The sequence below is a fragment of the Bacillus sp. AMCV2 genome, assembly GCF_056033925.1.
In genome coordinates this window covers 1926727-1984397 of record NZ_JBVYIB010000002.1, presented here as the reverse complement: position 1 = coordinate 1984397, position 57671 = coordinate 1926727, and the positions used below count along the sequence as shown (strand labels likewise).

The 57671-nt window shown below is 43.5% G+C and carries 51 protein-coding genes and 2 pseudogenes (1 of these 53 running past the window's edge); 28 read left to right on the top strand and 25 right to left on the bottom strand.

The features are described from left to right. From ppsD to nrnB, 15 genes and pseudogenes are all read left to right on the top strand, one after another. Positions 1-8961, top strand: partial view of a plipastatin non-ribosomal peptide synthetase PpsD gene (ppsD, locus tag AC0OMA_RS10125; RefSeq protein WP_474222089.1) — the 3' portion only. Its footprint begins 1851 nt before the window's first position; the window shows 8961 of its 10812 coding nt (coding positions 1852-10812); its start codon lies off the left edge, out of view; its stop codon occupies positions 8959-8961. 7 nt (positions 8962-8968) lie between these two features. Next, a pseudogene (gene ppsE, locus AC0OMA_RS10120) lies at positions 8969-12809 on the top strand (plipastatin non-ribosomal peptide synthetase PpsE). A 107-nt stretch (positions 12810-12916) separates the two neighbouring features. After that, positions 12917-13309 carry a DUF1360 domain-containing protein gene (locus AC0OMA_RS10115; RefSeq protein WP_322840170.1) on the top strand — a complete coding sequence of 131 codons (393 nt, stop codon included), beginning with the start codon at positions 12917-12919 and terminating at the stop codon, positions 13307-13309. Between the two features lie 135 nt (positions 13310-13444). Continuing rightward, positions 13445-14977: a glycoside hydrolase family 10-like protein gene (locus tag AC0OMA_RS10110; protein ID WP_322840171.1), complete on the top strand. Its 1533-nt coding sequence runs from the start codon at positions 13445-13447 to the stop codon at positions 14975-14977. A 111-nt stretch (positions 14978-15088) separates the two neighbouring features. Continuing rightward, positions 15089-15190: pseudogene (locus AC0OMA_RS10105) on the top strand (GNAT family N-acetyltransferase); the annotation flags it as partial. 341 nt (positions 15191-15531) lie between these two features. Next, complete coding sequence (locus tag AC0OMA_RS10100) at positions 15532-15654, top strand: hypothetical protein (protein ID WP_284675385.1); 123 nt, start codon at positions 15532-15534, stop codon at positions 15652-15654. A gap of 105 nt (positions 15655-15759) precedes the next feature. Further along, entirely contained in the window at positions 15760-16062 is a 303-nt protein-coding gene (locus tag AC0OMA_RS10095; RefSeq protein WP_063335436.1) for a DUF5367 family protein, read from the top strand. A 51-nt stretch (positions 16063-16113) separates the two neighbouring features. After that, entirely contained in the window at positions 16114-17256 is a 1143-nt protein-coding gene (locus tag AC0OMA_RS10090) for an acyl-CoA dehydrogenase (protein WP_064911698.1), read from the top strand. Between the two features lie 44 nt (positions 17257-17300). After that, the gene (locus tag AC0OMA_RS10085; RefSeq protein WP_474222088.1) at positions 17301-18950 is read left to right on the top strand and encodes an AMP-binding protein; all 1650 of its coding nucleotides are present in this window, start codon (positions 17301-17303) and stop codon (positions 18948-18950) included. Positions 18951-18959: 9 nt separating this feature from the next. Further along, the gene (locus tag AC0OMA_RS10080; RefSeq protein ID WP_086343898.1) at positions 18960-20294 is read left to right on the top strand and encodes an acetyl-CoA carboxylase biotin carboxylase subunit; all 1335 of its coding nucleotides are present in this window, start codon (positions 18960-18962) and stop codon (positions 20292-20294) included. Positions 20295-20308: 14 nt separating this feature from the next. Continuing rightward, on the top strand, positions 20309-20530 hold the full coding sequence (locus tag AC0OMA_RS10075) for an acetyl-CoA carboxylase biotin carboxyl carrier protein subunit (protein WP_063335424.1): 222 nt from the start codon (positions 20309-20311) through the stop codon (positions 20528-20530). Between the two features lie 14 nt (positions 20531-20544). Next, a complete protein-coding gene (ldeG, locus tag AC0OMA_RS10070; protein ID WP_015383785.1) occupies positions 20545-21444 on the top strand; it encodes a hydroxymethylglutaryl-CoA lyase in 900 nt (299 codons plus the stop codon). Positions 21445-21464: 20 nt separating this feature from the next. Continuing rightward, positions 21465-22247: an enoyl-CoA hydratase gene (locus AC0OMA_RS10065; protein ID WP_047182685.1), complete on the top strand. Its 783-nt coding sequence runs from the start codon at positions 21465-21467 to the stop codon at positions 22245-22247. Positions 22248-22257: 10 nt separating this feature from the next. Then, positions 22258-23793, top strand: coding sequence for an acyl-CoA carboxylase subunit beta (locus AC0OMA_RS10060; protein ID WP_080344200.1), 1536 nt, complete (start codon positions 22258-22260; stop codon positions 23791-23793). A gap of 169 nt (positions 23794-23962) precedes the next feature. Beyond that, entirely contained in the window at positions 23963-25162 is a 1200-nt protein-coding gene (gene nrnB / locus AC0OMA_RS10055) for an oligoribonuclease NrnB (protein WP_322840174.1), read from the top strand. Positions 25163-25209: 47 nt separating this feature from the next. Here nrnB and uptA read toward each other — a convergent pair whose 3' ends face one another. The 3 genes from uptA to AC0OMA_RS10040 all read right to left on the bottom strand — a co-directional run bounded on the left by uptA (position 25210) and on the right by AC0OMA_RS10040 (position 27225). After that, on the bottom strand, positions 25210-25806 hold the full coding sequence (gene uptA, locus AC0OMA_RS10050; protein WP_003231529.1) for an undecaprenyl phosphate transporter UptA: 597 nt from the start codon (positions 25804-25806) through the stop codon (positions 25210-25212). A 72-nt stretch (positions 25807-25878) separates the two neighbouring features. After that, positions 25879-26772 (bottom strand): UTP--glucose-1-phosphate uridylyltransferase GalU, encoded by an 894-nt coding sequence (gene galU, locus AC0OMA_RS10045; RefSeq protein ID WP_015383781.1) that lies wholly within the window; start codon positions 26770-26772, stop codon positions 25879-25881. 6 nt (positions 26773-26778) lie between these two features. Next, the gene (locus tag AC0OMA_RS10040) at positions 26779-27225 is read right to left on the bottom strand and encodes a GtrA family protein (protein ID WP_003231531.1); all 447 of its coding nucleotides are present in this window, start codon (positions 27223-27225) and stop codon (positions 26779-26781) included. A 591-nt stretch (positions 27226-27816) separates the two neighbouring features. On the opposite strand from AC0OMA_RS10040, the gene xynD reads away from it, so the two are divergent. From xynD to AC0OMA_RS10025, 3 genes are all read left to right on the top strand, one after another. Continuing rightward, positions 27817-29358 carry an alpha-L-arabinofuranosidase gene (xynD, locus tag AC0OMA_RS10035; RefSeq protein WP_181219273.1) on the top strand — a complete coding sequence of 514 codons (1542 nt, stop codon included), beginning with the start codon at positions 27817-27819 and terminating at the stop codon, positions 29356-29358. A 119-nt stretch (positions 29359-29477) separates the two neighbouring features. Then, positions 29478-30746: a glucuronoarabinoxylan endo-1,4-beta-xylanase XynC gene (gene xynC, locus AC0OMA_RS10030; protein WP_029317861.1), complete on the top strand. Its 1269-nt coding sequence runs from the start codon at positions 29478-29480 to the stop codon at positions 30744-30746. A 260-nt stretch (positions 30747-31006) separates the two neighbouring features. Beyond that, complete coding sequence (locus AC0OMA_RS10025; protein WP_015383777.1) at positions 31007-32143, top strand: alpha/beta hydrolase; 1137 nt, start codon at positions 31007-31009, stop codon at positions 32141-32143. A 443-nt stretch (positions 32144-32586) separates the two neighbouring features. On the opposite strand, the gene AC0OMA_RS10020 is transcribed toward AC0OMA_RS10025, so the two are convergent. From AC0OMA_RS10020 to AC0OMA_RS10010, 3 genes are all read right to left on the bottom strand, one after another. Beyond that, complete coding sequence (locus tag AC0OMA_RS10020; protein WP_003231535.1) at positions 32587-32850, bottom strand: YnfE family protein; 264 nt, start codon at positions 32848-32850, stop codon at positions 32587-32589. Positions 32851-32916: 66 nt separating this feature from the next. After that, positions 32917-34416, bottom strand: a complete 1500-nt coding sequence (gene eglS / locus AC0OMA_RS10015) for an endo-1,4-beta-glucanase EglS (protein WP_181219271.1) — start codon at positions 34414-34416, stop codon at positions 32917-32919. A gap of 302 nt (positions 34417-34718) precedes the next feature. Beyond that, positions 34719-36116, bottom strand: a complete 1398-nt coding sequence (locus tag AC0OMA_RS10010; protein ID WP_015383775.1) for an alanine/glycine:cation symporter family protein — start codon at positions 36114-36116, stop codon at positions 34719-34721. Between the two features lie 510 nt (positions 36117-36626). Here AC0OMA_RS10010 and AC0OMA_RS10005 point away from each other — a divergent pair. Further along, entirely contained in the window at positions 36627-36980 is a 354-nt protein-coding gene (locus AC0OMA_RS10005) for a hypothetical protein (RefSeq protein ID WP_003245190.1), read from the top strand. A 25-nt stretch (positions 36981-37005) separates the two neighbouring features. After that, positions 37006-37131: a hypothetical protein gene (locus AC0OMA_RS10000; protein WP_003231548.1), complete on the top strand. Its 126-nt coding sequence runs from the start codon at positions 37006-37008 to the stop codon at positions 37129-37131. 46 nt (positions 37132-37177) lie between these two features. On the opposite strand, the gene parC is transcribed toward AC0OMA_RS10000, so the two are convergent. The 3 genes from parC to AC0OMA_RS09985 all read right to left on the bottom strand — a co-directional run bounded on the left by parC (position 37178) and on the right by AC0OMA_RS09985 (position 42376). Next, the gene (parC, locus tag AC0OMA_RS09995) at positions 37178-39598 is read right to left on the bottom strand and encodes a DNA topoisomerase IV subunit A (protein ID WP_015383774.1); all 2421 of its coding nucleotides are present in this window, start codon (positions 39596-39598) and stop codon (positions 37178-37180) included. A 3-nt stretch (positions 39599-39601) separates the two neighbouring features. Continuing rightward, a complete protein-coding gene (parE, locus tag AC0OMA_RS09990) occupies positions 39602-41569 on the bottom strand; it encodes a DNA topoisomerase IV subunit B (protein WP_014479944.1) in 1968 nt (655 codons plus the stop codon). A 399-nt stretch (positions 41570-41968) separates the two neighbouring features. Continuing rightward, on the bottom strand, positions 41969-42376 hold the full coding sequence (locus AC0OMA_RS09985; RefSeq protein ID WP_003245606.1) for a CoA-binding protein: 408 nt from the start codon (positions 42374-42376) through the stop codon (positions 41969-41971). A 169-nt stretch (positions 42377-42545) separates the two neighbouring features. Here AC0OMA_RS09985 and plsY point away from each other — a divergent pair, with 169 nt between their 5' ends. Then, entirely contained in the window at positions 42546-43127 is a 582-nt protein-coding gene (plsY, locus tag AC0OMA_RS09980; RefSeq protein ID WP_003231560.1) for a glycerol-3-phosphate 1-O-acyltransferase PlsY, read from the top strand. Positions 43128-43214: 87 nt separating this feature from the next. Then, the gene (locus AC0OMA_RS09975; protein ID WP_003231562.1) at positions 43215-43502 is read left to right on the top strand and encodes a HesB/YadR/YfhF family protein; all 288 of its coding nucleotides are present in this window, start codon (positions 43215-43217) and stop codon (positions 43500-43502) included. A 30-nt stretch (positions 43503-43532) separates the two neighbouring features. Here the strand turns inward: AC0OMA_RS09975 and AC0OMA_RS09970 are convergent, their stop codons facing one another. The 7 genes from AC0OMA_RS09970 to acnA form a co-directional block, all read right to left on the bottom strand. Further along, positions 43533-43832 carry a hypothetical protein gene (locus AC0OMA_RS09970; RefSeq protein WP_015383773.1) on the bottom strand — a complete coding sequence of 100 codons (300 nt, stop codon included), beginning with the start codon at positions 43830-43832 and terminating at the stop codon, positions 43533-43535. 15 nt (positions 43833-43847) lie between these two features. Next, positions 43848-44264, bottom strand: a complete 417-nt coding sequence (locus AC0OMA_RS09965; protein WP_017696516.1) for a YbgC/FadM family acyl-CoA thioesterase — start codon at positions 44262-44264, stop codon at positions 43848-43850. A gap of 84 nt (positions 44265-44348) precedes the next feature. Further along, positions 44349-44600 carry a small acid-soluble spore protein Tlp gene (tlp, locus tag AC0OMA_RS09960; protein WP_003231568.1) on the bottom strand — a complete coding sequence of 84 codons (252 nt, stop codon included), beginning with the start codon at positions 44598-44600 and terminating at the stop codon, positions 44349-44351. Between the two features lie 36 nt (positions 44601-44636). Further along, entirely contained in the window at positions 44637-44783 is a 147-nt protein-coding gene (gene sspN, locus AC0OMA_RS09955) for an acid-soluble spore protein SspN (RefSeq protein WP_003231569.1), read from the bottom strand. 64 nt (positions 44784-44847) lie between these two features. After that, complete coding sequence (locus AC0OMA_RS09950; protein WP_003244964.1) at positions 44848-44973, bottom strand: FbpB family small basic protein; 126 nt, start codon at positions 44971-44973, stop codon at positions 44848-44850. Positions 44974-45052: 79 nt separating this feature from the next. Continuing rightward, positions 45053-45565: a redoxin domain-containing protein gene (locus AC0OMA_RS09945; RefSeq protein ID WP_003231571.1), complete on the bottom strand. Its 513-nt coding sequence runs from the start codon at positions 45563-45565 to the stop codon at positions 45053-45055. Between the two features lie 83 nt (positions 45566-45648). Then, positions 45649-48378, bottom strand: a complete 2730-nt coding sequence (acnA, locus tag AC0OMA_RS09940; protein ID WP_181219266.1) for an aconitate hydratase AcnA — start codon at positions 48376-48378, stop codon at positions 45649-45651. Between the two features lie 227 nt (positions 48379-48605). Between acnA and sspO the strand changes: the two genes are divergently transcribed. The 4 genes from sspO (at position 48606) to yneK (ending at position 50066) form a co-directional block, all read left to right on the top strand. Further along, positions 48606-48788 (top strand): small acid-soluble spore protein O, encoded by a 183-nt coding sequence (gene sspO / locus AC0OMA_RS09935; RefSeq protein ID WP_474222432.1) that lies wholly within the window; start codon positions 48606-48608, stop codon positions 48786-48788. Beyond that, complete coding sequence (locus AC0OMA_RS09930; RefSeq protein ID WP_003221237.1) at positions 48785-48931, top strand: small acid-soluble spore protein P; 147 nt, start codon at positions 48785-48787, stop codon at positions 48929-48931. The genes sspO and AC0OMA_RS09930 overlap by 4 nt, the downstream gene beginning before the upstream one ends. Before the next feature lie 80 nt (positions 48932-49011). Beyond that, entirely contained in the window at positions 49012-49404 is a 393-nt protein-coding gene (gene cotM, locus AC0OMA_RS09925) for an outer spore coat protein CotM (RefSeq protein ID WP_181219264.1), read from the top strand. Positions 49405-49637: 233 nt separating this feature from the next. Then, positions 49638-50066, top strand: coding sequence for a DynA interaction protein YneK (yneK, locus tag AC0OMA_RS09920; RefSeq protein WP_003231580.1), 429 nt, complete (start codon positions 49638-49640; stop codon positions 50064-50066). A 30-nt stretch (positions 50067-50096) separates the two neighbouring features. On the opposite strand, the gene AC0OMA_RS09915 is transcribed toward yneK, so the two are convergent. The 3 genes from AC0OMA_RS09915 to ccdA all read right to left on the bottom strand — a co-directional run bounded on the left by AC0OMA_RS09915 (position 50097) and on the right by ccdA (position 51825). Beyond that, entirely contained in the window at positions 50097-50588 is a 492-nt protein-coding gene (locus AC0OMA_RS09915) for a CcdC family protein (protein WP_072174017.1), read from the bottom strand. Between the two features lie 78 nt (positions 50589-50666). Continuing rightward, positions 50667-51029, bottom strand: coding sequence for a response regulator (locus tag AC0OMA_RS09910; RefSeq protein WP_003245707.1), 363 nt, complete (start codon positions 51027-51029; stop codon positions 50667-50669). Between the two features lie 88 nt (positions 51030-51117). Next, positions 51118-51825: a cytochrome c-type biogenesis protein CcdA gene (ccdA, locus tag AC0OMA_RS09905; protein WP_063335412.1), complete on the bottom strand. Its 708-nt coding sequence runs from the start codon at positions 51823-51825 to the stop codon at positions 51118-51120. 219 nt (positions 51826-52044) lie between these two features. On the opposite strand from ccdA, the gene ynzD reads away from it, so the two are divergent. Beyond that, a complete protein-coding gene (ynzD, locus tag AC0OMA_RS09900) occupies positions 52045-52218 on the top strand; it encodes an aspartyl-phosphate phosphatase YnzD (protein ID WP_010886518.1) in 174 nt (57 codons plus the stop codon). Between the two features lie 73 nt (positions 52219-52291). Here ynzD and AC0OMA_RS09895 read toward each other — a convergent pair whose 3' ends face one another. The 6 genes from AC0OMA_RS09895 to yneA form a co-directional block, all read right to left on the bottom strand. Continuing rightward, positions 52292-52510 (bottom strand): YneF family protein, encoded by a 219-nt coding sequence (locus AC0OMA_RS09895; protein ID WP_003221221.1) that lies wholly within the window; start codon positions 52508-52510, stop codon positions 52292-52294. Between the two features lie 85 nt (positions 52511-52595). Continuing rightward, positions 52596-53042 (bottom strand): sporulation inhibitor of replication protein SirA, encoded by a 447-nt coding sequence (gene sirA / locus AC0OMA_RS09890; RefSeq protein ID WP_015383766.1) that lies wholly within the window; start codon positions 53040-53042, stop codon positions 52596-52598. A gap of 152 nt (positions 53043-53194) precedes the next feature. Next, the gene (gene tkt / locus AC0OMA_RS09885) at positions 53195-55198 is read right to left on the bottom strand and encodes a transketolase (protein ID WP_015483285.1); all 2004 of its coding nucleotides are present in this window, start codon (positions 55196-55198) and stop codon (positions 53195-53197) included. 168 nt (positions 55199-55366) lie between these two features. After that, the gene (locus AC0OMA_RS09880) at positions 55367-55600 is read right to left on the bottom strand and encodes a DUF896 domain-containing protein (protein ID WP_003231595.1); all 234 of its coding nucleotides are present in this window, start codon (positions 55598-55600) and stop codon (positions 55367-55369) included. A 63-nt stretch (positions 55601-55663) separates the two neighbouring features. After that, positions 55664-56317, bottom strand: a complete 654-nt coding sequence (locus tag AC0OMA_RS09875) for a YneB family resolvase-like protein (RefSeq protein ID WP_015383764.1) — start codon at positions 56315-56317, stop codon at positions 55664-55666. A gap of 18 nt (positions 56318-56335) precedes the next feature. Beyond that, on the bottom strand, positions 56336-56653 hold the full coding sequence (gene yneA / locus AC0OMA_RS09870; RefSeq protein WP_474222087.1) for a cell division suppressor protein YneA: 318 nt from the start codon (positions 56651-56653) through the stop codon (positions 56336-56338). Between the two features lie 149 nt (positions 56654-56802). On the opposite strand from yneA, the gene lexA reads away from it, so the two are divergent. Next, positions 56803-57420 (top strand): transcriptional repressor LexA, encoded by a 618-nt coding sequence (gene lexA / locus AC0OMA_RS09865; RefSeq protein WP_003238209.1) that lies wholly within the window; start codon positions 56803-56805, stop codon positions 57418-57420. The last annotated feature ends 251 nt before the right edge of the window (positions 57421-57671 follow it).

Below are 57671 nucleotides of genomic sequence, written 5' to 3'. Positions count from 1 at the left end.
AAGGGTGTTCAATTTGAGCATCGAAACATGGCTAACTTGCTGAAGTTCGAATATACTCACTCTGGAATTGACTTTGAAGCAGACGTTCTGCAATTTGCGACACCTGCCTTTGACGTCTGCTATCAAGAAATATTTTCTGCGCTTCTGAAAGGCGGCACACTCCACATCGTGCCAGAAGCCATAAAAAGAGATGTGCCTCAGCTGTTTGCATTTATAAACAAGCATCAGACGAATATTGTGTTTCTCCCAACTGCTTTTATCAAAATGATTTTCAGCGAGCGTGAACTAGCGAACTCGTTTCCTGATGGCGTCAAACACCTGATCGCAGCCGGGGAACAATTAATGATTTCAGACCTTTTCCAAGATGTATTGCGTGAACGCGGCATACACCTGCACAATCATTACGGACCTTCAGAAACTCATGTGGTATCTACGTATACCATTCATCCTGGAGACCCTATTCCTGAGCTTCCGCCAATCGGTAAACCGATAGGCTGTACTGATATATATATTTTGAATCATCAAAAACAGCTTCAGCCATGCGGCGTACCAGGCGAACTCTATATTTCCGGCGCAAGTGTTGCCAGAGGATATGTCAATCACGATAAACTGACAAGCGACAAATTTTCATCCGACCCATTCAGGCCTGGTGTGATCATGTACCGTACAGGTGATTTGGCCAAACGGCTTGAAGACGGCAACATCGAATATATCGGACGGGCAGACAATCAAGTGAAAATCAGAGGTTATCGAATCGAGCCGCAAGAAATCGAAGTCACGTTAATGAATCATCCGGACATTAGTGAGGCTGCCATTCTCATCTGGCAAGATCAAAACGGTGAACATGAATTATGCGCTTACTATTGCAGTGTACAAAAGCTGAATGCAATAGATTTACGCAGTTATATGGCTAGTGAGCTCCCAGAATACATGATTCCGGCGAAATGGATATGGGTTGATAGCATACCTCTTACCCCAAACGGAAAAGTAGATCGCGCAGCACTTCCGGGGCCAGATGCTTCAATCAGCGGAAACCCATATACTGCCCCTCGAAATCTGTTAGAGGCAAAGCTTTCGCAACTATTTGAAGATGTGCTAAAGAATGGACATATAGGCATCCAAGACAACTTTTTTGACAATGGCGGCCACTCGTTAAAAGCAACAGTGCTTATGTCACGGATCGCAAAGGAATTCCATGTGCAAGTTTCGCTTAAGGACATCTTTGCCCATCCAACTGTTGAAGGATTAGCTTCAATCATTCGAGAGGCAGAACAAAATCCGTATGCAGCAATTGAACCAGCAGAAAAAAGGGATACATATCCTGTATCTTCGGCCCAAAAACGAATCTATGTGCTTCAACAGCTTGATGAGGGTGTCGCCTATAACATGCCTGCGGTCTTAGAACTGGAAGGTGCACTGGATGTCGCCAAACTGACTGCTGTATGTAAAGAACTGATCAATCGGCATGAGCCGCTTCGAACTTCCTTTGTATCCGGAGCTGATGACGAGCCGGTTCAGCGTATCCACACCGAAGTGCCGTTTACGTTAAGTAAAGAGACCACTATCGAGGGATTTGTCCGTCCCTTTGATCTTAGCCAGGCGCCATTATTTAGAGCAGGCCTTATAGAAGTGTCAAACGAGAAGCATGTATTGCTGGTGGATATGCACCATATCATTTCAGATGGCGTATCCGTTCAGCTCCTAATCCGAGAATTTACCGATCTTTATGCAAACCGGCAGCTTAAGCCATTGCGGATCCAATATAAAGATTACGCCGTATGGCAGCAGAAATTTAAAAAGGGAGACTCGTACCAAAAGCAGGAGACTTACTGGCAGCAGCAGTTTAGCGGGGACCTTCCTATACTAGAGCTTCCAACAGATAAACGACGTCCGGCAGAACGGCAATTCATAGGCGGAAAAGTAACCTTTCAATTGGACAAAGAGATCACGGCCCGCATAAAGCGGCTCGCCCATAAAAACAGAAGCACGCTTTATATGACGCTTCTCGCTTTGTATTCAGCCTTTTTGTCTCGGTTAAGCGGTCAGGATGATATCGTGATTGGTTCACCTATCGCCGGACGGCCCCATGCCGACCTTGAAGCTGTTCTTGGGATGTTCGTCAATACATTGGCTCTCCGTACACGCCCGGCGGGTAATAAGACATTTGAGGAATTTCTGAAAGAAGTCAGACAGACGGCACTAGAAGCGTATGAGCATCAGGATTACCCGTTTGAAGAGCTTGTGGACAAACTCGGTGTGCAGCGGGAAATGAGCCGGAATCCTTTGTTTGACACAACGCTAGTCCTTCAGAATATGGAACAGCAAAAGCTAAAAATGAATGATGTACAGCTTCAGTGGAACGACTTGGAGCACCCAATATCAAAATTTGATATTTCCCTATACGTTACAGAGCATGATTCCGAGCTTTTCTGTCAGTTTGAATACAGTACAGCTTTGTTTGAGAAAGAAACCATCCAAAGGTGGGCCAGCCTTTTCACCACGCTTATGGAACATACAGCTGCCAGCCCTGAAACAGAATTGGACGATATTCCAATCTTAACAAAAGAAGAAGAGAGAGATTTCATTGAATCATGCCATCCGTTTGAGGAGACGGGCTATTCAATGAATCAAACTCTCTACTATGCACTCGAACAGCAGGCAGCAAAAACGCCTGATCAGACGGCCGTTATCTTTGAAGATGGAGCGATGACCTATAAAGAATTGAACGAACAGGCTAACCGTATCGCCTGGGAGCTGATCGGACGAGGAGTAAAATCTGAAACGACTGTTGCCATTATAGGCCGGCGTTCGCCTGAAATGCTGATCGGCATTTATGGCATTCTTAAAGCTGGCGGCGCTTATCTGCCCATTGACCCGGATTATCCGGAAGAACGAATCAGCTTTCTGCTGGAGGACAGCGGTACAAACATTCTCCTCCTTCAGTCTGCCAGCCTTCATATTCCGGCATTTACAGGAGAGATTGTCTATCTCAATCAGACAAATAGCGGACTGGCACATCGTTTGTCCAATCCGAATGTGAACGTTCTTCCGCAATCTTTAGCCTATGTCATCTATACATCCGGCTCTACCGGGATGCCTAAGGGTGTTGAAATTGAACATCGATCAGCGGTGAATTTTTTGAATTCCCTACAGTCCCGCTATCAGCTAAAGCATTCAGATATGATTATGCACAAAACATCCTATTCATTCGATGCTTCAATATGGGAGCTGTTTTGGTGGCCTTATGCCGGAGCTTCTGTTTATCTGCTTCCTCAGGGAGGCGAAAAAGAACCTGAAGTGATCGTGAAGGCCATAGAAGAACAAAAGATCACAGCTATGCATTTTGTGCCTTCAATGCTCCATGCATTTTTAGAACATATAAAATATCGCTCTGTACCGATTAAGACAAACAGACTCAAGCGAGTGTTTTCTGGGGGAGAACAGCTGGGGACCCATCTTGTCTCCCGATTTTACGAGTTGCTTCCAAATGTTTCAATAACCAATTCCTATGGGCCAACGGAAGCAACCGTTGAAGTTGCATTCTTTGATTGTCCGCCGCATGAAAAACTTGAACGGATTCCAATTGGAAAACCTGTTCATCATGTCAGATTATATATCCTGAATCAGAATCAGCAGATGCTGCCTGCTGGATGTATCGGCGAACTGTACATTGCCGGAGCGGGTGTTGCCAGAGGTTATTTGAATCGGCCGGCATTAACGGAGGAGCGTTTTCTTGAAGACCCGTTTTATCCGGGGGAACGCATGTACAAAACAGGAGACGTGGCGCGCTGGCTCCCTGACGGGAATGTTGAATTCCTCGGCCGCACGGATGATCAGGTGAAAATCCGCGGCTACCGGATTGAGCCGGGAGAAATTGAAGCGGCACTAAGAAGTATAGAAGGTGTAAGAGAGGCGGCCGTTACCGTACGGACAGACAGCGGGGAGCCGGAATTATGCGCTTATGTAGAAGGGCTCGGAAGAAACGAAGTCCGAGCGCAGCTTGAGAGACTGTTGCCGGGCTACATGATCCCAGCCTATATGATAGAAATGGAACAGTGGCCGGTTACACCAAGCGGAAAGCTCGACCGAAACGCCCTGCCAGCTCCTGACGGAGCGGCAGATGCGGAGACCTACACGGCGCCGAGAAACGTGACTGAGATGAAGCTTTCTCAGCTATGGGAGGACGTGCTGAAAAATGGCCCTGTCGGGATTCACGACAACTTTTTTGACCGCGGGGGACATTCTTTAAAAGCAACGGCGCTTGTCTCACGGATCGCCAAAGAATTCGATGTACAGGTGCCGCTAAAAGATGTGTTTGCCCATCCGACGGTAGAAGGGCTGGCGGCCGTTATCCGTGAAGGAACGGACAGTCCATATAAAGCGATAAAACCGGCTGAAAAGCAGGAAACCTATCCAGTTTCCTCTGCCCAAAAGCGGATTTATGTCCTTCAGCAGCTGGAGGACGGTGGGACAGGCTACAATATGCCGGCTGTATTAGAGCTCGAAGGGAAGCTGGATCCTGAAAGGATGGACAGAGCTTTCAAAGAGCTGATCAAGCGCCACGAGTCGCTTCGGACCGCCTTCGAACAGGACGAAGGCGGCGATCCGGTGCAGCGCATCCATGACGAAGTGCCATTCATATTACAGACTACAGCTCTCGGCGAACGAACCGAACAGGACGCCGCAGCAGCCTTTATCAAACCGTTTGACCTCAGCCAAGCGCCGCTGTTCCGTGCCCAAATCGTAAAGGTATCAGATGAGCGGCACCTGTTGCTGGTTGATATGCATCACATCATTTCAGACGGTGTTTCCGTCAACATTCTGATTCGGGAATTCGGGGAGCTGTACAACAACCGGAAGCTTCCGGCACTGCGCATTCAATATAAAGACTACGCCGTATGGCAAGAAGGATTCAAAACAGGAGACGCGTACAAAACGCAGGAGGCGTACTGGCTGAAGCAGCTCGAAGGCGAGCTGCCTGTGCTGGACCTTCCCGCTGATCATGCCCGCCCGCCTGTGCGAAGCTTCGCGGGTGACAAGGTCTCATTTACCCTGGATCCAGAGGTTACATCAGGCCTTCACAAGCTGGCACGAGAAAACGGAAGCACACTGTACATGGTGCTCCTTGCGGCGTACACCGCGTTCTTGTCACGCTTAAGCGGACAGGAAGATATCCTTGTGGGATCGCCAATCGCCGGCCGTCCGCACAAGGATCTTGAGCCGATACTCGGCATGTTTGTGAACACGCTGGCTCTGAGGACACGCCCGGAGGGCGGGAAGCCGTTTGTGCAGTATTTGCAGGAAGTGCGCGCCACTGCATTAGAAGCTTATGAGCATCAGGATTATCCGTTCGAAGAGCTTGTCGATAAGCTTGGAGTGACGCGGGATATGAGCAGAAACCCGCTATTTGATACCATGTTAGTTGTCCAAAATAATGATTATGAGCCATTACATCTGCATGATTTGCAAATGAAGCCGGCAGAAGTTTCTCATCTCGTTTCTAAATTCGATTTGACACTACAGGCATCTGAGGGCGACGGAAACATTCATTTCCTTTTTGAATATTCAACCGCATTGTTCGAGAAAACCACCATTGAACGCTGGGCATCGCATTTAACAAATGTACTTAGCATCATCGGTAAAAACCCGGAGGTGACACTCAACCATATCGACATCCTGACCCAAGAAGAGCGGCACCAGCTGCTTAATGAGTTTAACACCGGGCAAGCGAATCAATACGGAGTTCAAACAATCAGTCAATTGTTTGAGCAGCAAGCCGCACGAACACCAAAAGCTTCTGCACTTGTCAGCGGAGACAAAACACTGACGTATCAAGAGTTGGACGAGTGGTCCAATGGAATCGCACGTGCATTGCGCAGCCGAGGTGTTAAGCCGGACACACCAGTAGGCATCATGATGCATCGTTCGTTCAGTATGATAGCATCCATACTTGGTGTGTGGAAAGCCGGAGGCTGTTACGTTCCCATTGATCCTGAATACCCGACAGAACGGAAACGCTATATCCTCAGCGACAGCGGAACGAAACTGCTGATGACAATAAATGAAGCGGATCGGGGAGTACTTGCTGACTTTGAAGGAGAGATCTTGACGATAGAAAGCGTAGAGGCAGACGACAAATCGCCGCTGCCGCAAATGTCATCTGCCCATCATTTGGCTTATATCATTTATACCTCTGGAACGACGGGCCGTCCAAAAGGGGTAATGGTCGAGCATAAAGGTATTGCCAACACTCTTCAGTGGCGGCGAAACGCTTATGCATTCAACGAGACAGATACCATCCTGCAGCTCTTTTCTTTCTCATTTGACGGCTTTTTAACTAGTATGTTTACACCGCTTTTGTCAGGTGCAAAAGCTGTTTTGCTTCATGAAGAGGAAGCGAAGGATATTCTGGCCATTAAGGCTCAGCTGTCTCGTCAACGGATTACACATATGATTATTGTGCCTGTTTTATATCGAGCGCTTTTGGACGTAGTGCAGCCGGAAGATGTAAAGACACTTAGAGTCGTCACACTGGCGGGAGAAGCGGCTGACCGCGAATTGATCGACCGCAGCTTAGCTATATGTCCGCATACCGAACTCGCCAACGAATATGGACCGACAGAAAACAGCGTGGCGACTACCGTCATGAGACATATGGAAAAGCAGGCATACGTAAGCATCGGCCAGCCGATTGACGGGACTCAAGTGCTGATTTTAAATAGCAATCATCAGCTTCAGCCAATCGGTGTTGCGGGAGAGCTTTGTATAGCAGGAACAGGACTTGCAAGAGGGTACGTCAATCTTCCAGAACTGACAGAGAGAGCATTCACGCAGAATCCATTTAAACCCGAAACACGAATGTACCGAACAGGAGACGCCGCCAGATGGATGGCCGACGGAACACTCGAATATCTCGGAAGAATCGATGATCAAGTCAAAATCAGAGGATACCGTGTAGAAACGAAAGAAATTGAATCGGTCATCCGGTGTATAAATGGTGTAAAAGACGCCGCAGTAGTTGCTCATGTAACAGCGTCAGGACAAACCGAATTAAGTGCTTATGTGGTGACAAAACCAGAGTTGAGCACAAGTGCTGTACGCTCAGAATTACAAAACAAGCTGCCGGTGTTTATGCACCCTGCGTTTATTGAAAAACTGGACTCACTTCCATTGTCACCAAATGGCAAGCTGGATCGCGGAGCTCTTCCAAAACCTGTATACAACCACGAAGGTGAACGTCCATTCCTCCCGCCAGCCAGCAAAATGGAACAAATACTGGCAGATATATGGAAAGAAGTACTGGGGGCAGAAAAGATCGGAACAGCTGATTCGTTCTTTGAACTTGGCGGAGATTCGATCAAAGCGTTACAGGTATCTGCGCGGCTTCACCGGATAGGCAAGCAAATGGCAGTGAAAGATTTGTTTAGCCATCCGACCATTCAAGAATTGGCAGCTTATATCCGTGATTCAGATACAAGTTCCAGCCAAGCTGCGGTTGAGGGAGATGTACAATGGTCGCCTGTTCAAAAATGGTTTCTTTCTCAAGATATAAAAGAAAAACACCATTTTAATCAGTCCGTAATGCTGCATCGAAGCACCTCTGTACAAGAAGACGCACTGCGAAAAACGTTAAAAGCAATAACGTGTCATCATGATGCGCTGCGAATGGTGTTTACACAGAATGAACAAGGAAAGTGGGATCAATATAATCGGCCGCTCAGTCATTCGGACGACGCGTTGTACGGCCTTCAGATGATTGATTTATCAGCTCCGGACGGCACTGATGGCAATAGAGCGTATGAGCCTATTATCAAACGCCATGTACTTGATATTCAGCAGAAAATGGATTTGAAGAATGGTCCGCTGCTGCAAGCCGGTCTTTTCCACACAATTGACGGTGATTTCTTATTTTTATCTGCTCATCACCTCGTCGTTGACGGCATCTCATGGCGGGTTCTGCTTGAAGATTTGGCTTTAGGGTATCGCCAAGCTGCTGGCGGGGAGGATATCAAACTGCCGCCTAAAACAAGCTCGTTTAAAGCGTACGCGAAAAAGCTCTCTGACTACGCTGAAAGCCAGCAGCTAATGAAACAGCTCAAGTATTGGCGCGAAGCCGAAGAGTATCAAACAGAGGCATTGCCTTTTGATCAAATCGATGGAACTAGAGCACACGAGGGACAACGGTCCACAATTTCGTTTACCTTAAACGATATAGAGACAGCAGCACTCTTAAAAGACGCCAACAGCGCATATAACACTGATACGCAGGACATGCTGCTCGCTTCTGTCATTCTTGCGCTGCGCCATTGGACCAATCAATCCGCCTTCAAACTATCATTAGAGGGCCACGGGCGAGAGGATGTATTAGAAGGAATAGATGTGAGCCGGACGGTTGGATGGTTTACCGCCATTTATCCGTTATTGATTAAACTGAACGCAGACTTGCCAGACTCGGAAGAATACATGGTTCATGTGCTAAAAACAACAAAAGATACACTGAGACGTGTACCTGACAAAGGATTCGGCTACGGTGTCATCAAATATTTGACGCCGCCTGGCAAAAAAGACATCGATTTCATAGGGGCACCAGAAATCAGCTTCAATTATCTTGGTCAATTTGAAAGCGGCCGCACAGCTGAAGTACCTGAGGAGGACGCCTTCTCATTCTCTCCGCTGGGTGCCGGAGGTGATATCAGCACAACATGGAACCGTGAACAGTCGCTGGATATCAGTGCAATCGCTGCAGAAGGAAAATTGACTGTCAATATGACTTATGACAATGCCCGCTTTCAGCGCAAAACCATCGAACAGCTTAGCGAAACATGCCGTCAATTTTTATTACAGCTGATCGAACACTGCCAGAACAAAAGCGAAACAGAAAAGACGATCAGCGATTATGATGATCAAGAACTGACCGAGGACGCGCTGCAAGAGATCGCTGATATGCTCAGTTTTCACTAATGAATCCGTGAAGAAAGGTGCAGACACTATGGATAACATTAAAAAAATCAAGAACATTTATCCTCTGAGTCACATGCAGGAGGGGATGCTGTTTCATTCCTTCCTCCGTAAAGAGGAGGGGGCGTATGTTGAGCAGTCGCTCTTCACCATTAAAGGAAGCCTCAGCTATGACTGGTTCCAGCGCAGCATTCAAGCCATTATCGACCGCCATGATATTTTCAGAACCGTGTTTTTGCCGCACGTCCCGCATTTGTCGGGACCTCGGCAAGTCGTGATGACAGAACGTGAATTCCATTTGTACAGCGAAGACATTTCTCATCTGCCAACAAACGACCAGAATGAGTATATTGAACGCTTTAAAGAGAAGGACAAGCAAAAAGGCTTTGATCTGCAAAAAGACATGCTGATGCGGATTTCTCTATTCAAAACAGCTAAAGATGAACATGTCTGTATCTGGAGTCACCATCATATTTTAATGGACGGATGGTGCCTAGGTATTGTTATGCAGGAATTTATGCAAATTTATCAATCGATTCATGCAGGAAAACCGCTTTCATTAGACCCTGTCCGTCCGTACAGCACCTATATTTCCTGGCTGACAAACCGAGACAAAGAAAAAGCAGCGGCCTACTGGGATACCTATTTAAAAAACTACAGCACCCCATCACCTCTGCCTCGGGTGTCTGATAAAGAAACAAAAGAAGGTTATCACCGTGAAGATTTGATATTTTCATTAAATAAACCACTGACAGACAAGCTGAAAGAGGCTGCCAAACAACATGGCGTCACGCTCGCTACCCTTATTCAAACGGTCTGGGGTGTGATGCTGCAGCAATATAACCGCACAGACGACGTTGTGTTTGGCGCAGTTGTATCAGGAAGACCGTCAGAAATCCCGGGCGTGGAGCAAATGATAGGGTTGTTTATCAATACCATACCGATTCGAATTAAAACACATCAAGACGAAACGTTTCAAGGACTGCTCATACGATGCCAGAAAGAAATGCTGGAAGCTGAGCCGTTTACCTGCCAGCCTTTATTTGATATTCAGGCAAACACCGCATTAAAACAGGAACTGATTGATCACATTATCGTCTTTGAAAACTATCCGTTACAGCAGAAAATCGCCGATTCCGCTGATCAAACCGATTCACCGCTGCAAATCGATCAAGTTCAAGTATCCGAGCAATCAGGATATAACTTTAATCTTGTCGTTGCTCCCGGCGAAGAGCTTGTCGTCAAGTTCAGCTATAATGCGTTCGTTTACGATGCTGCCTGGATCAGCTGTATCAAGAGGCAATTTACGCAAGCGCTTAGCACAGCGGCACAGCACCCTCATATGCCAATTGCTGATTTTTCTTTTCTTGATGCAACAGAAAAAGTGCAGATTGTCACACAGTTCAACAATACAAAAACGGAGTATCCAAAGAATCATACAATTATCGATTTATTTCGCGAACAAGCAGAAAAGACGCCAGACCATACCGCACTTGTGTATGGCAATATGTCTATTTCGTATAAAGAGCTTGATAAACGCTCTAATGTGCTCGCCAGAGAGTTAATTCAAAAGGGATTTCGGCAAAACGAGACAGCCGGAATATTGGCTGCACATTCTCCCGAATTCATGATCAGTGTGCTTGCCGTTTTAAAAGCAGGGGGAGCATACCTCCCGCTTGATGCGGAGCTTCCTCCTGAACGAGTCAGCTTTATGCTTGAGGAAACGCAAGCAAAAATGTTGATTGTTCAAAAGGGGCTGGAGCAAAATGCTGTGTTCTCAGGGACATGTATCATTTCAGATGCGCAGGCATTGTCAGAAGAGAACGATATCCCAATCAATATCACCTCCAGCCCGGACGATCTTGCATACATCATGTATACCTCAGGATCAACAGGCCGGCCGAAAGGGGTCATGATCACGAATCGCAATGTCGTGTCCCTTGTCAGAAACAGCAATTACACGTCTGCGTCCGGTGATGACCGGTTTATTCTTACTGGATCTATCAGCTTTGACGCCGTCACCTTTGAAATGTTCGGGTCACTTTTAAATGGCGCAAGCCTTCATATCATTGATAAATCGACAATGCTGACACCTGATCGGTTTGGAGCGTATTTGTTTGAAAATGACATCACAGTGCTATTTTTAACTACAGCTCTTTTTAATCAGCTGGCACAGGTACGAGCTGACATGTTTCGCGGACTCCATACGTTATATGTCGGAGGAGAAGCACTCTCTCCTGCCCTGATGAATGCCGTCAGACACGCCTGTCCAGATCTCGCGCTTCATAATATTTACGGGCCTACGGAAAACACGACTTTTTCAACCTTTTTTGAAATGAAGAGAGACTATGCGGGGCCGATTCCGATTGGAAAACCAATCAGCAATAGCACCGCTTACATCTTAGATACAAAAGGACGTCTTTTGCCAATAGGCGTTCCCGGCGAGCTTTGTGTTGGCGGTGATGGGGTCGCTAAAGGCTATTTGAACAGAGATGACCTGACAAATGCTGTTTTTTCTCCTCATCCTTTCTTGTCTGGAGAAAGAATATACCGTACCGGTGATTTGGCACGCTGGCTGCCTGATGGAAACTTAGAATACATCAGCAGAATTGACAGGCAAATGAAAATCCGCGGAAAACGAATTGAGCCTGCCGAAATAGAAGCGCGCCTGTTAGAAATGGAAGGCGTTCAAGAAGCAGCAGTGACATTGAGAGAAAAAGATGGAGAGGCGCAGCTGTACACTCATTACGTCGGTGATCACAAAAAAACAGATACGGATTTTCGCGCCGATTTGGCGCGTGTGCTTCCAGACTATATGATCCCGCAGCACTGGGTGCGTGTGGAGCGGATGCCGCTTACCGGAAACGGAAAAATAGACCGCAGCGCGCTGCCTATTCCAGAAAATAAGCCTGCCAAACGACAGAACATCATATTGCCAAGAAACTTGGTTGAAGAAGAATTGGCGAACATTTGGAAGCAAGTCCTCGGTGTTAACACAATCAGTATTGATGATGACTTCTTTGCTATTGGCGGACATTCACTAAAAGCACTGCAAGTCATACATACACTAAAACATCAGCAGAACATTGACATACCGATTGATTTCTTGTTCGAAAATCCGACAATCGCTCAGCTTGCCGAAAAACTTTATTCTAAACAGCTGACAGTGGCAGATGAACAGCATGTGATCAAACTGAACCAGCACGGCGCGCAAAATCTTTTCTGCTTCCCGCCGATATCAGGATTTGGCATTTATTTTAAAGACCTTGCTTTATTGCTGAATGAGAAGGCAGCCGTATACGGGTTTCACTTTATTGAACAAGACACCCGCATTGAACAATATGTTAATTGCATGACGGACATACAGCCTGAGGGCCCATACGTTTTATTAGGCTACTCTGCAGGCGGAAACCTGGCTTTTGAAGTGGCACAGGCTATGGAGCGCAAAGGATTGGAAGTCAGCGACTTCATTATCGTGGACGCTTATCTAAAGGAACAGTCTTTGCCTATCGATACCGGTAATGACGAATCTGCAGCATATCTGCCTGAAGCAGTCAGAGAAAAGGTGATGAAGAAAAAAAAGAAACTATCAGGCATATTGGGCACAATTGCTGAATGAAGGGCACATCAAAGCAAGCATTCATTTCATCGAAGCTGGAATTCAAATCGAAACCAGCGAGAATACAGGCTTAACGAAATGGGAAGGCGCCTGTGGAAACTACAGCGAGTACACGGGTTTTGGCGCTCATAAAGACATGCTGGAAGGAACATATGCTGAAAAGAATGCTGACATCATCCTTGACATTTTAGAAAAGATCACTTCAAATAAAGCAATCCCGCACAAACAATAGAACAGATTCGCGGACAGAGGCATTCTCTGTCCGCTTCTTTTTGTATCAAAGAATGGATCGATGACACTAGGGAATGATAACATCATCCTTTTTCTTGGAGGCTTGTCATGGATCATCTATCTTTTCTTACGTTTATCATGCTGATTCTAGCCAGTTACAGGCTGACACATTTGATTGTATTCGACAAAATCACAGAATTTATCCGAAAACCTTTTATGAAAAAGAAAAGGATTGTTGATCAAAACGGGCATGTAGATGAAAAAAGCGTGCCGGCTTCTAACTTTGGATACATGCTCAATTGCTACTGGTGTGCCGGTGTTTGGTGTGCCATCTTGATCGGACTTGGCTATCTATTTTCGCCTCGTATTGCAATACCGCTGATCTTTATTTTAGCTATTGCCGGAGCACAAGCGATCCTTGAAACGGCTGTCGGTGTCGGCGTAAAACTTATTGACGTGTTAAAAAGTCTGCAAACCATGATTAATGATAAAAAGTCCTAAAAGCGGTTCACAACATGCTTTAGGACTTTTTTCGTTTATTTAGTGAGATAGACATTCTGTTAATCACCCTTTTATAGCCCGGGAATACCGTAATAGCGAATAGTGAAAGTGATGTAATGGGGGAGAAGAAACAGAATGAAGGTTTGCCAAAAGTCGATTGTCCGTTTCCTTGTCAGCTTGATCATCGGAACGTTTGTCATTTCCGTTCCGTTTATGGCCAATGCGCAGTCTGACAGGGAGCTGAGAGCCGTATGGATTGCTTCCGTATTAAATATTGATTGGCCGTCCAAAAAAGGGTTATCTGTGAAAGAGCAAAAACAGGAGTATATCAAACTGCTGAACGATGTGCAAAAAATGGGAATGAATGCCGTTATCGTTCAGATTAAACCGACGGCTGATGCCTTTTATCCGTCAGCTTACGGGCCTTGGTCGGAATACTTAACCGGTGTCCAAGGGAAGGACCCGGGCTATGATCCTCTTGCATTTATGATTGAAGAAACCCATAAACGAAATTTGGAATTTCACGCGTGGTTTAATCCTTACCGTATTACAATGAATCATACAGATCTTAATAAATTGTCTGAGGATCACCCGGCAAGAAAACATCCAGATTGGGTTGCCGCCTATGGAAACCAGCTGTATTATCATCCAGGCATTCCAGAAACGAGAGATTTTATCGTCAAAGGCATTGAAGAAGTCGTAAAACATTATGATATCGATGCTGTTCATATGGATGATTATTTTTACCCTTATAAAATAGCAGGACAGGAATTTCCTGATCAAGCACAGTACGATCAATACGGAAAAGACGCTTTTTCTAATATCGATGACTGGCGGCGGGACAATGTGAACCAGCTTGTCAAACAAATCAACCAAACAATTAAAGCCGCAAAACCGTATGTCAAATTCGGCATCAGTCCCTTTGGAGTATGGAGAAACGCCGCAGATGACCCGACCGGATCGAATACAAAAGCAGGCGTCAGAAATTATGACGATCTATATGCAGACACAAGACATTGGATCCAAGAAGGCGACATCGATTATATTGCTCCGCAAATTTATTGGAGTATCGGCTTTAACGCAGCGGCTTACGACGTGCTGGCTGATTGGTGGAGCAATGAAGTCAAAAATAGGCCTGTTCACTTATATATTGGCCAGGCAGCATATAAAATCAATAACAATTTTGATCCGCCTTGGTCTGACCCTGAGGAATATGTGCGGCAAATCACTTTGAACCGCCAGCTTGAACTGGTGAAAGGAAGCATGCATTTCAGCCTCAAAGACCTCAACAAAAATCCGCTTGGCATCAAAGACAGGCTCAGCACCGATCTTTACAGCAAGCCGGCACTGGTTCCGCAAATGCCTTGGCTTGACAATACCGCCCCAAAAAAACCGAAGCTTACGAAAGTCACCGAAGACAAAAACGGCAATCTTCTGCAGATTAAAGATCACCCATCAAATCAAAAAACGAAAGAAACAGCCTATTATGCGATATACAGAGCCGAAGGGAAAAAGCAGAAAACATTGCTGGCAACGCAAAGAAAAACACATGAGCAGCAAACCTTCTTAGATAACACGGCAGATCCTAACAAGAAATATACGTATTATGTCACTTCAGCAGACCGGCTTCATAACGAAAGCAAGGCTTCCAAACGAACAACAAAATAAAAAATGAGAAGGACGGCTTTCTAAGTCGTCTTTTTTTAAAAGTGATTTTGGAGACAGGAAACGATGGTAAACCGCTGAATTTTTTAAAAAACAAAGGTGAGATTCACATGAATATTGGAGGCGGTGTTTGGACATTTTCCATTATTGGAATCTGAGAAACTAGTACTAAATAAAATCGAAGAGAAACACGTACAGGACGTGTTTTCGATATATGATAATCGCAAAGTATTCGATTACTGCGGGATCATCCCAAAACATAACATAAAGATAGTACATAAAATGATTGGCGCCATCGGGCAATATTGGTCTGGCAAAGGCGTTGTCGATTTAGGAATCTACGGCATTCTTGACCATTCCATATTATTGTAATTGCAAGAGTTAGTTATTGAACTAACTAATTTAGAAGCTGACCGTTACAGGATTTCAAAATGAACGGATCAAAGAGCAGCTAAGTCATCTGTTACAATCCGAAAATCAATATCTGACAGAAGAACTCACTCAATTGTGGGGCAACATCTCCAATTGGCGGTATTTCCTTAACAACATGGGGGATCATGCTGAATGCTTTAATTGACGGGCTTGCCATCCAGTCTCTCGTCTCTGATGATTTTTCAACGGAAGATGTTTATCAGGAGCTTGAATGGTTGCTGGTGAAGCTGACTGAAAACATGATGTAACACGAAAGGAGATCGAACATGTTTACTCAATTAAGACTTGTCCTTACGTTTTCATTTCTAGTCTGGTTAGTTGCCACATTATTTTTTGTGCTGTTCGGAGATGCTGTGTTGACTGATCCGGCTGAAGAAGCCTTTTTGCCGAACTTTCTTCTCTTGGGAGCGGGCACCGCTCTTGTTTTATGCCTTGTGTTCTTTCTCTATCAAAAACTCGATCAATCACAGTTCGCGGTGATCAAGCTAGGTATATGGGGATCAGCGGTCGGTTTATTGATGGATACGATTTCCCTTTGGAATCATCCCCTCATCCTCCCGGCTTTATCAAAGGGCCAAGTTATTGCGTTTGCGATATGGATGGTATGCGCCTACGGATTCAGTTTTAATTTTCAGACTTTTCTTGTCAGGGAATGATTATAGAACTCGCCTAATAGGATGTTACAAAGATGTGAAGGAGGAAACGATGTGAATTTTGAGCTGACAAAAGAACAACAAATGGTGCGTGAAATGGTAAAAGATTTTGCGAAAAAAGAAATTGCTCCTCACGCTGAACATGTAGATCAAACAGGCGAGTTCCCGATGCAAACATTTGAAAAAATGGGTGAACTTGGGCTGATGGGTATTCCATTTCCAGAAGAATACGGCGGATCTGGCGGTGATACGATTTCATATGCCTTAGCGGTTGAAGAAGTCGGCAAAGCCTGCGGCAGTACTGGATTAAGCTATGCTGCAGCGGTCTCGCTAGGCGCAAGCCCTCTTTACTACTTCGGAACAGAAGAGCAAAAACAGACGCATTTGACGCCGCTGGCTTCAGGCACAGCACTCGGATCATTCGGCCTGACGGAGCCAAATGCCGGCTCAGATGCAGGAGGCACTCAAACAAAAGCGATTTCAAATGGTGACGAGTATGTAATCAACGGCGAAAAGTGCTGGATCACTAATGCAAGCTACGCACGCACAGTTATTGTAACCGCCGTAACAGGCAAAAACAAAGACGGAAAAAACATCATCTCCGCATTAATCGTGCCAACTGACACACCAGGACTTACGATTACGAGCCCGTACGATAAAATGGGCGTCCGCGGTTCGAATACAGCGGAAATTTTGCTTGAGGATGTAAGAGTGCCTGCGGCCAACTTACTTGGCGATCCAACAAAAGGGTTTAAACAGTTTCTATATACGCTGGACGGAGGGCGAATCTCCATCGCTGCTCTTGCAGTCGGCATTGCCCAAGCGGCCCTTGACGCATCATTGGCATATGCGAAAGAACGAAAGCAGTTTGGACAGCCGATTTCTTCCTTTCAAGCGATTCAATTTAAGCTTGCTGACATGGCGATGGAAATTGATCTGGCACGGCAAATGGTGTTAAAAGCCGCCTGGCTGAAAGACCATAACCGCCCGTTCACCAAAGAAGCGGCGTACGCCAAGCTATTCGCATCTGAAATGGCGACAAGAGCTTGCAATCAAGCCATTCAAATCCATGGAGGTTCAGGTTATATGAAAGAGTATGGAGTGGAACGGATGCTGCGGGACGCAAAATTAATGGAAATCGGTGAAGGCACATCTGAAATTCAGCGTCTCGTGATCGCCAGACAGCTTTTAAAATAAAAAATGTAAACGCTTTCTAATTATTAAGAAAGGAGGAGCAATGAATGGCTGAACTCATCCATTCCACAATCGGCAGGCTGCTGGAACAAACAGCTGATACGTATCCCGATCGAGACGCTGTTGTGTATCCAGACCGAAATATCCGCTATACGTACGCCGAATTTGACAGTCTGTGCCGTCAAACCGCTAAAGGGCTCATGCGAATGGGGATTGGAAAAGGAGACCACGTCGCCATATGGGCTTCTAATATCCCTGAATGGCTTGCCGTCCAGTTCGCAACTGCGAAGATCGGAGCCGTGCTCGTGACCGTCAATACCAATTATCAAGCACACGAGCTGGACTACTTGTTAAAGCAATCGGATGCCTCCGCGCTTATTATCATGGATTCATACAGGGGCACTTCTTATCCAGACATCGTGAGCAGTTTAATTCCAGAACTGCAAGAAGCAAAGCCCGGCCAACTGAAATCAGAACGCTATCCCTTTTTAAAAACGCTGATCTATATTGGCAATAAACGGTTGCCTGGCATGTATCATTGGGACGATACAGAGATATTGGCGAAAACAGTGACAGATGCTGAGCTTGAAGAGAGAATGAACAGCCTGGATAAAGACGATGTGATTAATATGCAATACACATCAGGAACGACAGGGTTTCCAAAAGGCGTGATGCTGACCCATTTTAATGTCATCAATAACGCTGCAAATATCGCTGAATGTATGGTTTTAACTTCTCAAGACCGCATGTGCATCCCGGTTCCGTTTTTTCACTGCTTTGGATGCGTGCTTGGGGTTTTGGCATGTGTATCCGTCGGGGCAGCCATGATACCCGTGCAAGAATTTGATCCTGTTACCGTCCTTAAAACGGTAGAAAAAGAGAAATGCACAGCGCTCCATGGTGTGCCTACCATGTTTATCGCCGAGCTGCATCATCCGGATTTTGATGCATATGATCTATCGACGCTCCGAACAGGAATCATGGCCGGCTCTCCTTGTCCAAGTGAAGTGATGAAAGCTGTGATTGAAAGGGTGGGCATGAAAGACATTACGATCGCCTATGGACAAACCGAAGCCTCGCCAGTCATTACACAAACGAGAGCAAATGATTCCTTCATAAGAAGAGTCGAAACAACCGGCCGCGCCCTGCCACATACTGAAGTGAAAATTGTAGAACCTGGGACATGTCAAGAAGTTCAAAGAGGCGCGCAGGGAGAACTGTGCACCCGCGGCTATCACGTCATGAAAGGCTATTATAAAGACAAAGAAGCGACCAGAAAAGCAATCAATCATGACGGATGGCTGTTTACCGGAGATCTTGCTGTCATGGATGAAGACGGGTACTGCCGCATCACTGGAAGATTAAAAGATATGCTCATCAGAGGCGGCGAGAACATTTATCCGCGGGAAATTGAAGAATTTTTATACCGGCATCCCGCTGTTTTAGATGTACAGGTCGTTGGTGTGCCTGACGCCAAATTCGGGGAGGAAGCTGCAGCCTGGATTAAACTGAAAGACAGTAAAAGCGTTTCACCTGATGAGCTTAAAGCTTATTGCAAAGGGAAAATCGCCCGCCACAAAATTCCGCGTTATGTTATTTTTACGGATGACTATCCGATGACGGCCTCAGGCAAAATTCAAAAATATAAACTGCGAGAAAAAACGATTGAAATGTTCAATCTATCATCAAGTCAATGAGGTGAAATCATGTTTACAAAAGTACTGATCGCCAACCGCGGAGAAATTGCAATGAGAATTATCCGAACATGCAGCCGTCTCGGCATTAAAACGGTCGCGGTTTATTCAGAAGCAGACAAGGACGCGCCCCATACAAAAGCTGCTACAGAAGCTTATTTGATCGGGGAATCGAGAGTCAGTGAAAGTTATTTAAATATAGAGAGAATCATAAAGACGGCGAAAAAAGCAAATGCCGACGCGATCCACCCTGGATATGGATTGTTATCAGAAAACAGCCGATTCGCTGAACGCTGCAAGCAAGAAAACATCGTGTTTATCGGACCTTCCCCTGATATCATCGCAAAGATGGGCAGCAAAATTGAAGCGCGAAAAGCAATGGAGGCTGCAGGTGTCCCTGTGGTGCCGGGCGTTTCTGAATCCCTCGGAGATATAGAGGCAGCCTGCCGCACCGCAAGTCAAATCGGCTATCCTGTCATGCTGAAAGCTTCAGCGGGCGGAGGCGGCATCGGAATGCAGCGTGTTGAAAATGAAGAAGCATTAAAAAAAGCGTACGAGGGAAACAAAAAGCGCGCAGCAGATTTTTTCGGTGACGGGTCGATGTATATAGAAAAAGTTATTGAACATGCGCGTCACATCGAGGTTCAGCTTTTGGCCGATCAACACGGCCATACAGTACATCTGTTTGAACGTGATTGCTCTGTTCAGAGGCGCCACCAAAAAGTCATTGAAGAAGCACCGTCTCCATTTGTAGACGATGAACTAAGAATGAAGATCGGGCAAACAGCGGTAAAAGCAGCGAAGGCAATCGGCTATACGAACGCAGGCACCATCGAATTTATAGTTGACCAGAAGCAAAATTTTTATTTCCTCGAAATGAACACGAGACTGCAAGTTGAACACCCCGTGACTGAAGAAATAACAGGCCTGGACTTAGTGGAGCAGCAGCTGCGGATTGCTGCGGGCCATACACTCACATTCTCCCAAAAAGACATCCAACGGAACGGGCATGCGATAGAGGTTCGAATATACGCGGAAGATCCCAAGACCTTCTTCCCGTCACCAGGTACGATCACTGCGTTTTCACTTCCTGACCAAAAAGGAGTCAGACACGAATGTGCGGTAGCAAAAGACAGCACCGTTACCCCTTTTTATGACCCGATGATTGCTAAGATGATTGTCAAAGGCCAAACCAGAACAGAAGCAATTGAAAAACTAGAGACAGCGCTCCGCGACTATCGTGTAGAGGGAATCAAAACAAATCTTCCGCTTCTCATACAGGCTGCGGCAACAAAGGCATTTAAAGAAGGGGATGTCACGACTGACTTTTTGAAACAACACCTATAAAGGAGGCAGTTGTCATGACGGTTAGCATACAAATGGCAGGAAACCTGTGGAAAGTCCACGTCAAAGCCGGCGACCAAATCGAAAAGGGCCAGGAGGTAGCCATTTTGGAATCGATGAAAATGGAAATCCCGATCATTGCAGATAGAAGCGGAATCGTAAAAGAAGTCAAAAAAAATGAAGGCGACTTTGTAAATGAAGGAGACGTACTGCTCGAACTGAGCGATTCCACTCAATAATTTGGAGGAAGACCATGTCATATCCTAAAAAAGTGACAATCAAAGAAGTCGGCCCGCGTGACGGCTTACAAAACGAGCCCGTATGGATCGCAACAGAGGATAAAATAACCTGGATCAACCAGCTTTCCCGGACAGGGCTGTCGTATATTGAAATCACATCCTTTGTTCACCCGAAATGGATTCCGGCGCTTCGAGATGCTATCGACGTAGCAAAAGGCATCAACCGTGAAAAAGGGGTAACGTACGCGGCACTTGTCCCGAATCAAAGAGGACTGGAGAATGCGCTTGAAGGAGGCATTAACGAGGCTTGCGTTTTTATGTCCGCCAGCGAGACGCACAACAGAAAAAACATCAATAAATCCACTTCTGAATCCCTTCATATACTCAAACAGGTAAACAACGACGCACAAAAAGCAAACCTCACAACAAGAGCCTACCTCTCGACTGTTTTCGGCTGTCCGTACGAAAAAGATGTCCCCATTGAACAAGTCATTCGCCTTTCAGAAGCTCTATTTGAATTTGGAATTTCTGAACTGTCGCTTGGAGATACGATTGGAGCGGCTAATCCCGCCCAAGTGGAAACTGTACTTGAAGCTCTTTTGGCACGATTCCCGGCTAATCAAATTGCCCTGCATTTTCATGATACGAGAGGAACAGCTCTGGCCAACATGGTCACAGCACTCCAAATGGGCATCACGGTGTTCGACGGCTCGGCAGGCGGGCTTGGGGGATGCCCATATGCGCCAGGTTCATCAGGAAACGCCGCAACTGAGGATATCGTGTACATGCTTGAACAGATGGATATCAAAACAAATGTAAAGCTCGAAAAACTGCTATCTGCGGCCAAATGGATTGAAGAAAAAATGGGCAAACCGCTGCCGAGCAGAAATTTACAGGTGTTTAAATCATCTTGATAAAAGGGAGGACGCATACAATGGGAGACTCTATTCTTTTTACTGTTAAAAATGAACATATTGCGTTGATCACCTTAAACAGGCCTCAGGCAGCAAATGCTCTTTCAGCGGAAATGCTTAGAAACCTGCAAATGATTATCCAGGAAATTGAATTCAACTCAAACATCCGTTGCGTCATCCTCACAGGCACCGGTGAAAAAGCGTTTTGTGCAGGGGCAGACCTGAAGGAACGGATAAAACTGAAAGAAGATCAGGTTCTGGAAAGTGTATCTCTCATTCAAAGAACGGCGGCTTTACTTGATGCCTTGCCGCAGCCGGTCATAGCTGCGATAAATGGAAGCGCATTAGGCGGCGGACTAGAATTGGCATTGGCATGCGACCTTCGAATCGCAGCTGAATCAGCTGTGCTGGGACTTCCGGAAACAGGGTTAGCTATTATCCCTGGCGCTGGAGGAACCCAAAGGCTGCCCCGGCTGATTGGCAGAGGAAAAGCAAAAGAATTAATTTATACAGGCAGACGCGTGACCGCACACGAAGCAAAAGAAATCGGCCTTGTAGAGCATGTCACGGCTCCTTGTGACCTTATGCCAAAAGCAGAGGAACTGGCCGCAGCCATTTCTGCCAACGGGCCGGTCGCTGTCCGTCAGGCTAAATTTGCAATCAATAAAGGATTGGAGACAGATCTCGCTACAGGCCTTGCGATTGAACACAAAGCGTATGAACAAACCATCCCGACAAAAGACAGGAGAGAAGGGCTTCAGGCCTTTCAAGAAAAAAGACGGGCCGTATACAAGGGAATATAAAAGGGAGGCAATGCTCATGGATTATGAAAAGGAACGAACAGAACGGGCTGAACGGATTCGAAAAGGCGGAGCGGAAAAGTATCATCAAAGCAATCGGGAAAAAGGCAAGCTCTTTGTCAGAGAGCGGCTTTCCCTTCTCTTTGACGATGACATTGAGCTAGAAGACGCTTTTTTTGCGGAATGTATGTCAGACGGGCTTCCCGCTGACGGAGTTGTAACCGCTATCGGCAAAATCGGCGGCCAAACCGTTTGCGTCATGGCGAATGATTCAACAGTGAAAGCGGGGTCATGGGGAGCAAAAACAGTTGAAAAAATCATCAGAATTCAAGAAACCGCCGAAAAATTAAACTGTCCGCTCATTTATTTAGTCGATTCGGCAGGCGCCCGAATTACCGACCAAATCAATGTCTTTCCAGGGAGACGCGGTGCAGGAAGAATTTTTTACAATCAAGTCAAATTATCAGGACGCATTCCGCAAATCTGTCTGCTTTTCGGACCATCTGCAGCAGGTGGCGCTTATATTCCGGCCTTCTGTGATATCGTCGTTATGGTAGACGGTAACGCCTCCATGTATTTAGGCTCGCCAAGGATGGCGGAAATGGTTATTGGCGAAAAAGTGTCTCTCGAAGAAATGGGTGGCGCCCGTATGCATTGCTCAATCTCCGGCTGCGGAGATATTCTTGCAGAAACTGAAGAAGAAGCCATACAGCTGGCGCGGGCTTATTTGTCTTACTTTCCGGCAAATTTTCAAGAAAAAGCGCCCATTCATGAGAAACGCCCGCCAAAACACTTCGACACTCCGCTTGCCGACGTCATTCCGCAAAATCAAAACGCACCTTTTGATATGCATGAGCTGATTGAGCGGGTCATAGATGAAGACTCATTTTTTGAGATCAAAGCCTTATTTGCACCGGAATTATTGACGGGCCTCGCACGAATCCACGGACAGCCTGTCGGCATTGTTGCAAACCAGCCGAAGGTAAAAGGAGGCGTCTTATTCCACGATTCAGCAGACAAAGCGGCTAAGTTTATTACCTTATGTGACGCTTTTCATATCCCATTGCTGTTCTTAGCGGATATCCCCGGTTTTATGATTGGCACAAAAGTAGAACAGGCTGGGATTATCAGACACGGAGCGAAAATGATTTCTGCGATGTCGGAGGCAACTGTTCCAAAACTCTCTGTCATTGTCCGAAAAGCTTACGGGGCGGGTTTGTATGCAATGGCAGGGCCGGCATTTGAACCGGATTGCTGTCTAGCGCTCCCAACCGCCCAAATCGCCGTCATGGGCCCTGAGGCAGCTGTAAACGCTGTCTACGCTAAAAAAATCGCCGAGCTGCCAGAAGAAGAGAGAGCCGCATTTATCAGCAGCAAACGGGAGGAATACAAAGAGGACATCAATATCTACCGTCTGGCTTCAGAAATGATCATTGATGCTGTTATCCCAGCCAATTCGCTGCGTGATGAGCTGGCCAAACGGCTCAAGGCATACATGACAAAAGAAATGACATTTACCAATCGAAAACATCCGGTTTATCCGGTGTAAAAGCAAGAACTTAGGAGCGCAAAAATAGCGCTCCTTTATATATTTACAATAACAACATTATGTCAACTAATTACCTTTGCATAAAACGCTTGGTTATTTAGAATAGTAAATAAAGGCTGCCGCACCTCTAGCGGCAATTGTCAGTTTATCATAAAAAGGGGCCTACATTATGTATCATTTATATTCACATAACGACTTGGACGGAGTAGGGTGCGGAATCGTAGCAAAATTGGCATTCGGAAAAGACGTAGAGGTCCGGTATAACTCTGTCAACGGCTTAAACGCACAGGTGCAGTACTTTTTAGAAAAAGCGAAGGAGAGCAACAGACAGGACACGTTATTCATCACCGATCTCGCCGTCAATGAAGAAAACGAAGAGAGATTGAATGAGTACGTTCATACAGGGGGCAAAGTGAAGCTCATAGACCATCATAAAACAGCCCTTCATTTGAATGAGCATGAATGGGGATTTGTCCAGGTGGAATACGATGATGGAAGGCTCACATCCGCGACATCGCTGTTATATGGCTATCTCGTTGAAAATGGCTTCATGAAACCGACAAATGCCTTAGATCAATTCACAGAGCTCGTCCGCCAATACGATACATGGGAGTGGGAGCGGTACGATCAAAAACAGGCGAAGCGGCTTAATGATCTTTTCTTTTTGCTGTCAATCGATGAATTTGAAGCAAAAATGATCCAGCGCCTTTCCACGCATGACGAATTTTTCTTCGATGATTTTGAAGAAAAACTGCTTGATTTAGAAGACGAAAAAATCGAGCGCTACCTCCGCAGAAAGAAAAGGGAAATGGTACAAACCTTTGTTCATGAGCACTGTGTAGGCATCGTTCACGCTGAATCGTACCATTCAGAGCTGGGGAACAGGCTAGGGAAAGATAACCCGCACCTCGATTACATTGCGATTTTGAGCATGGGGTCAAAACGAGTCAGTCTCCGCACCATTCATGATTATATCGATGTGTCAGAAATCGCCGGCCGATATGGCGGCGGAGGGCATGCAAAAGCGTCCGGCTGTTCAATAACCGATGAAGTATACGAGTTGTTTGTAGCTGAAGCTTTCCGTATTGACCCTGTACGGCCGGATGCCTTCCGTAACATCTATAATCTAAAGGGATCTGCGAATGGATCATTATATGAAAATCGCGCACAAATGAGATTTTTTCTTTTCCCTTTAGACAACGAATGGAATATTCAAATTAACGGAGAAACCCAAGACGAAACATTCGCAGCGTTTGAAGAGGCAGAATGGTTTATTAAGAGAAATTATTCCGCATCGCTCGTGCGGGATGAAGTGTTTGTCGCATTTTTAGCGGAGAATCTGAAGCTGGCAAATCAACATCGCAAGTAAAAAAATATGCATAGGGGAGCGTCAGTCACCCTATGCATATCCGCTAGCTATCGTTTAAATATGGCTGTACGTTTCTTAATCACAAAATAAAGGGCTATCACGACAACAGCCAATATCATAATCGGTGTTGTATAAGTGCCCGCTATATTCTCAACATCATCCCACTGGCTTCCTAGCTGTATGCCTAAATAAACAAACAGAATAGACCATGGAATGATAGCAAGCACAGTCAGTACCACAAATTTGAGAAAAGGCATTCTGGCAATACCTGCCGGAATGGATATGGCATGTCTGACAACCGGTATAAAACGAGCCGAGAAGACAACTCCGGCGCCGTATTTCTGAAACCAGTTCTCCGACATGTCGATATGATGCTTTTTAATCAATAAATACTTCCCGTATTTGTCCAGAAATGGCCTGCCGCCATAGCGGCCGATCCAGTAAATAAAGATCTGGGCAATGGTGCCCCCGATAACACCCGCAATAATTGCGCCAATAAATCCAATCGTGCCTTCCGATACCATATAGCCGCCATAAGCTAATACAATCTCACTCGGAATGATTTCAATCATTAACCCAATCGCAATACCCGCATATCCCATGTTTGTCAGCCATGTTAAAATTTCGCTTATCAAACTGCCCACATTCTTCACAACCTGTCCTAATCTTTTTCACTATTATATGACTGATTGACGAGCAAGATGGTTACAATTTTTTTACCGCAGCATTTCTTTCGATTCCCGTTTGATCACATCTTCTAAATAGGCCAAAAGCTGAGATCTCATTTCGGAACGCATTAAGCCGATTTCGGTGCTCGCTTTAAAACAGCCTAGCTTATCGCCAATGTCATATCGATTTCCTTCCAGCAGCCGGGCGTGGATCGGCTCCTTACGGCAAACCTCACGAAGCGCATCTGTCAGCTGAATTTCGTTGCCCGCGCCTCTGCCAATTGTCTTCAAAACGGAGAAGATCGAAGAATTCAGCACATAACGTCCCATTACTGCGATTTCCGAAGGTGCTTCTTCAGGAGAAGGCTTTTCCACTAAATCGTTCACTTCGTATACATGCCCTTGAGACCCTGATGTATTTATAATACCATATTTGCTGACATCCTCAGGGAGAACTGACTGTACACCGACAACCTCTGTGCCATAAACGGCATATACATCCATTAATTGCCGAAGAGCCGGTGTTTCAGACACCATAATATCATCACCTAAGAGAACGGCAAAAGGCTCATCTCCGATAAAATGCTCCGCACACAGCACCGCATGGCCTAATCCGAGCGGTTCTTTCTGGCGGATGTAATGTATGTTGGCCAAATCGGCAATCTGCTGCATTTCCTTAAGTGTCTCCGTCTTGCCTTTTTCCCGGAGATTGAATTCCAATTCGGCCGACCGATCAAAATGATCTTCAATCGAGCGTTTGTTTCTCCCTGTAATAATCAGTATATCTTCAATTCCTGACTCTGCGGCCTCTTCTACAATATATTGGATTGCTGGTTTGTCGACGATTGGGAGCATTTCTTTAGGCTGCGCCTTTGTCGCCGGCAGAAATCTCGTTCCTAAACCCGCTGCGGGAATAACCGCTTTTCTCACTTTTTTTCTCATTCATCCTCACTCCTGATCCTGTATGTTTTTCAGTGAATCTCCAAATACCCAGATTCGGTTTCCGATAAAATTCATCATCATTCCGCCGATAGTGGCGGCGAGCTTACTCACCAAAAGCGAGCAGCCGCAATTTTGAAACAAATAAAGCAGCAAAAAGGTGATCCCCGACGCGGCAATATTAATCATGAGAAAACGCACGATCTCTTTCCCGTCAGCCTTACGTTTCACACAAAACGTCCAATTCCGGTTCCACACATAGCTGTTGACGATACCTGCAGTATAGGAGCAGATCTGCGCCGGCAGATAAGAGACATGACAAGCGGTAAGAAGAAAGAAGACACCAAAATCTATCAGCGTATTGCCGACGCCTACGGTGCAAAAACGGCCTAATGTCTTTATTTTTTCTTTCAGCGTAACGAACCTCCCTTCATAAAAGATGCGAGTGGCAGTCATATTTGTTGATATGGATTACTATAGCGGACAGTGTTGAATAAACATTTAATAAAATATGAACAAAACATGAAAAAGCGGGTATACCGCTCAATAGTTCTTATAGTCTTGAAAAAAAACAGCCGCATTGAACGGCTGTTTTTTTGTGTCTGAAAACATACAAATATAAACGGAGTGTTAGCCCCATCTTATCAATGAATAAATGTATCCAGTTCCTTTGTAGAATCGAAAAACTAACTCCTCCAAAAGTTTCTATACACAATTTTTTTAATGATGTAGGATGTTAGATAAAGGGATATCTTGGATAATGATGTAATCTCCGTTCAATGTGATTAGTGGGAGGCCATGAACAATCCTGTCTTTTTATTTTCTGGACAATGGTCACTAGGAATGGGGAAATTTTTTCGAACAATTTTGAAGGAGTGGTGCGATCTCCTCGAAGAATGGAGACACATGAAGAAGAGCTTTCAGAACAAGAACTGGGAACATTGCTAAACAGCTTCCGGCTACCTTATGCGTGCGATCTTCATGACCTGTTGTCATCAAATTCCAAAAGAAAATCCCCATTTTAAGGAAAAAGGAGGATGTGAAGTGATGAGGAAAAAGTGTAGCGTATGTTTATGGATTCTAGTTTTATTATTGAGCTGCTTATCTGGGAATTCTGCGTATGCTGCCACAGGTACTACAATTGCAAAACATATAGGGAATTCAAACCCGCTTATCGACCATCATTTGGGAGCGGATCCGGTTGCGCTGACCTATAACGGAAGAGTCTACATCTATATGTCAAGTGATGACTATGAATATAATAGCAACGGAACAATTAAAGATAATTCATTTGCCAATTTGAATAGAGTATTCGTCATATCTTCAGCGGATATGGTGAACTGGACAGACCACGGAGCCATTCCGGTAGCAGGTGCCAATGGAGCTAATGGAGGCCGTGGAATTGCAAAATGGGCAGGTGCGTCATGGGCACCGTCAATCGCAGTTAAAAAAATTAATGGCAAGGATAAATTCTTCCTTTATTTCGCAAACAGCGGCGGAGGTATCGGGGTTCTCACCGCAGACAGCCCGATTGGTCCATGGACCGACCCAATCGGAAAACCGCTCGTAACGCCAAGTACGCCAGGAATGTCTGGTGTTGTATGGCTTTTTGATCCGGCAGTATTTGTAGATGATGACGGCACCGGTTACCTGTATGCCGGGGGAGGCGTTCCTGGCGGTTCAAATCCAACGCAGGCACAATGGGCCAATCCTAAAACGGCAAGGGTCATAAAATTAGGGCCTGATATGACGAGTGTTGAGGGAAGTGCATCTACAATTGATGCGCCTTTCATGTTTGAAGATTCGGGATTGCACAAGTTTAACGGAACATATTATTACTCCTATTGCTTCAATTTCGGCGGCATGCACCCGGCCGATAAACCCCCGGGTGAGATCGGCTACATGACCAGTTCAAATCCCATGGGTCCCTTTACATATAGAGGGCATTTCCTGAAAAATCCGGGTGCATTTTTCGGAGGCGGCGGAAACAACCATCATGCTGTTTTCAATTTTAAAAACGAGTGGTATGTGGTGTACCATGCGCAAACTGTCAGTTCCGCTCTGTTCGGGGCCGGCAAAGGATACCGTTCTCCCCATATTAATAAGCTGGTGCATAACCCAGATGGATCCATCCAAGAGGTAGCAGCAAATTATGCAGGTGTAACACAGCTTTCCAATTTGAATCCTTATAACCGGGTAGAAGCTGAAACGTTTGCCTGGAATGGACGCATTTTGACAGAGAAATCGACAGCACCCGGCGGGCCAGTAAATAATCAGCATGTAACAAGCATTCAAAATGGAGACTGGATTGCTGTAGGAAATGCAGACTTCGGGGCGGGCGGCGCCAGAACGTTTAAAGCAAATGTAGCATCCACTATAGGCGGGAAAATAGAAGTGCGCCTCGACAGTGCAGACGGTCAACTTGTAGGAACCCTAAATGTACCTTCCACAGGTGGAGCGCAAACGTGGAGAGAAATAGAAACTGCGATAAGCGGGGCAACCGGCGTGCACAAAGTATTCTTTGTATTTACCGGAACAGGTACAGGAAACTTGTTTAATTTTGATTACTGGCAGTTTACGCAAAGATAGTACTCGTAATGGGACCGCTTAAAAACGAGGCGGGTGAAGTCCGGAACAGCCCGCCATTATGGATATGCCATGCAGATTTTTTAATACCGTAAAAGACACATTACGAAGGAGAGAAATAAATGATTCCACGCATAAAAAAAACAATTTGTGTACTATTAGTATGTTTCACTATGCTGTCAGTCATGTTAGGGCCAGGCGCTACTGAAGTTTTGGCAGCAAGTGATGTAACAGTTAATGTATCTGCAGAGAAACAAGTGATTCGCGGTTTTGGAGGGATGAATCATCCGGCTTGGGCTGGGGATCTTACAGCAGCTCAAAGAGAAACTGCTTTTGGCAATGGACAGAACCAGTTAGGATTTTCAATCTTAAGAATTCATGTAGATGAAAATCGAAATAATTGGTATAAAGAGGTGGAGACTGCAAAGAGTGCGGTCAAACATGGAGCAATCGTTTTTGCTTCTCCTTGGAATCCTCCAAGTGATATGGTTGAGACCTTTAATCGTAATGGTGACACATCGGCTAAACGGCTGAAATACAACAAGTACGCAGCATACGCACAGCATCTTAACGATTTTGTTACCTTCATGAAGAATAATGGTGTGAATCTTTACGCGATTTCGGTACAAAACGAGCCTGATTACGCTCACGAGTGGACGTGGTGGACGCCGCAAGAAATACTTCGCTTTATGAGAGAAAACGCCGGCTCGATCAATGCCCGCGTCATTGCGCCTGAGTCATTTCAATACTTGAAGAACTTGTCGGACCCGATTTTGAACGATCCACAGGCTCTTGCCAATATGGATATTCTCGGAACCCACCTGTACGGCACTCAGGTCAGCCAATTCCCTTATCCTCTTTTCAAACAAAAAGGAGCGGGGAAGGATCTTTGGATGACGGAAGTATACTATCCGAACAGTGATAACAACTCAGCGGATCGATGGCCCGAGGCATTGGATGTTTCACAACATATTCACAATGCGATGGTAGAGGGGGACTTTCAAGCTTATGTATGGTGGTACATCCGAAGATCATATGGACCTATGAAAGAAGATGGTACGATCAGCAAACGCGGCTACAATATGGCTCATTTCTCAAAGTTTGTGCGTCCCGGCTATGTAAGGATTGATGCAACGAAAAACCCTAATGCGAACGTTTACGTGTCAGCCTATAAAGGTGACAACAAGGTCGTTATTGTTGCCATCAATAAAAGCAACACAGGAGTCAACCAAAACTTTGTTTTGCAGAATGGATCTGCTTCAAACGTATCTAGATGGATCACGAGCAGCAGCAGCAATCTACAACCTGGAACGAATCTCACTGTATCGGGAAATCATTTTTGGGCCCATCTTCCAGCTCAAAGCGTGACAACATTTGTTGTAAATCGTTAAGGACACCAAGGCAAGCGGTACCGCATTGGAGCGGATACGGATCTAAACGCCGTAGTCATAACCGCCAAGGGTGCATCAAATAAACCTGCACGGAAATAAAAAAGTCGAAGTCTGAAAAAAGCGATTTTCCGATCAGAAAATCGCTTTTTTTCGTCATTTTCTGCTTGAAGATTATAAATTTTTTTGAAATTTTTAGCGCTCATAGCTCAATGTATATACTTCACATTCGCCACTTTTATTAATTAAGGGGGAGCAAGAAAATGAAAACTTATGACGCATTTCCAGAACCAATTGGCTGCTATACTGTCGGTCGAACCCAGATGGACTTTGAGTATACGGCATCAGATCACTCAAAAAGAGAACTGACGGTGTTTGTGTACTATCCGTCCGACAGTAGCGAAGGTAAGACTATATCAACGTACATGTTTCCTGAAGTCTACGAGATGTTGAATGAGCAGCCGCTTCTCACAGCGTTGAAGGATGCTTACTCTATCGATATCAAGACCCAGTGTTACGACGACCTTGCTCTCTCCGGGAAGGAAAAGCGCTATCCGGTATTATTCTATGTTTGCGGCGGAGGAGGTTCTCCAGAATGGGGTACTGTGATCTGTACAGACTTGGCAAGCATGGGATATGTAGTGGTAAGCATCGGCCATCAGAATAGCACGATGTATAAGCGTAAAGATGGGCGCCTGTTTAATGTATCAAAGGATTTTTCGGATGCCATTATGGCGTTTTCTGAAGATCCGGAGATGGTGGAGTTGGCTGGTAGGATGGAGCTGCGTCCTGATGATGAAACGGCCATTGAGATGTGTCAAAACGTGCTTACACTGCCGATACTTGCCAAGTTAACAGAGTATAGCGAATTACAGGCAGAAGATGTAAGGTATGTAGCCGATTATCTTTACAAACTGGACTCTGGAGAGCTGAATTCCATCTTTAAGGGCAGATTGTTGCTTGACATCGGCATGGGCATAGTCGGACATTCTTATGGAGGGCCTACGACGGCGATAGTTTGCCGGGACGACGAACGGTTCGCCTGCGGGATTGGCTTGGATAGCGGTGCGTTCGGTCTTCTCGGCAGCAACCTTAAGAAACCCTTCTTGCTACTGTTTTGTGAACCTAACTATAATATGAATGCGATAATTGGCGCTAACAATAGCATGGAAACCTATTATTTCTCTGTTGATCGTGCTGCGCATTTAGATTACTGTGACATCGTGTTTACCAATGTTAAGGAGGAACTCAGAGGCGAACGGGATGCTATGGAAATGCGAAATCTTGTTACAGACTATACGAAAAGCTTTTTTGATCATTACTTACTGCAGAAGGCTGCAAGTGTGGAAAGTCTTGCATACGATGGCGTGGACTTGATCAAGAAGACCAGCAACAAGTGACATAACCGAGAGGCTGTGATAAACGCATATCAAAGAGTTAGCCGTTGAATCCAACGTCACATAAGAACACGCGGTTAATTCAATTAAGGAGGGCTTTAGTACAAAAAGAGCTTGTATCTAAGTGATACAAGCTCTTGTCTATTTGTGGCGAATTTATTAGTATACAAGATATTTTAGATACAAGTACGGCAGCTGGTAAAGCAATCGAGTTTGAACGGGCCATTCGTGAACGAACATTGTCTGGGCTTAAATCAGCTAGAGCTAGAGGAAGAATAGGTGGAAGGCCAAGAGTTAATAACTATCAAAAGAATCCGCTTTTTAGTTTACATAATATATATTCTAGGAAGTAAGCGAAATAAATAAATTTCTGTCTCAATATCAAAGTATACTTAAGTTAGTGAGACAGAAATTGAAATTTTGAAATTTTACTGCTGAATGACAAATCAAAAAAATGGTGTTGTCAATCCATAATAAACGGCTTCTAAATCTTCCAGCGTCATATCGCCATATGCGCATTTGATAACCGAGTCAGCAAATACATCGTAGTCATAATCTGTAGAAAATCCTTGCTGCAGCTGTTTTTCGTAAACTTCGATCTGATCTTTTTGATGCTGGATGTCTTTTTCCTTACCTGGATAGTCCGGACCATTTATCATATTACTCATTTTTTTGTACAGCACCATATACTGTTTCAGTATTTCATCCACAACGCAAACCTCCTATTAGATGATAAAAACGGACATCGTTACTGATGTCCGCCAAAAAAAGCTTAACTAATTTGGTTCTGTTCCCCAAATCAGTTTTCCTTGATCATATAATGTGATTTTTTTCGTTGTTTTAAACGTATTTGATTTGAAAAAGGAATAATCGCCGCTTTGTGCATAATTGCTCCAGTCATCATTGTGAAGACGAAGCTGAATATTCCCTGTGCTTGCTCCCGGTGCCAACGTTCCGTTTTTAAATCCAAGTTCCAGATAGGTATCTGCACCTTGCTTTGGTTTATGCAACGTCACAAACTTGTATGTCACATTGCCGCATCCAATCTGCGCGTAGTCACAGTCAACGTTTTGGCCTTTGTTTTTCGCTTTATACCAGTAACGGGCAGTGACATCTTTTAAATCAACCGTGGTATTACCGTTATTTTTTATTTGAAGCTGCGGACGGATTTGGTTGCTGTTCATACTCCCATCCCCTGCTCTGTATTGTACAGAAATACCGTTTTCCTGTGTGGGTTTATCTTTTGCTGGCGTTTCAGGAATGTCCCTCGTAGAATCTTTGGTGCCGAGAATGTTTTCTCTAACGAATGTTCCTGAAGCAGATAAATCTGACAACCGCCAGCCGCCTGTTTTAGATGCCCCCGGCTTTAAAGCTGAGGATGATTCCTGCTTATCAGAAAGATTCCAGTTCACCCAGCTGATGGTCTTGCTGTCGAGATATTTCAGCCATTCCCTCGATTGATCAAGGAATACACCGCCATTTCCAGACGCGTCGCTTGTTCCCCATTCTGTCACAAAAATAGGTGCTCCTTTGCTGAGTGCATAGTTTGCTTTATCCCGTAAAAATTGGCCGTGTGTGCCGGCATAAAAATGAAGTGCGTACATAACGTTTGCATCTTTTAGCTGGTCATCGGCAGCATCATTCACATCCTGGCTCCATGTACCGGTTCCGACAATGATGATGTTGTCTGGATCATTTTTGCGGATAACGGAAATCACTTCTTCCGCATACGGTTTAATATCACGCTTCCAGTTCACATCACCGTTTGGTTCGTTTGCAATTTCATAAATGACGTTTGGCGTGTTTCCGTAAAGACTTGACATTTCCTTGAAGAATTCTTTTGCCTTCTCTTTATTTTGGTTTGGATTACCGTCATTTAAAATATGCCAGTCAATGATGACGTATATCCCAAGCTCTTTTGCCGCTTCAACCGCTTCTTTTACTTTATTTTTCACGGACGGGTTGTCAATATAACCGCCATCTGCCGTATACATCGCTGCACGGAAAACGGTGATACCCCAATCGTCCCTCAGCCATTTTAAGCTGTCTTTATTGACATATTCTCCATACCATTGCAATCCGTGTGAACTGATCCCCTTCAGCTGTACCGCTTTACCGTCTCGGTTAACGAGCTGTGTACCTTTTATGCTAAGCTGGCCATTCTTGGCTACTGGCGTTTTTGTCCCTGCTGCTGATGCCGGCGAAGCCATCATGCCGCCCATTGTCAATAACGTAATCAATAAACACGTAATAAAAATAGAGATTGACCGTTTCATATCTGATCTTTTCCTCCTTCGCATCATTTTGGCTCTTCACTTCTTATGAGCACGAACTCATTGTAAAAATCTTTCTCATGATTGTCTATCAACCTAATTTCTTGTTTTTGGGAGGTTTAAAAGCCTGTCAATTTGCTCTATCTCCATTGAATAAGACACACATGACACATATAGAACAAAGAAAACTGGACTGAATAGGGACTTTACACGTCATTTTTCATTCGAGTCGAAAAATTAAATTTATTTCCAATAATGAAAAAGCTGCATTCAACTATTGAATGCAGCTTTGTTTTATATTTATATTATGCTTCTTGTTTCTCATCTTCCCATGTTTCAGCGTTTTTCAGCCCTGGGATGTTTTTCGCTTTAAACACAGGATCAAGTCCTTGCTTACGCTGTTTCGCGTAATCTTTATACACTTTGTAAGCAACGTTTGACAGCAGCGTAATCACAATTAAGTTGATCAGCGCCATGATACCCATAAAGAGGTCCGCCATATCCCAAACGATTTGGAAGCCTGATAAAGATCCATACACAACCATAGCAATTACAGCGATACGGTAAATGTTCAGCCATGTTTTGCTTGTTTTAATAAATTCAATGTTTGTCTCGCCATAATAATAGTTGCCGACAACTGAACTGAATGCAAACAAGAACATTGCGACTGCGATGAAAGTCGGCGCCCAGCCTCCAATGTGATGGTTAAGAGCAGCCTGTGTTACTTGGATGCCGTCGCCTTTTGGAGTTACACTGTACAGCAAAATAATAAATGCTGTGGACGTACATATAATAAATGTATCGAAAAATACGCCTAATGTTTGAATAAAGCCTTGCTTTGCCGGATGGGATACATGAGCCGTCGCAGCCGCGTTTGGTGCGCTCCCCATTCCTGCTTCGTTTGAAAAAAGTCCGCGCTGCGCACCGATAACGATGATGCCGCCTATTCCGCCGCCGACGACTTGTTCAAAACCTAAAGCATTTTTAACAATTGTAGCGATAACGCCAGGGAAAGCTGTAATATTCGTGATGACAACAAATAAAGCGATAAGGATATAAATGCCTGCCATAACCGGCACAATTAGCTGTGAAACAGCGACAACACGTTTTAAACCGCCGAAAATGATAAACGCAGTTAAAACCGCCAGAACTATGGCTACAACTATTTTATTCACATGGAATGCGCCATCCAATGCTCCAGCAATTGTATTTGTTTGAACAGCGTTAAAAATCAAGCCGAATGAGACGGTAATTAAGATTGCAAAAACGATACCAAGCCATCTGGCACCAAGACCCTTTTGAATATAGTAGGCCGGCCCTCCGCGGAAATCCTCCCCGTCTCTTACCTTATAAAGCTGCGCTAATGTACTTTCGACAAAGCTTGAAGCCATGCCTACTGCAGCCACTACCCACATCCAAAATACAGCGCCTGGTCCGCCTGTCGCAATTGCTAAGGCTACACCAGTCAAATTCCCTGTGCCGACTCGGGATGCGGCCGAAATAAAGAATGCCTGCATAGATGAAACACCTTTATTTCCTTCCGGCTTCTCCCCTACTATTCTGAACATTTCAATAAAATAACGGAATTGGATAAAACCAAAACGTATGGTAAAAAATAATCCAAGCCCTATTAAAATATAAAATAGGTAATTCCAGATGAAATCACTTGGAATATTAATTAAACTATTGAAAAAAGACTCCATATTTACCTCCCGTTTTCATCAATTCAACACGAATTCGATTTTGATGTTAGATTTTTTAACATAACGAGTTTTATTATATCACAATATGACGAATTAGGAAGTTTTTTCGAGAAGAATATTGTCATAGCCAGATGTTACTCTGTCGACCCCTTCTCTATTATTTTCCTACGAATAAAAACATTCCTTGCAAGCTGGCTTTTAAAAAAGAGTACCCTATTAACAATGTAATCATTTCTTCCCATTCTCTTGCCTTTCTCTTTGATTTAGCACATAAATAAAGTAATAAACCCTAAACAACAAACATATCATTTAAAATATGTTTTTATTCACACCATAAACCGGGTATACATACGCTAATAAAAGAAGTTTTCTCTTTCAAAAATAAGCAAAAAGATATATACTTAACAAGGTTAAATTTATTTTTAAATTTAATAAATCAGGTTTACTTTTAGGATGGATTGGGGTATTATTATAAAAATATTCAGTAATATTAAAGGAGGGGGAGATCATTTGAAAAAAGTAACGATATTGAAAGCATCCATCTTATTCTTGGCGATTGCCAGTTTTCATTTGTTCTCAATTCCCCACGCCTTTGATATCGGCCATCATTATAAAGCCGTAGCCGACCAGCAGGAAATGCATGAAATGAAAGCCGGCCAAAATGCTGATGATGAGAAGAAATCCATCACAGGGGCATTTACGCTGACCGCTTTATGGGCAATGGCTGTTCTGCTGCTGACCGCTGAAAGCAAAAGTACGGGATACTCCCGCAGACGTCAGCGGAAAAAAAGCTTTATACTGGCCAAATTTTATCAATCGTCTTATTTCGGCAAACTTCATGTTCAACATCACCCGATTATGTAACGAAAATATGAGGAGGCTGTTTAACATGTTGTTTATCTTAAGAATGGTGATTTTAGGCTTATTTTCTTTCACAGCGCTGAATTTATTTGTATGGCAGGGGATTGAAGTCATTCATGCTGTAACAGATCTATTCACCAACCATGAAAGCTGATAAAAAACAAACGAAACCCGCTCATATAGTATGAGCGGGTTTTTTATTATTGTTCTGTATGAAGGCGCCAAACAGCTGTAACCTTACCTGATTCCTCTTCATCAAAAAAGAAAGAGCCATTGCTGTATCTGTCGTTTGTCCGCAACTCTTTTGCCTGCAGTTCTCTTCTGTCGCCTTTTTCTGTTTCTGCCATTAGTCGCTGTTCAAGATCGCAAGCGAACAGTGCTACAACACGGTGAGGATTCTTTTTCAGTTCCCTTAGCATTACGACACCGCGTTTTGCGCGGGATGTCTTCTCGAACTCAGAAAGACTCATGCGTTTTACCGCTCCCCGCTGTGTGAACAAGACAATTGAATCAGATTGCTGAAGAATCTCACCGGAGACAACAAAGTCATCCTCTTTTAAGTTAATCCCTTTGACACCTGCCGCACGCGCGCCAACTACATTCACTTCGTCTTCTCCAAACCATAGACCGTACCCTAAGTGAGTGGCCATAAAGATCTGGCTTTCCCCATTTGTTACATGTACATCAATCAGTTCATCTTCACCCTTCAGATTTAAGGCCACAAGCGCCTTAGAATAACGCTGTGCTTTATAATGGGTGAGCTCTGTCTTTTTCACCATGCCGTTTTTCGTAAAGAATAGAAGATATGCCGACGGATCAAATTCTTTTATCGGTATGGCCTTTACAATCGTTTCATCACGGTCAATAGTGATCAGGTTTGAAAAATGCTGGCCCATGTCCTTCCATCTGATATCAGGCAGCTGGTGAACAGGACAATAGATGTAGCTTCCTTTGTTCGTAAAGAGTAGCAGCACGTCCGTCGTATTCATTTCAAACTGATGCAGCATCCTGTCCGTATCTTTCATTCCGAAGTCCTGACCGTTGGAAGCGGCAAATGAGCGCTGGCTCGTCCGTTTTAGGTAACCATCCTTCGTAACGGTTACATATACATCCTCAGATGCAACCATGACTTCGAGATTGATTTTAATTTCTTCAATTTTTTCTTCAATCACGGAGCGTCTTGTATCTGCATATTTCTTTTTCAGTGCTTTTAAGCTGTTTGTAATCACTTTTAGCAGTTTTTTATCATTGCTCAGAATAGATTCGAGCTCTTCAATTTTTTTACCGAGCTCTTCTGCCTCTTCCTTAAGCGCTGTGATATCTGTATTGGTTAAACGATATAGCTGCAATGACACGATGGCTTCAGCCTGAGGCTCTGTAAATTCATATTTGGCGATCAAATTGTTTTTAGCGTCACGTTTATCGCTAGAAGAACGGATTGTTGCAATCACTTCATCCAAAATAGACAAAGCTTTCATGAGCCCTTCTACGATATGATGTCTGTCTTTTGCTTTTTGTAGCTCGTAAACGGACCGGTTTGTGACAACTTCCTTTTGGTGTCCGATATATGCATCCAAAATAGACGGCAGGCTCATCAGCATCGGACGGCGGTTATGGATAGCCACCATATTGAAGTTATATGTGATCTGCAAATCAGTGTTTTTGTATAAGAAATTCAAAATGCCTTTGGCATCAGCTTCTTTTTTCAGTTCAATGACCACTCTCAGCCCTGTTCGATCCGTTTCATCACGAACCTCTGAGATGCCTTCAACCTTTTTATCAATACGGAACTCGTCCATTTTTTTTACAAGGTTTGCTTTATTTACTTCAAATGGAATTTCAGTAATGACAATTTGTTCTCGTCCGCCTCTAATTGTTTCAATTTCAGCCTTTCCGCGGATAATGATTTTTCCTTTTCCGGTTTCGTAAGCTTTTCTTATCCCGTCAACGCCCTGAATAATACCGCCTGTCGGAAAATCAGGCCCTTTAATGACTTCCATGAGTTCATCAACAGAGCAAGATGGCATTTGAATACGCTTAATGACAGCATCAATGACTTCTCCCAGATGATGAGGGGGAATGTCGGTCGCGTATCCTGCTGAAATCCCGGTAGATCCGTTGACCAATAGGTTAGGAAACATCGCCGGGAGTACGACAGGCTCCTTGCTTGTATCATCAAAGTTCGGCACAAATTCAACCGTGTTTTTGTCAATATCCCGAAGAAGCTCAGATGCAATCGGAGATAATCGTGCCTCTGTATAACGCATGGCTGCCGGGGGATCTCCGTCGATGCTTCCATTGTTTCCATGCATTTCGATTAACACATTACGAACTTTCCAATCCTGGCTCATCCGCACCATTGCTTCATAAACCGAGCTGTCACCGTGCGGATGATAGTTACCGATGACGTTACCGACCGTTTTGGCCGCTTTTCTGAAGTTTTTATCAAACGTGTTTCCATCTGTATGCATCGCATACAGAATTCTGCGCTGTACCGGCTTTAATCCGTCTCTCGCATCGGGCAGCGCCCTGTCTTGAATAATATATTTACTGTAGCGTCCAAAACGGTCGCCGATCACCTCTTCTAATGGTAAATCATGAAATAATTCTGGCTGTGACAATCATTAAACCTCCTCAGCGACCGATAAGTTTTCATTTTCTAAAATATTGCTTTCTTCATCTAAGCCGAAAGCGACGTTTTTCTCAATCCACTTTCTGCGCGGCTCTACTTTGTCTCCCATTAACGTCGTCACACGTCTCTCTACACGTGCCGCATCGTCAATTTTGACCCTAACAAGTGTGCGGGACTCCGGATTCATCGTCGTTTCCCACAGCTGGTCTGCGTTCATCTCTCCAAGACCCTTATATCGTTGAATGGTATAGCCTTTGCCGACTTTTTTCAGGACATCACCCATCTCTTCATCAGACCATGCATATTCAATGATTTCCTTCTTCCCGCTTCCTTTACTGACCTTATATAAAGGTGGCAATGCAATGAACACCTTGCCATGCTCAATGAGCGGTTTCATATAGCGATAGAAAAAGGTAAGAAGCAGCACTTGAATATGGGCGCCGTCAGTATCGGCATCGGTCATAATGATGATTTTGTCGTAGTTGATGTCATCGATTGAGAAATCTGCTCCGACTCCCCCGCCGATCGCATGAATGATCGTATTGATCTCTTCATTTTTAAAGATATCAGCAAGCTTAGCTTTTTCTGTATTAATGACTTTACCGCGTAAAGGCAGAACCGCTTGGAATCTGCGGTCTCTTCCCTGCTTGGCTGACCCGCCTGCTGAATCTCCCTCAACGAGATACAATTCATTTTTTGCCGGGTTTCTTGAACCCGCAGGCGTCAGTTTTCCGCTTAAAGTCGCTTCTGATTTTTTCCGTTTTTTGCCACTTCTTGCTTCTTCACGGGCTTTGCGTGCCGCTTCGCGCGCCTGGCTCGCCTTGATTGCTTTTTTGACAAGAAGCGTTGCGGTGTCCCGATTTTCCTCTAAAAAGTAAGCAAGCTGCTCTGAAACAATCGCATCAACCGCTGATCTTGCTTCACTGGTACCGAGCTTTCCTTTTGTTTGTCCCTCAAATTGAAGAAGCTCCTCAGGAATGCGGACAGAAATAATGGCTGAAAGCCCTTCCCTTATATCGGTGCCTTCAAGGTTCTTATCCTTTTCTTTCAGCAAAGCCACTTTTCGCGCATATTCATTAAAAGCACGCGTCATCGCAGTTTTTGCACCTGACTCATGCGTCCCGCCGTCTTTTGTTCTGACATTGTTGACAAACGACAAAATATTTTCAGAATAACCATCGTTAAACTGGAACGCAAAGTCCACTTCTATAGAATGATGCTCACCCTCAAACGAGACCACTTCAGACAAGACGTCTTTTTCTTCATTTAAGTAAGCAACAAACGCTTCTATACCGTTTTCATAATAAAAGACCTCATGCTGGTCATTGCGTTCATCAATCAGCTCAATTTTCAGTCCTTTTAACAAAAACGCAGACTCTCTTAAGCGCTCAGAGAGCGTTTCAAAATTATAAGTGGTTGTGCTGAACATCGTTGGATCTGGCTTAAAGTGTGTAAGAGTTCCCGTCTTTTTTGTTTTGCCGATCTTTTCGAGAGATGTAACCGGTTTTCCTCCATTTTCAAATCGCTGCTGATAGACAAAACCGTCCCGCTCAATGGTAACCGTCAGCCATTCAGATAAAGCATTCACGACTGATGCACCAACTCCGTGGAGCCCGCCGCTTGTCTTATAGCCGCCTTGGCCGAATTTTCCTCCGGCATGAAGCACCGTTAAAATCACTTCAGGGGTTGGTTTGCCGAGCTTATGCATTCCGGTCGGCATGCCGCGACCTCTATCCTGTACAGAAATACTATTGTCTTTATGTATTTTGACGATTATGTGATCTCCATGGCCGGCAAGCACCTCGTCGACAGAGTTATCTACAATTTCATAAACCAAGTGGTGCAAACCCCGCGCGTCAGTAGAGCCAATATACATACCCGGCCTTTTCCTGACAGCCTCAAGGCCTTCGAGCACCTGTATGGCATCTTCGTTGTAATCAAATTGCTGTTTTCTAGCCAAACGTACAAACCCCTTTCAAAAACTAACATTGTCTTTCTCTTTTTCAGTGTTACACATCATTTGTATATAAGATATTTTTTATAAACCTCGCCTCGAGCCAGTACTGCCTTGGACTCCTCATTATAACCAATATGTTTGCAATCGCAACATAGAGCTAACGAATCAGTTCTTCTCAAAACATCGGCTAGTGCTGTTTCCACACCATGAGAACGTATGTTTGTTTATTATATATAAAGCAGCAGACCTTCGCAAATCGAACGGCCGAAACCCAGCTGGACAAGGTATTCAAAAAAAGCTGTTCAAGCTTTATTGTATCTGTTTCACCGTAATACGCAAACAATATCTTAAAATTAAAAAGCAAAAATCCTTGAATTTACAAGGATTTTTGCAGTTCTGCACCTATTTTGTTACAGCGTGTGCCACTTTTATGCACAGATCCATGATAACCGTTCTGCCTTTTTCTTTTAGCATCTGGTATGCTTCCTCATTAACTAGCCCTTGCTGTGCCCAAAATACTGGCGCATCTGTCTCTAAAAACTCTTCCGCCACTCCAGGAAGCTGTTCTGAGCGCCGGAATACATTTACGATGTCAATCGGACCGTCAATCTCTTTTAAAGATGAAACGGCTTTGACACCTAGCGCCTCATCAATTGTCGGGTTCACAGGGATAATTTCATAACCCGCGTCCTGCATTGCTTTTGAAACCATATGTGACGTTCTATCCGGACGGTCTGAAAGCCCTACTACCGCTATACGTTTGCTTCTTTGAAGAATCTCTTTAATTTCCGCTTTAGAAGGGTTTTGCATCGTGTGTCACTCCTTTTCCACTTATTTTACACGATCAAAACAGGAGAAATCAAAATATGATGCATGTTTGATTGGATTTGTAAGCAAACTTTACAAAAAAACTTATCATCAGATCATGACATCTCATGTTAAAATAAAAAGAAGGGAATTTGAAAAAGGAGAAATGTAGATGTTAATTGCTTTATTGATTATTTTGGCCTACTTGATAGGCAGCATTCCATCTGGCTTAATTGTGGGCAAGCTTGCCAAGGGAATTGATATTCGGGAGCACGGAAGCGGCAACTTAGGCGCTACCAATGCATTCCGTACATTGGGTGTAAAAGCTGGTTCGGTCGTCATAGCCGGAGATATTTTGAAAGGGACACTGGCAACTGCATTGCCTTTTCTCATGCATGTTGATATTCACCCGCTTCTTGCAGGAGTCTTTGCGGTTTTAGGCCACGTGTTTCCCATCTTCGCCAAATTTAAAGGCGGTAAAGCCGTGGCGACATCAGGAGGCGTTTTGCTATTTTACGCACCCCTGTTATTTATCACGATGGTTGCGGTATTCTTCATCTTTTTATACTTGACTAAATTTGTTTCTCTCTCATCGATGTTAACAGGGATCTATACTGTTATATATAGTTTCTTTGTCCATGATACGTATTTATTGATTGTCGTTACCCTGCTCACTATTTTTGTGATATACAGACACCGGGCGAACATTAAACGAATTATCAATAAAACAGAACCTAAAGTAAAATGGCTATAAGCTTAAAAAACTTCTCTTTTGACACAGAATAGCCTAATACGTTTATAATAGAGAAAATTCAAATGAAGAACAAAGGGGTGTTCTGTTATGAATATGACAATTAACGAAGACGCATTGAACTGGTATAAAGAAGAACTCGATTTGGAAAGCGGAGACCAGGTTCGCTTTTTCGTCCGCTATGGAGGCTGCAGCAATGTTCAAAAGGGTTTTTCTCTCGGTGTAGCGAAAGATGCGCCACAAGAGGCTGGAGTCACTGCAGAAGCTGATGGCATTACCTTCTTTATTGAAGAAAGTGATTTATGGTACTTTGATAACCACGACCTTCTCGTCAGCTATTCAGAAGACGCTGATGAACCGGTTTTTGAATACCAATAAAAAAGAACGCACATCATGTGCGTTCTTTTTTTACAAATGAAATCGTATAAGATGATCGGTTAGGTTTTCTTGTTCCAAAATATATTTTTGGGTCTCACCCAATAGATCAAAGTGAGGAAATTCACTTTTCTTATGGAGCCATTCTTTTTTTAACCCGTACGCCGCTCCCCACTGAACCAGCTTATCAATGTCTGCACAGCCGGCTTTTGTCACAGTCCTTGCTTCTGGAAATCGGTCATCCAGCCAGTAATGTGTTAAAAATGCGATTTCTCCTCTTTTCACTGCTTGTTTCCACCGGTTAAGTTCCTCCCGTTTCACACCAAACGCCATATCCCGTTCACTTCCCTATTTTTTGGCCTTTTCATATGCTGTGTGCCAATCAGGAAAAGCTTTGCGGAATTGAATTGGCTTAAAGCTTTCTTTATCCACACAAATATGAGATGAGGTGGCTTTGATGGAAAGCTCACCGGCCGGATTATAAATGTGATAACCATAGACGGTTTTAAAGCCGTTATATTCCTCTATCCATGTATGTACAACCGCGGTTTCTCCGTAATGAAGCGGCTTTTTATAGGAAATGTTGATATCAACGACTGGGGATAGAACGCCTCTTTTTTCCATATCACTATATAAAAAGCCTAAGTCCTTAATCAAGGCCGTTCTGCCGACCTCCATCCACACAAGATAATTTGCGTGATAGACAATTCCCATTTGATCTGTTTCTGCATAACGCACTTCTATTTCTTTTTTTGATACATGCAAGATTACTCTGCTCCCTTAACGTCAATTTAGCCCCATTTTACCATAATCAAATCAGAAAGAAAAAAACCAGGTTTCCCTGGTTTTTTAAGAACGGTATCCGTTTTGTCTCGCTGCAGATTCGTCCTGTATTTCATTACGAAACGCTTCGATGCTCTGTTCGCGCCTTGCATTTTTTTCTTTGATACGCTGTTTATCTTCTCCTGAAGCAAACTCCATTGATGCTTCTGCTTCTTCTATATTTTCAATTGTATTTTGAACCATATCCTGCAATTTTTCCACATTGTCAGAACGATCATCAGGATTAGGCTGCTGATATTGATTTTGGTTCTTTGTCATTCGGATGTACCTCCTAGAAATAAACTCGATTTTTCGCTACTCGCCTTTTGTCTGCATGATGATCGGCCGCTGACCTGAAGTATCATGCATTTTTTCCCCTTTATTGGCTTTATATTTTACAGGCTTTGTACCCAAGTGGCTTGGAGCATATTGAGGCTGACCGTTTTTCTTGTTGTTTCCCATGTTTATCCCTCCTCAACAGATAGGTTTCTCAAAAGGAGGGGTAAACATGAATACAAATTAAAGGTTATTTTTGCTTAAATCGCTGTTCAAGCTTTTCCTCAAGCTGATTTAAATACTCTGTATTGGTCATCAGCTCTTTTTTGTTTTCCATGACGAGCTCATGAAAAGAACGTTTTCTCATCTTCTTCACGCTTCTCACCTCCGCATATTCTTTTATTTTTTCCAATTCTGAAAACTTGTAAGCATATCTGAGCATAAAAAAACTGAATCTAATCAAGATCCAGTTTTTGTTCCATTTCTTTTTTTGTCATGGTGCCAACGTGTATGTCTTGGATAACACCTTTTTCATCTAAGATATATGTCGTTGGATATGACATCACGTTATAGTCAGCATTGATCCCTTTTTTATCAATCAGAATGGGGAACGTTAAATCATACGTATCAGCAAACGCTCGGACCTGTTTCTCACTTTTCTCAGCTGAAGTGAAATTTACCGCAACAACCGCAAGTTTGTCGGCGTACTCTTTTTGTAACTTTTCCATTGCAGGCATTTCCTGACGGCACGGCTTACACCAAGTTGCCCAAAAATTGAGCAGCACTTTTTTGCCTTTTGCATCCTGTAAAGAGCTTTTCTCTCCTGACAGCGTTTTCAAAGAAAAATCAGGTGCTTGTTTCCCCTCTTGAATTCCGACTTCTTTTTTGCTGTATGTTTGATATAAATTCCATCCCGTATAACCGGCAAGCATGATAAGCAGGATCCCTGCGAGCCATTTTTTCAGCATATGCCACCTCCGCAGCACATTGTGTCATAAATTGTGTCATAAAAAGAAGAGAAAGCGAAATGCCTTCTCTTCCTATTGATTCATCAGGACTGCTTCATTTTTTCACGAAGCACCATTTGAAGGATGCCGCCATGGCGGTAGTAATCAATTTCAACTTCACTATCAAAGCGGACGACTGCTTCAAAAGTTGTTACATTGCCGTCTTCATTGATTGCTCTTACAGTCACAAGGTCACGAGGACGAACTGTTTCATCAACATCTACCTCGATGACTTCTTTACCCGTTAAGCCGAGTGTATCCGAATTTTCACCTTGTTTAAACTGAAGCGGCAGCACACCCATGAATACAAGGTTGCTTCTGTGAATTCTTTCAAAGCTCTCTGCAATGACCGTTCTGATGCCGAGAAGGTTTGTTCCTTTTGCAGCCCAGTCACGTGAAGATCCCATACCATAGTCTTTTCCTGCTAATACGACAAGACCAGTTTTATCTTCTTTGTATTTCATGCACGCATCATAGATGGATGTTACTTCACCAGTCGGCCAGTACGTCGTAAATCCGCCTTCTGTACCTGGTGCAATTTGGTTTTTGATGCGAATGTTTGCAAATGTTCCTCTCATCATAACTTCATGGTTTCCGCGGCGGGAACCGTAGGAGTTAAAGTCACGAGGAGAAACCCCTTTTTCTTGCAAATACTTTCCGGCAGGCGTATCTTTTCCGATTGCCCCCGCAGGAGAAATATGGTCAGTTGTGACTGAATCGCCGAATTTACCGACAACACGCAAACCTTTTAATGGTTCAACCTTGCCTGGCTCAACAGACATTTCTTCGAAGAATGGCGGGTTTTGAATGTAAGTTGACTCGCTATCCCATTTATATAAAGCTTCATCTGTTGTTTCAATTTCGTTCCAGCGCTTGTTGTCATCAAATACTGTTTCATACTCTTTGCGGAATAGCTCTGGCGTAACAGTTTGCTTAACAAGTGCATTGATTTCGTCCATTGACGGCCAAATATCATTAAAGTATACCTTTTGACCATCCTTGCCCACACCGATTGGATCGGTTTTCAGGTTAATGTTTACCGTTCCAGCCAGCGCATATGCCACAACAAGTGGCGGTGAAGCAAGATAGTTGCCTTTAACAAGCGGGTGAATACGTCCTTCAAAGTTACGGTTTCCGGAAAGGACAGACGTAATCAGAAGATCATTTTTCGCAACCGCTTCTTCGATTTCCGGTGAAAGCGGACCTGAGTTCCCGATACATGTTGTACAGCCGTACCCAACGAGGTTAAAGCCAAGCTCTTTCATGTATGGAAGAAGGCCTGAATTCACAAGATATCCTGTAACAACTTTAGAACCCGGTGCAAGTGACGTTTTCACGTAATTAGGCACCTTAAGCCCTAACTCAACCGCTTTTTTCGCTACCAGTCCGGCGCCGATCAGAACGTATGGGTTTGATGTATTTGTACAGCTTGTAATCGCAGCAATGGCGATCGCACCCGTTTTCATAACTGTTTCTTCGCCGTTAAGGAGTTTAAACTTAATTTCTTTATTTTCTTCCTCAGCATTTAAACCGAATCCTTGGTTACCTGCAGGGCTGACTAATTGCTTTTTAAACGTTTCCTGCATAGCAGATAGCGGAATCAAATCCTGAGGACGCTTTGGACCCGATAAGTTTGCTTCAATTTGAGACAGGTCAATTTCAACCACATCAGTAAATTGAGGGTCTTCCGCATCTGGAGTGTAGAACAAACCATTGCTTCTGCAGTATGCTTCAACAACATCAATATGTTCAGGATCACGGCCAGTCAGGCGCAGGTAGTTAAGCGCTTCTTCATCTACTGGGAAGAATCCGCATGTAGCACCGTATTCCGGAGCCATATTCGCAATTGTTGCGCGATCTGCAAGCGGCAGTTCAGCAATTCCCGGTCCGAAGAATTCAACAAATTTACCGACAACGCCTTTTTCACGCAGCACTTGTGTTACTTTTAACGCCAAGTCAGTAGCTGTTGTTCCGTTTGGAAGCTTGCCAATAAGTTTCGCGCCGATTACCTCTGGAACTGGGAAGTAAGAAGGCTGTCCAAGCATTCCCGCTTCAGCTTCAATTCCACCGACACCCCAGCCGAGAACACCGATACCGTTAATCATTGTTGTGTGTGAGTCTGTTCCGACAAGCGTATCAGGATACGTTACAAGCTCGCCGTCTTCTTCAATGGCATGGACAACACTTGCCAAGAACTCAAGGTTAACCTGGTGCACAATACCTGTTGCAGGCGGCACTGCCTGATAATTGTTAAACGCTTTCTTTGCCCAGCTTAAAAATTTGTAGCGCTCTGCATTTCTTTCGAATTCCAAGTCCATATTTACTGCTAATGCATCTTCTGTACCCGCTTTATCTACCTGTACAGAGTGGTCGATAACGAGATCAACAGGAATTTCAGGGTTGATTTTATCAGGATCTCCGCCGACAGCTGCCATTGCTTTACGCAGTGAAGCCAGATCTACTACTGCCGGAACCCCTGTGAAGTCTTGTAAAATAACACGAGACGGTTTGAACGGAACGTCGATATCCTTTAATTCGGCAGTTCCCCATTTTGCCAAATTTTCCACGTGTTCTTTTTTGATAACGAAGCCGTCAACTTGACGCAATACTGATTCTAAAAGAACTTTGATGGAATAAGGAAGCTTCGAAACCTTTCCTATACCTGAATCTTCCAACGCTTTTAAAGAGTAGTAATGATATGTTTTCCCATTTGTAGTAAACGTTTTTCTTGCTTGGAAAACGTCTTTTGCTGCAGTTTTTTGCTCGTTTGCCATTCTCCAAAATCCCCCTTCAGATCAGATCATTCTCAGATGAACATTACATTCCATCACAATTTTCTCACAATTTCATATTAAAACAAAATCATACATAAGTAAATATCAATGTTTTTATTAAATACAATAAGTTCGACTTATGAGAAAAATGTACCGGTAATTTTTACTGTTTACGCTCTCTCATATAACACAATAAAAGGAGCCATATTATGATTGAGGTGATAATGATGGTCAAAAGAAAAGCGAATCACGTAATTAACGGAATGAATGACGCAAAAAGCCAAGGCAAAGGCGCCGGCTATATTGAAAACGACCAGCTTGTACTGACTGAAGCAGAACGCCAAAATAACAAAAAAAAGAAAAACCAATCAATAACACCGAACTCTTTTAAGGAGGTTCTCAATTTATGACCAATAAGAATACAAGTAAAGATATGCATAAAAACGCCCCTAAAGGACACAATCCCGGACAACCCGAGCCTCTAAGCGGAAGCAAAAAAGTAAAGAACCGAAACCATACAAGACAAAAGCACAACTCAAGCCATGATATGTAAGAAAAGCAGACCTTAGTGTCTGTTTTTTTATGCGTTCACCCATTAATAATCCACCGCATATGATGTTAAGCAAGGTTGATATGTGGAGGAATGCTTCCATGAACCATTCAAAACGCAACGATGCGAATGATTTCGATAGTATGGGTGAATGGCTTCGGCAATTTTTTGAAGACCCCTTCGCCTGGTACGACGAAACATTGCCTATTGATTTATATGAAACAAGTCAGCAGTATATTATAGAAGCGGATCTGACTTTTTTACAGCCTACACAAGTAACAGTTACCCTTTCTGGATGCGAGTTCATCTTAACTGTCAAATCGTCAGGACAGACTTTTGAAAAACAAATGATGCTTCCTTTTTATTTTAATGACAAAACCATTCAAGCCGAATGCGAAAATCAAATACTCACAGTCGCCGTCAATAAAGAAACAGAAGATGGCTCTTCTTTTTCTCTTCAATTTCCTCTCAGCTAAACATAAAAAGTCACTTTCATCCCCTATTATGAAAGTGACTTTTTTTCCGTCCATTTATCGTCAAATACCCTCTAGTGACTCTCCCATGGCCAAATAGCAGATTCACTATACAATAGAATATGATCTACTATCTCTTTTGACTAGACGTCTATCACTTTTTTCTATTCTTTTTTTACTGTGTTCTTCTAATCTCTCTTCGTATACAATATGGTTAGAATAAGGGGGAATGATTGATGCTGGAAGGATGGTTTTTATGGTTTATTCTGTTTTGGGTGATCATGATGGTAGTCTTATTATCAATCGGCGGTTTTTTCATGTTTCGAAAGTTTTTAAAACGTTTACCAAAAGAGGACGGCAGATCAGAGCTTGATTGGCAGGATTACTATATTGAAAACAGCAGACATTTATGGAACGATGAAAACAAACAGTTTCTAGATGAATTGACTGCGCCGGTGCCAGAACTGTTCAGAGATGCAGCAAAAGCCAAAATCGCAGGCAAAATCGGTGAGCTTGCATTAAAAGAAAAGGTAGCAAAGATTGATCAGCAACTTATGATCAAAGGCTATATTCTCGCAACTCCTAAAAGAGACCATACCTTCTTAAAAAGGCATCTGCGGGACAAAAAAATCGATTTGGAACCTTATCAGACCCTTCTCAAATAAAAAACCTTTCCTCTTGTCAGGAAAGGTTTTTTAATTCATTTGAATATTAGCTGACTGCAGCTCGTTATGAAGTTTGCGATATGATAAATACATGGCGATTCTCCAAGGCACAATCATACCGAAAGCCAGAATCCAAAACATTCCGCTCAGTGCACCATAATCGATTGATGTGCTCAAGATCGATTTCATCACGATTCTGATCACCAAAAGACCGACTAATATAAAAACAAATGCTTTAGAGCGTTTCATGTAAATTTCATTATTTTTAATTTCGAACTTAGAAGTTTTGATTAGAAAAATAGAGAAAATCACACCTAAAGTGAATGCTTCCAAAAACTCTGCACCAGTTACCCAAAATACCGGAAATAAAAACATTAACGCTCCCGTACTCATAAAAATCGGCGGAAGAATGATTTTTTTTGGTGAAACGGGCTTGTCAGAGGACTTTATTCTGACCACCATCACAGCTACAGCCATTAACACAGCAATAATCGATGAAACTATAATCATCATACTTATCATTCCTTTGTTTCTCGGAGTGTTGATACTATATACTATACTCCAAAACAATAAAAAAAACCATTTTGAAAAGAAATGACTTTAATGTCCCATAACGCGGCTTACAGCTTCCAGCACTTTTGTTTCCTCAAACGGCTTAACAATAAAATCCTTTGCCCCCAGCTCAATTGCTTCCGTTACAATTCTTTGCTGGCGCATGGCAGTGCACATGATGACCTTCGCTTTAGGATCAAAGGTTAAGATATCACGAAGCGCTTTAATGCCGTTTTTCACCGGCATTGTAATATCCATTGTTACAAGGTCCGGGCGCAGTTTTTTATACAGGTCCGCTGCTTGTTCACCGTCCGCCGCTTCGCCTGCGATTATGTAATTTGCCTCTTCCAAGATCTCTCTGATTTTTACTCTCATGAACTTGGCGTCGTCTACAACTAAAACTCTTGTCATATTCCCCTCCAACAATCGATTTCCACAGATAATAGTCTTATTGTACCAAAAACAAAAGGATTAGTAGTAGTACGAAAGTAATTTACCGTCAAAAACCAGTAAAGCCTCCAAAAAGATCTGACAGCAAAATAATGATCAGGCTCATCCAATTAAAGAATAACAGCACACCAATCACAATCATCAAAACGCCGCCAGCTTTCATAATTAAAAGCTGGTTCTTCCTTATCCACTTCAGCTTTGTGATAAAAAAAGACAATAAAAGAAACGGTACCGCAAAACCGAGTACATATAACATCATGTATGGCACCGCTGAGCCCGGATTGGTGCCTGCAAGTGTGATAACAGCACCTAATATCGGACCGGTACATGGTGTCCATCCAGCTGCAAATGCCATTCCGATTAAGACCGACCCTAAAAACCCGCTTGGTTTATGCTTAAAATGGATTCTCCGTTCTTTCATCATAGCCTCAGGCCGGAACACACCTAGTGTAATGAAACCGAACAAAATAATAAGCAACGCGCCAATTTGCCGAATCGCATCGTGATAATCCCTAAACAGGCTGCCAATAAAAGATGTTCCATAGCCTAAAGCAATAAAAATGACTGAAAAGCCAAGCAAAAAACACAAAGTATGAAACAGGCTTCTTTTCTGCAGCAGCAGCTTTTCTGTTTTTACATCGTCCATGCTGACCCCTGTAATATATGACAAAAAAGCTGGGTAAAGCGGCAGGCAGCAAGGCGAAATAAAGGATAAAAACCCCGCTCCGAATGTCAAAAAATAATTCACGTCTCCCATGTCATCATCCCTTCATGATTTGACATTCCTTCAAGTTATGACAAAATCATTTCATTTTTTTAACACTTTCACTTGAAGGATTTCTATTTTCAGAAAAAACTTATATAATTTAATTTGACATTGAGACATTATACTCCTTCTCATTTGAAAATTAGTATAAATATGGATATAATATAAACATTCACTTTGAAGATCTAATGTATGAAAGGATACATCCCTGTGATTAGAGAGCATCTATTAAAAGAAATTGAAAAAAAAAGAGCAGAGCTGCTGCAAATTGTCATGGCGAACGGAATGACATCTCATATTACGATAGAGCTCAGTCAGGAGCTTGACCATCTTCTCATACAATATCAAAAGCAGCGCCTTCGTGCAGTAGCGGGTGATGAATGATTGCAAAATAAAAAACCCGTATAAGGGTTTTTTATTTTATAACCATGTTTCTCTATATCATAATCTTTACGTATTATTTCGTTTGATTATTCATGGCTTTCATCATTTGATTGATTTTCTTTTGAGAAGGTTTCATTCCCATTTGCATCATCATCATGCGTAACATTTGTTCATTAATAGGCGGATTCTTTTTCAGGTAGCTCATCATATATTTACGAGCAATAAAAAACCCGAGTGCAACACCTATGAGCAATGCAACAACGCCCACTAGGATGCCAACCCATAAAGTCATTTTATTTCCTCCTTCATGTTGTCTAGTTTAAAGTGTACTAAACCAAAAGCTATTATACAACATTTACATCTCTTTTTCTTCGGTTTTAGACAAAATTTCTTTCTTTCACCGGATTTAGCCATCCGTAACGCTTCGAATTGAAATCCATTGCTAAAAAGCAAGGGCTTACTTTTCTTAACACTTCAAAGAATATCGTTTCTGCCTCGTAATCTCCCGAAGCCACAATTTCTATCATGTGCTCCTTCATCATAAACGTCGCATGGCCTTTTGCTTTCGGCAAAGCTATTCTATAAATATAATCCAGCTGCCTGTAATCCGTCTTGTTTAAATTCAATTTTAACCGCTGATGCATATGTAAAATCGGGATTGGTTGTGTAATATATTGAATCTGTTTCTCTGTCATTTCATACTGCTGCTTTTCAAGGCTTGTCCAATGATAGTCTTGAAACAGCTCAAACATAACCGATTCCCGGCCGAAATAGTGATTGGCAAATTCCTCTTTGATCAGGTACGTATAGTAGTGACGTTCCATCTTTTCATCCCCTTTTCCAGCAGCATTTCATTTGCTCTCTATTATACAAAAGAAGAAAAGAAAGAATTGTCTATTACTGTTAAACAGCCAATACTATTTTTGTCGGATAAACAAGAAAAAGAGGATGATTTGACCCATCCTCTTTCAAAAGCTTACTTATTGATTAATGCCTTAACTCGATTCACTACGTTCGGAACTGAGAAGCCGTATTCGTTAATGATGGTTTCACCTGGAGCAGATGCACCGAATCGGTCTATGCCGAGAACGTCACCTTCAAGCCCCGTGTATTTGCCCCATCCAAATGATGAGCCCATTTCAATTGCAAGACGTTTTTTCACATCTGCAGGAAGGACTTCGTTTTTGTATTCATCAGATTGTTTCTCAAAACGGTCCATTGAAGGCATGCTGACAACAGAAACATCGATATTTTCTTTTGCCAATTCAGCCTGCGCTTCAATTGCAAGACCTACCTCTGATCCGGAAGCGATGAGAAGAGCGTCAGGTGTTTCGTTTTTAGATTTAGAAACGACATATGCACCTTTTTCTACTCCTGCCAATGCTTCTTCAGATGTTTGATCGATGGTAGGAAGGTTTTGACGTGTAAGCACTAGCGCTGTTGGGTGGTCAGTGCTTTGCACTGCAAGCTTCCATGCTGCTGCTGTCTCATTGCCGTCTGCTGGACGGATCAAAGAAAGGTTAGGCATCGCACGGAGTGAAGCAAGCTGTTCAACAGGCTCGTGCGTCGGACCGTCTTCACCTACCGCAATACTGTCATGTGTGAAGACATATGTCACAGGAAGGCCCATTAACGCTGCAAGGCGAACCGCAGGACGGAGGTAATCAGAGAAGACAAAGAAAGTTCCGCCGAATACACGAAGACCGCCATGAAGCGCCATACCGTTTAAGGCTGCACCCATCGCAAATTCACGTACACCAAACCAGAAGTTTTTGCCTGAGTAATCAACCGCTGTAAAATCACCGGCATTTTTAATAGTCGTTTTGTTCGATCCCGCTAGGTCAGCAGAACCTCCGACAAAGAAAGGAATTTTTTTCGCAAGTCCGTTGAGAACTTCACCGGAAGATGCACGGGATGCCAGGCTGCTTCCTTTTTCATACACAGGAACCTCTTGATCCCAGTCCTTCGGAAGCTCTCCTTTGATTGCCAGTTCAAGCTGTTCAGCAAGTTCAGGATAAACTTCTTTATATTTAGCGAATTGAGCATTCCATTCTTGTTCTTTTTTCTCACCTGATTCTTTAACAGCTGCAGCGAAATGCTCATAAACTTCTGACGGAACGTAGAAGTCTTCTTCATACGTCCACGCGTAAGCTTCTTTTGTTAATTTGCTTTCCTCTTTACCAAGCGGCGCACCGTGAACACCGGATGTACCGGCACGGTTAGGTGAACCGAATCCGATTGTCGTTTTCACTTCAATTAATGTAGGTTTCTTTTCATTTTGGCGTGCTTTTTCGATAGCCGCTGTTAATTCTTCAATATTGTTTCCATCCTCAACATAAAGAACTTCCCAATTCATTGCTTCAAAACGCTGTTTCACGTTTTCAGAGAATGAACGGTCGAGGTCTCCATCAAGAGAGATGTCATTAGAATCGTATAGTACGATCAGACGGCCAAGCTGAAGATGGCCTGCGAGTGAAGCGGCTTCAGAAGAAATACCTTCCATTAAATCACCATCACCGCAAATACTGTATGTATAATGATCGACTACGTTAAATGAATCGCGGTTGTATGTTTCCGCTAAATGGCGTTCAGCAATTGCCATACCGACTGCCATGGCAATTCCTTGACCAAGCGGTCCTGTTGTAGCATCAACACCGGCAGTATGTCCGAATTCCGGGTGTCCAGGTGTTTTGCTGCCCCACTGGCGGAATCCCTTAAGATCTTCAATACTAAGATCAAACCCGCTTAAATGAAGCATGCTGTATAATAGTGCTGACCCGTGTCCAGCAGATAAAACAAAACGGTCACGGTTAAACCAGCCAGGGTTTGCCGGACTTACGTTCATAAATTTTGTCCACAGCGTGTATGCCATTGGAGCGGCTCCCATCGGCATCCCTGGGTGACCAGAATTTGCTTTTTCAATAGCGTCTATTGACAGTGTGCGAATGGTAGCAACTGATTTCTTTTCAATTGTATCCATAAAAATCCCCTTCCTTATGTGTTGTACCCTTACATCATAAATGTCTGACGACTTTTTCTCAACTGTTTCAGCTTAAATTTGAGAGAAACTTGTTGAATTTTGTCACATAAGAGTTTTGATTATAGTATATGCAAAAGAGGAATACGATATTGCCGTATTCCTCTTTTATTAGTGAAGTTTGTTATTTCTTTGTTCTCTTTTTAGCTTTTCCGGTGTTACATCATTGCCTTCTGGGTCAATGATTTTCACACTTTTTAACGTGTTCTTCATAGAAGAACGAAAACCTTTCAAGTACTCTTGACGGAGCTTTTGCTGTTCGGCTTTTTCTTCTTCTGTAATAACGCCAGCTTTAGCTTTGGCAGCAAGCTCATTAATTCTGGCAATTTTCGCGTTTGAAATCATGTTAAACTCCTTTATTGCATTTTGTCTATATAGTACTAGATCAAAAAAAGTTTTACAACTGATTCACTCTGCTGTCTCTTCATTCTCTATGTATTCCTGAAAACGCCGGTGAACGGTTGCTTTAGAGACATCATAGCCAAACCCTCTTAGGGTAGCCGCGATTTCAGCAAACGTCAGTTTATTCGCTCTTAGGCGGACGATCTCAGAGATTGGCACCTCTATTTTTTCTTTTCCACTGTTCTCATGTTGGTTTTTTAAGTTTTTTTGCGGTTTAAAACCGTTTTTTACTGCACGCTTCATTCCCCGTCTGATTTTCATGTTGTGAATCTTTCGCTGATACTCTTCCACAATGCTGACGATTTCCAAGACCATTGAGTCAGCCTCCGATAACTCCAGTTCACCTCTGTGAGCCGTTGTATAGACTTTCACACCTTCTCTGTAAATACAATGAAGCAGTGCGATTTTTGCGTTTCCCCGCCCGAGCCTTGTCTCGTCTTGAACCAAAATGACATCAATTCCAGCGTTCTTAATCTCATCAAGCAGCTCAAATACACCATCCCGATCCATTTCATATCCGCTGGCTTTTTCTGAAATCACTTTGACCACTTCCATGCCGTTCTCCGCTGCAATGGCCGTAAGCTCCTCCTCCTGCCGCTTTAATGACGTTTCCTGCTGTTCTTTATTTGTGCTTACACGGGCATAAATGAGTGCTTTCATTTTATCTCTCTTTCCTCTCTATCTTACAGTTGCCAATTCATATGCATCCTGATGCTTCTTTTTCAATGGGATCACTAACTCATCACCCGGCTGGATATCAGATGTTTGTAGTTGATTTTTATCAGCTACCCATTCAATAAAATCATTTTTGTTTATCTTTTTTGTATCTGCTACCCGATCAGCAATTGACCAAAGTGTGTCGCCTTGCTGGACTTCTATTTTAACATACTGATTAAGCTCCTGGCCGCTGCTTGTATATGACAGCATAAGGATAACCGCGCTCAAAATCACTGTGAACAGACCGACAAAAATAATAGATTCTTTACTCATGATCATAACCTCCAACAGGAATGTTTGTTCGCATTTTTATAATTTCAGTATATACGAACAAACGTTTCTGTCAATTGTTTTTTCGAACCTATGTTTGTACTGTAAGGAAAATCATGCTATAATCTTCTTAAAATCGACGTTTTGAGGTGCGAAAAATGACGAAGCTATCAAAAAGGCAACTTGATATCCTCCGTTTTATTAAAGCAGAGGTTAAATCAAAAGGATATCCGCCTTCCGTTAGAGAGATCGGAGAGGCTGTCGGGCTTGCGTCCAGCTCTACTGTCCACGGCCATTTGGCCCGCTTGGAAACAAAAGGACTGATCAGACGGGATCCGACAAAACCAAGAGCAATAGAAATTCTTGATGAAGAAGTAGACATTCCGCAAAGCCAGGTCGTTAATGTACCGGTCATCGGGAAAGTCACGGCGGGATCTCCTATTACAGCAGTAGAAAATATTGAAGAATATTTTCCGCTCCCTGACCGCATGGTTCCTCCAGACGAGCATGTATTTATGCTGGAGATTATGGGAGACAGTATGATAGATGCCGGTATTCTCGATAAGGACTATGTCATCGTTAAACAGCAAAACACAGCGAACAATGGGGAAATTGTAGTTGCGATGACAGAAGATGATGAAGCAACTGTAAAACGATTCTATAAAGAGGATACCCACATTCGCTTGCAGCCTGAGAACCCAACGATGGAACCTATCATTTTGCAGAATGTCAGCATTCTAGGGAAAGTGATTGGCGTGTTCAGAACCGTCCATTAATCTATTGATCTATCAGATGCATGAAATAACCCCCTCTTCCTTTACGGAGAGGGGGTTTGTTGTTCAAAAAAAGCAGGCTCGCCCTGACTTTTGGGTGCGAGCCTGAATAGGAGGAAAAAGAACATCATGTTTACACCATAATTATCCACCAAAAGATTGTTGAAGTCAAGAAATTTTTTTTCCTTCAGGAAACTTTTATCAAAATATGAACGTTTAGAATATTAGACGCTATCTTCTTAAAAACGTTTCAT

Excerpts from the sequence above, each read along its gene's own strand:
- ldeG (WP_015383785.1), top strand. The coding sequence starts at position 20,545 with ATGTCATATCCTAAAAAAGTGACAATCAAAGAAGTCGGCCCGCGTGAC.
- tkt (WP_015483285.1), bottom strand. The coding sequence starts at position 55,198 with ATGGATACAATTGAAAAGAAATCAGTTGCTACCATTCGCACACTGTCA.
- AC0OMA_RS09985 (WP_003245606.1), bottom strand. The coding sequence starts at position 42,376 with ATGCAAAACCCTTCTAAAGCGGAAATTAAAGAGATTCTTCAAAGAAGC.
- nrnB (WP_322840174.1), top strand. The coding sequence starts at position 23,963 with ATGTATCATTTATATTCACATAACGACTTGGACGGAGTAGGGTGCGGA.
- AC0OMA_RS10010 (WP_015383775.1), bottom strand. The coding sequence starts at position 36,116 with ATGGAGTCTTTTTTCAATAGTTTAATTAATATTCCAAGTGATTTCATC.
- eglS (WP_181219271.1), bottom strand. The coding sequence starts at position 34,416 with ATGAAACGGTCAATCTCTATTTTTATTACGTGTTTATTGATTACGTTA.
- AC0OMA_RS09910 (WP_003245707.1), bottom strand. The coding sequence starts at position 51,029 with ATGACAAGAGTTTTAGTTGTAGACGACGCCAAGTTCATGAGAGTAAAA.
- sirA (WP_015383766.1), bottom strand. The coding sequence starts at position 53,042 with ATGGAACGTCACTACTATACGTACCTGATCAAAGAGGAATTTGCCAAT.
- plsY (WP_003231560.1), top strand. The coding sequence starts at position 42,546 with ATGTTAATTGCTTTATTGATTATTTTGGCCTACTTGATAGGCAGCATT.
- AC0OMA_RS10060 (WP_080344200.1), top strand. The coding sequence starts at position 22,258 with ATGCTCATGGATTATGAAAAGGAACGAACAGAACGGGCTGAACGGATT.
- cotM (WP_181219264.1), top strand. The coding sequence starts at position 49,012 with ATGTGGAGGAATGCTTCCATGAACCATTCAAAACGCAACGATGCGAAT.
- AC0OMA_RS10075 (WP_063335424.1), top strand. The coding sequence starts at position 20,309 with ATGACGGTTAGCATACAAATGGCAGGAAACCTGTGGAAAGTCCACGTC.
- AC0OMA_RS09915 (WP_072174017.1), bottom strand. The coding sequence starts at position 50,588 with ATGATAAGTATGATGATTATAGTTTCATCGATTATTGCTGTGTTAATG.
- yneK (WP_003231580.1), top strand. The coding sequence starts at position 49,638 with ATGCTGGAAGGATGGTTTTTATGGTTTATTCTGTTTTGGGTGATCATG.
- galU (WP_015383781.1), bottom strand. The coding sequence starts at position 26,772 with ATGAGAAAAAAAGTGAGAAAAGCGGTTATTCCCGCAGCGGGTTTAGGA.
- AC0OMA_RS09930 (WP_003221237.1), top strand. The coding sequence starts at position 48,785 with ATGACCAATAAGAATACAAGTAAAGATATGCATAAAAACGCCCCTAAA.
- AC0OMA_RS09895 (WP_003221221.1), bottom strand. The coding sequence starts at position 52,510 with ATGACTTTATGGGTTGGCATCCTAGTGGGCGTTGTTGCATTGCTCATA.
- AC0OMA_RS10085 (WP_474222088.1), top strand. The coding sequence starts at position 17,301 with ATGGCTGAACTCATCCATTCCACAATCGGCAGGCTGCTGGAACAAACA.
- AC0OMA_RS10115 (WP_322840170.1), top strand. The coding sequence starts at position 12,917 with ATGGATCATCTATCTTTTCTTACGTTTATCATGCTGATTCTAGCCAGT.
- sspN (WP_003231569.1), bottom strand. The coding sequence starts at position 44,783 with ATGGGAAACAACAAGAAAAACGGTCAGCCTCAATATGCTCCAAGCCAC.
- AC0OMA_RS09970 (WP_015383773.1), bottom strand. The coding sequence starts at position 43,832 with ATGGCGTTTGGTGTGAAACGGGAGGAACTTAACCGGTGGAAACAAGCA.
- AC0OMA_RS10065 (WP_047182685.1), top strand. The coding sequence starts at position 21,465 with ATGGGAGACTCTATTCTTTTTACTGTTAAAAATGAACATATTGCGTTG.
- AC0OMA_RS09880 (WP_003231595.1), bottom strand. The coding sequence starts at position 55,600 with ATGATTTCAAACGCGAAAATTGCCAGAATTAATGAGCTTGCTGCCAAA.
- xynD (WP_181219273.1), top strand. The coding sequence starts at position 27,817 with ATGAGGAAAAAGTGTAGCGTATGTTTATGGATTCTAGTTTTATTATTG.
- AC0OMA_RS10110 (WP_322840171.1), top strand. The coding sequence starts at position 13,445 with ATGAAGGTTTGCCAAAAGTCGATTGTCCGTTTCCTTGTCAGCTTGATC.
- xynC (WP_029317861.1), top strand. The coding sequence starts at position 29,478 with ATGATTCCACGCATAAAAAAAACAATTTGTGTACTATTAGTATGTTTC.
- ccdA (WP_063335412.1), bottom strand. The coding sequence starts at position 51,825 with ATGGGAGACGTGAATTATTTTTTGACATTCGGAGCGGGGTTTTTATCC.
- AC0OMA_RS10080 (WP_086343898.1), top strand. The coding sequence starts at position 18,960 with ATGTTTACAAAAGTACTGATCGCCAACCGCGGAGAAATTGCAATGAGA.
- tlp (WP_003231568.1), bottom strand. The coding sequence starts at position 44,600 with ATGACAAAGAACCAAAATCAATATCAGCAGCCTAATCCTGATGATCGT.
- AC0OMA_RS10000 (WP_003231548.1), top strand. The coding sequence starts at position 37,006 with ATGTTGTTTATCTTAAGAATGGTGATTTTAGGCTTATTTTCTTTCACA.
- AC0OMA_RS10100 (WP_284675385.1), top strand. The coding sequence starts at position 15,532 with ATGCTGAATGCTTTAATTGACGGGCTTGCCATCCAGTCTCTCGTCTCT.
- acnA (WP_181219266.1), bottom strand. The coding sequence starts at position 48,378 with ATGGCAAACGAGCAAAAAACTGCAGCAAAAGACGTTTTCCAAGCAAGA.
- AC0OMA_RS10025 (WP_015383777.1), top strand. The coding sequence starts at position 31,007 with ATGAAAACTTATGACGCATTTCCAGAACCAATTGGCTGCTATACTGTC.
- AC0OMA_RS09945 (WP_003231571.1), bottom strand. The coding sequence starts at position 45,565 with ATGCTGAAAAAATGGCTCGCAGGGATCCTGCTTATCATGCTTGCCGGT.
- sspO (WP_474222432.1), top strand. The coding sequence starts at position 48,606 with ATGGTCAAAAGAAAAGCGAATCACGTAATTAACGGAATGAATGACGCA.
- AC0OMA_RS09975 (WP_003231562.1), top strand. The coding sequence starts at position 43,215 with ATGAATATGACAATTAACGAAGACGCATTGAACTGGTATAAAGAAGAA.
- AC0OMA_RS09875 (WP_015383764.1), bottom strand. The coding sequence starts at position 56,317 with ATGAAAGCACTCATTTATGCCCGTGTAAGCACAAATAAAGAACAGCAG.
- AC0OMA_RS10040 (WP_003231531.1), bottom strand. The coding sequence starts at position 27,225 with ATGACTGCCACTCGCATCTTTTATGAAGGGAGGTTCGTTACGCTGAAA.
- lexA (WP_003238209.1), top strand. The coding sequence starts at position 56,803 with ATGACGAAGCTATCAAAAAGGCAACTTGATATCCTCCGTTTTATTAAA.
- yneA (WP_474222087.1), bottom strand. The coding sequence starts at position 56,653 with ATGATCATGAGTAAAGAATCTATTATTTTTGTCGGTCTGTTCACAGTG.